This is a genomic window from Nocardia sp. NPDC002869, assembly GCF_046764065.1.
GTDB lineage: Bacteria > Actinomycetota > Actinomycetes > Mycobacteriales > Mycobacteriaceae > Nocardia > Nocardia rhamnosiphila.
Map to the genome: position 1 here is coordinate 1 of NZ_JBKOOL010000017.1, position 56,338 is coordinate 56,338.

Here is a 56,338-nt window from a genome sequence, read left to right on the forward strand (position 1 = left end):
GGCGGGGGTGCCCCGTTCACCCCCCCCCCCCCCTCCCGCTTTTCTGGTGGGGTTTAAACCAACCCGTGGGGGGTGGGGCGCGGGCCCCCGGGTACCGGGTGCACAGCGCCGGAAGGCGGTACTGCGGCCGGGCGTCAGGCGGCCTGCGGCTTGTGCAGGGCCTTCGCGGTGGGGGAGGTGGGGATCGAGGCGGGATCGGGATAGGTGCCCAGGACCCGGTCCGCGGTTCCGGCAGTCGTGACGGCGAACCAGTAGTGCTCGTTCTTGAAATGGTGCAGACGGTGATTGCGGCGCACCGCGCGCAGGATCGCGCTGTGTGGCTGGTAGTCGGTGTGCACCAGGAGGTGGGTCCATTCGTAGACCAGTCCGAGGACGCCCACGGTGGTGAGGAAGGTCAGGCCCAGGCCCGGCCGGCCGAAGGCCAGTAGTGCGATCGCCACCAGGGTGGGTAGCAGCCAGAGGAAGGTCTGCCACGGGATGAAGACCAGTTCCCGGATCCGCGGATCGGCATGGTGTTCCCGGTGCTTACGCGCCAGCAGCGAGTCGATCTGCCAGCGGCCCAGGGTGCGCGGCCGCCAATGCAGCACACAGACATGGATGACCCATTCCACGACCGGGAACGCGGCCACCATGAGCGCCGGGACCAGGGCGTCGGTGAGTTGCCAGTCGCCCACCAGGACGCGGGCCGTGGCGGCGGCGACCAGCAGCGCGGCGATCACCCAGGGCGAGGGCGCGTGACGGAACGAGGCGAACACGTCCGCGAGCGACTCCGGTGCGCGGCGAGCGATCTTCGCCTCGTCGGCGGCCGGACGCCCCTCGGCGAGACGGTCGATCCCGGTGTTACGGCCGCGCCGGGCGGCATGCGAGAGGTTCATGGCGTCTGGTCCAATCGGTGCAGGAGGTTGTCGAATTCCGTGGTGGCCAGGGACAGCAGCGCGTCGGCCCGGGTACGGGCCGAGTCGACGTCACCGGCGATGACGGCCGCGGCGAGCGCGCGGTAGCGCTCGGGCTGTCCCACCTCGGTGTCCATGACGCCGGTGAGGGCGGCCATGGCGGGTTCGTAGACGGTGCGCAGCTGGTTGAAGAGCAGGCGGTAGACGATCGAATCGGCGGCGTCGACCAGATGGTCCCAGAAGGCGAGCGCGGCGAGCTGGCGCGTCAGCGGATCGTCTCGGCCGGCGAGTGTGTCCACGGCAGCCGCGAGGGTGGGCCCGGCGGCCGGGCCGTGCCGACCGGCGGCGAGGCCGGCGACCTCGCGGCCCAGGGTCGCCCGGGTCTCCAGGATGGAGCGTACGACGGAGTGGTCGAGCCGGCCGCCGCGCAGGATCAGCCGCGGCAACAGTTCGAGGCCGCCGGACCGGCGCGGATCGCGGACCGTGGTGCTGCCGCCCTGGCGGATCTCCACCAGCCCCGCCCGCGCGAGCCGCTGGACCGCTTCCCGGACGGTGGGCCGGGAGACGCCCAGCGCTTCGGCCAGCTGACGTTCGGCGGGCAGGGCCGAGCCGGGCGCGAGCTCGCCGGTGAGGACGTCGTCGACGAGCTGCTCGTAGATCTCGTCCGGAACCGACCGGCGGGCAATCCGCTTCAGTGCCATATCTCGGACGGTAGACCTCTTATTGGTAAGAGGTCAAGTGGTCAGACCAGTTCGGTCGACGCCTGCCGGCCCAGCTCCGGTGCGATGTACTCGACGGTGTCGTGCAGTATCTGCTCGTAGTCGCCGCGATGGCATTCGTACGGTAGTTCCAGCCGCAACTCCGTGGTCCCGGCGAGGACCGGATCAGCGCGCAGCCGATCCAGGATCTGCTCGGCGGTGCCGACCAGATCCGGAGCGAACAGGATTCGCCGCTCGCCCTGCGGGGCGCGAGTGCGCTCGGAGCGCCCGGCCGCGTAGCGGCGGTAGCGTTCGCGGGTGGTGCGATCGGCGCTGTCGAACGGGACGATCACCCGGGCCCACCGCGACCCGAGCCGGCCGTGCCGGGTCGATGCGGTGGTCGAATTGAACGAAGCGTTCGCGTGTCAGGTGCTCGGCGTCCTGCACGAGTGGGGCTGGGACGACCGGGACCGGTTGAATGTCAACGGCTCCGGGATCTCGCTCGGCCATCCCATCGGAGCCACCGGTATTCGCATGCTGACCACGGCATTACACGAGTTGCGGCGCCGCGGCGGTGGCCGAGCGCTGCTGACGATGTACATCGGCGGCGGCCAGGGCATGGCGGCCGCGGTGACTTCGGCCTGAGCCGGCCGGGGGATGACGCGAACGCGCCATCCCCCGGCGGGGTACCGTTTTGCCGCCCCGTTCCCGGGTATCTGCTGAACGTTCCGTTCGCTCGAGGAGGCGTGGCAGCGAACAGGCGAGCGCGAGAAGCGGTTTCGGGTCGACGCCGATCCGGGGCCGGGCTCGCGTGGGACCGGCTCCGGTACTGCCCGGTCGCGCGCCTCCGGTACGAAGAGAGGCCAGATGACCCAGGTTTCCACATCCAGGCCGGTTTCCGCGGCGCGCCGTGTCACCGACAGTCGTATGTTCGAGCGACTGGCCCGTGCCGGTTACGTGATGGCGGGGCTCGTGCACCTGCTGATCGGCTACCTCGCCGTGCGCCTCGCCTTCGGTGGCGGCGGCACCACCGATCAATCCGGTGCCATGGCCGAGCTGGCCGCCAAACCCGGCGGCGTTCCCGCGCTGGTCGTCGGTATCGCCGCCTTTGTTTTCATGGGGCTGTGGCGGCTCACGGAGGCGGTACTCGGGTCACGCGCCCGTGGTGACGAGGACCGCACATCCGATCTGTTCCACCGCGGCAAAGCATTCGCCGTGGCCCTGGTCTACTTCGGCTACGCGATCACCGCCTTCGGTTTCGTCCAGGGCAGCGGAAGCTCGAGTGGTGGTAAGAACGCCGGGCTGTCCGCGCGAATGATGCAGAACACCGGCGGCAAGATCGCCCTCGTGCTGGTCGGGGCGGTGATCATCGGGGTGGGTGCCTACCACATCTACAAGGGCGGGACCCGGAGGTTCCTGAAGGAACTGCGTACCGACCGTGTGCTGCTGCGTCGGCTGGGAACCGCCGGGTACCTCAGTAAGGGCTCGGCCATCGCGGGGGTGGGTGTGCTCGTGATCGTGGCGGTGTTCCAGTCCGACCCAGGTAAGGCCAGTGGCCTGGACGCCGCGCTGAAAACGCTGGGTGCGCAGCCGTTCGGCCCCGTTCTCCTGGTCGCCGCGGGACTCGGCATAGCCGCCTACGGTCTCTACGATTTCGCCTGCGCCCGCTACGCCCGGATGTGACCGGCGCGGACGCTCGTCCCCGGTACCTGCCGCGCCCCACCCTGCCGACCGGCAGGGTGGGGCGCTGGGCTGTGGCGATCTCGTCTCCCGTCCCGGCGTGTGTCGCACGGTGGCGAACCGCGGCGGATCCGTATCTTCGGTGACGTGAACCCCACCGAGCTGCCCCGTCTCGGGTCGGCCGGCGGCCGCTGGATTGTGCTGGCCACCGTGCTCGGCTCCTCGGTGGCTTCCCTGGACGCCACTGTCGTCAATATCGCGCTGCCCCGTATCGGCGCCGCGCTCGATACCGACGTCGCCGGATTGCAGTGGACCCTCAACGGCTACACACTGACCCTGGCCTCGTTCATCCTGCTCGGCGGCTCCTTCGGGGACCGCTTCGGCAGGCGCAAGGTTTTCGTCGCCGGTGCGGTGGGTTTCGCCGTCGCGTCGCTACTGTGCGGAGCGGCCGTGAACATCGAGATGCTGGTGGCCGCCCGGGTGCTACAGGGCGTGGCCGGGGCCATGCTCACGCCGGGCAGCCTCGCCCTCATCTCCGCCTCCATCGACAATCGCGACCAGGGCGCGGCGATCGGGCTGTGGTCCGGGTTCAGCGGGGTGGCGGGGGCACTCGGGCCGTTCCTCGGCGGCTGGCTGATCGAGGTGGCGGGCTGGCGGTCCATCTTCTTCCTCAACGTGCCGCTGGTGGCGGTCGTCGTCCTGGTTTCTTTGCGGCATGTGCCCGAGAGCCGCGATCCGAATGCGACCGCCCGGCTCGATCTCCCCGGCGCGCTGGTGGTGGCCGCGGCGCTCGGCGCCCTGACGCTGGGGTTGATCGACGAACTACCGGTCCTGGTGGGCGCCGGCGGGGCGCTGTTGGCGGTCTTCGTCCTCATCGAGATGCGCAGTGACCACCCGCTGGTACCGCCGGGACTGTTCGCCTCCCGGGTTTTCACGGTGGCCAACCTGGTCACTCTCGCGGTGTACGCCGCACTCGGCGGAGTGTTCTTCCTGCTGGTGCTGGAGCTGCAGGTCGTCGTGGGGTATTCGCCGTTGCGCGCAGGGCTCGCCACGCTCCCGGTGACCCTGCTCATGCTGGCGATTTCGGCGCCGTCCGGCCGGTGGGCCCAGCGGCACGGGCCCCGCCTGCCGATGACATTCGGGCCGTTGCTCGCCGCGGGCGGGCTGATCCTGCTCCAGCGCGTGGGTCCCGGTGCCTCCTATCCGCTCGATGTACTGCCCGGGGTGCTGGTCTTCGGTCTCGGGCTGTCGGTGCTGGTCGCCCCGCTCACCGGAGCGGTCCTGGGCGCCGTGCCGGCGAGCGAGGCCGGGATCGCCTCCGGAGTGAACAACGCGGTCGCGCGGACGGCGCAGCTGCTCGCGGTGGCGGCTCTGCCGGGGCTGGCCGGGATCTCCGGTGCGCTGGATGATCCCGCGGTGTTCGACTCCGGTTTCGGTGTCGCCATGTGGATCTGTGCGGGTTTGTTGCTCACCGGCGCCGCGCTGGCCGGGGTGCTGTTGCGGCCGCGGCGGCGAGCACCCGAACCGGACCGGGTGGACTGCCTGCCGCAGTGCGGAGTCGTGGGCCCCGCGGTCGCTCCGGCGCGGGCGGTGCGGTGAACGGTCTATCGCGGACCGATCAGTCGGTCGGTTTTGCGTCGCGGTGCATGATCGGAACGATCCGGGGTAGACGCGGCATATGCATTCGACACCCCTCGCCGAGGCGACCGGCGTGTACGCCGGTCGCGCTTCATGGACCCGGAGCCCTGCGCTACGAGCGCGCGCGTTCTCCGGTGCGATCCGTGTGACTACGGCGTGCCGCGCAGATTGTCGTTGTCCAGACGCAAGCGGTCGTTGTCGGCGTGCAGATCGGCATTGGCATCCTCGAGGTCGAGGATGCGGCCGATACCCGTGAGATTCACCCCCGCCGCGGCGAGTTCGGTGATCCGGCGCAGGCGAGCGAGGTCGTTACCGCTGTAGCGGCGGGTGCCGCCGTCGCTACGCGCGGGGCTGAGCAAACCGTGGCGTTCGTAGAGCCGCAGCGTCTGTACGCCGATGCCCGCCAGGCCCGCTGCGACCGAGATCCCGTATACCGCCTGATCGGGATCGGGCAGGTGTCGCCCCGAGTCGCGCTCCTGATCCATGCACTCCTCTTCCTCGTCGTCGTACACGAGGTTTCCTACCTTATCAACTTGCACTAGGTAATTGTCAGTGCTATAAGAAATCTATGTTTTGAGACAAAGATTATCTACATCCGATCGATATGAACGGAGTTCGCGGGCGGCGGCCCCCGGCCAGAAGCCGGGTGGTCCGCTCCGGCCCGCCGCGCTCCGGTCCGTCTCGCCCGCGGATCTACCGCGCCGACGACGAACATCCTTTTGTCCATCCGATTCGCCAGTTTGGAGATGTATCCGGTCATGCCCGCTACCGAAATATCGACAGCATCGACACGAGAACGCACGCAGTCCCGTTCGGAGGCCCGGGTGGTCTGGCCGGAGCCCAGCCCGCTCGACGAGTGGTGGAACCGGGTCATGGGCGCCTCGAAAGCGGGCGTCCGGTGACGGCGCCCGCCTCTGCGCGACTGGAGAACGAATCCGGCGCCTTGCTACCCCGGCCGACGGCCGACCGCTCCTCGATCCGGTCCGGCCGGGTGATCTGGTACGACGCCCAGAAGGGCTTCGGTTATATCGATCCCGACGACGATATCGCTCCGGTCTTCGTGGAGTACCGGAGTATCGACGCCGACGGGTACCGGGTCCTTTTCGCCGACCAGCGCGTGGAGTTCGCCACGGTCGCGCGTGCCGGCGGGGCGGAGGCCGTAGCGGTGCGTCTCTGTGACTGAAGAGCTCATGCGACGAACAGGATGACCCCGACATGACGAACAAATCGCCGTGACCAGGGCAGACGGTCGAGCACGCAGCGAATGCTTGACTCATTCCAGAAAAGAGACCAGACTTTCCGCTGTGCATGCGGCCGTGGATTTCCAGCAGATGCTGCGGGGAGTTTCGCTGCGCGTGACGGCTCCGCGAGTGGCGGTGCTGAGCGCGGTGTACGACCACCCGCATGCCGACACCGATTCGATCATCCGCGCCGTGCGGTCGCGCCTGTCGGCGGTCTCGCACCAGGCGGTGTACGACTCCCTGCACACGCTCACCGCGGCCGGACTCCTGCGTTGTATCCAGCCCTCCGGTTCGGTGGCCCGTTACGAGTCCCGCGTCGGTGACAATCACCATCACGTCGTATGCCGGACCTGCGGTTCGATCGCCGATGTCGATTGCGCGGTCGGCGCGGCCCCATGCTTGACAGCCTCCGACGACCACGGCTACTCGATCGACGAAGCCGAGGTCATCTACTGGGGTCTGTGTCCCGACTGTGCGGCATCGCACCGCACCTGATCGCAGCTCCTGCCACTTATTCAGGAAGGAAAGTCGTGACCTCCGATAGTCGTCCACCCGCTCCTGACACCGGAACTCGCAGCGCGAGCGAGAGCGAGAACCCGGCGATCCCCTCGCCTACGCCCCATACCGACCACCGCCCCCGCACCAATACGGACTGGTGGCCGGAGCAGATCGATGTCTCGGTGCTGCACGCCCATTCGTCCAAAGCCAATCCGCTCGGCGAGGATTTCGACTACGCCGCGGAGTTTGCGAAGCTCGACGTCGAAGCGCTGAAAGCCGATGTCGCGGCGGTGCTCACCGACTCGCAGGACTGGTGGCCGGCCGACTACGGAAACTACGGCGGCCTGTTCATCCGGATGAGCTGGCACGCGGCGGGTACCTATCGGATCGCCGACGGCCGCGGCGGCGGCGGTCAGGGCGCGCAGCGGTTCGCGCCGCTCAACAGCTGGCCTGACAACGCCAGCCTGGACAAGGCCCGCCGCCTGCTGTGGCCGGTGAAGCAGAAGTACGGAAACAGTATCTCCTGGGCCGACCTGATCGTGTTCGCCGGGAATGTCGCGCTCGATTCGATGGGCTTCCAGACCTTCGGATTCGGCTTCGGGCGCCCCGATATCTGGGAACCGGAAGAGGTCTTCTGGGGTCCGGAGGACACCTGGCTCGGCGACGAGCGCTACAGCGGTGACCGGGAACTGGCGAACCCCCTGGCCAACGTCCAGATGGGGTTGATCTACGTCAATCCCGAAGGCCCCAACGGGCGGCCCGATCCGGTGGCCGCCGCCCGGGATATCCGGGAGACCTTCGGCCGGATGGCCATGAACGACGAGGAGACCGCCGCGCTCATCGTCGGCGGCCACAGTTTCGGCAAGACCCACGGTGCCGGCGATGCCGACCTGGTCGGCGCCGAACCCGAAGCCGCCCCGATCGAACAGCAGGGCCTGGGCTGGAAGAGCAGCTACGGGACCGGTAAGGGCAAGGACGCCATCACCAGCGGTCTCGAGGTCGTCTGGACCTCCACTCCGACCCAATGGGGCAACGGCTTCCTCCAGAACTTGTACGGATACGAATGGGAACTCACCAAGAGCCCCGCGGGGGCGTACCAGTGGAAGCCGAAGGACGGCGGCGGCGAGGGCACGATCCCGGATCCGTTCGACGGCCCCGCGCGTACCCCCACGATGCTGACCACGGACCTCGCGCTGCGCGAGGACCCCGTCTACCGGGAGATCACCAGCCGCTGGCTGGAACATCCCGAGGAGTTGTCCGAGGCGTTCGCCAAGGCGTGGTACAAGCTGCTGCATCGCGATATGGGGCCCATCAGCCGCTACCTCGGCCCGTGGGTTCCCGAACCGCAGCTGTGGCAGGACCCGGTCCCGGCGGTCGACCACGAACTGATCGACGACGAGGATATCGCCGAACTCAAGGGCAAGATCCTCGATTCCGGCCTGTCGGTGCCGCAATTGGTCAAGACCGCGTGGGCTTCGGCGGCGAGTTTCCGCAGCACCGATAAGCGCGGCGGTGCGAACGGCGCCCGGATCCGGTTGGAACCGCAGCGGAACTGGGAGGTCAACGAACCGTCCGAACTCCGGAAAGTCCTGCCCGTCCTCGAGCGGATCCAGCAGGATTTCAACGGATCGGCCGCGGGCGGGAAGAAGGTGTCGCTGGCCGACCTGATCGTCCTCGCCGGTTCGGCGGCGGTCGAGAAGGCGGCCCGGGACGCGGGCCACGAGGTGACCGTGCCGTTCCGGCCCGGCCGCACCGACGCCACCCAGGAGAACACCGATGTGGAGTCGTTCGCGGTCCTCGAACCGCGGGCCGACGGGTTCCGCAACTATGTGCGCAACGGCGAGAAGGCGCCGCTGGAACGCCTGCTGGTGGACCGGGCCTACCTGCTCGATCTCACGGCACCGGAACTGACGGTGCTGATCGGTGGTCTGCGCGCACTCGGCGCGAACCACGGCGGCACCGAGCACGGGGTGTTCACCGACCGGCCCGGTGTGCTGACCAACGACTTCTTCGTCAATCTCCTGAACCAGGACACGGAGTGGAAGGCGTCGGAGACGGCGGAGAACGTGTACGAGGGCAGCGACCGCCGCAGCGGTGAGACCAAGTGGACGGCCACCGCCAACGACCTGATCTTCGGGTCGCATTCGGTGCTGCGCGCCGTGGCCGAGGTGTACGCACAGCGCGATGCCGGTCGTAAGTTCGTCGATGATTTCGTCGCCGCGTGGGTCAAGGTCGCCGAAAACGATCGCTACGATCTGCGCTGATCGGTGCCGCGGAGTTCCGGGCCGTCCCGTACGGGGCGGCCCGGATCCGTTTCCGTCGGGGCGGCCACGGTCCGGTCGAATTCACCGGGCAGCGCCTGGTGCAGGATCAGCAGATCGATCTGCTCCATGCCCAGTTTGCCGGCGCTCTTGTCGAAGGCGTGCAGGATGGCGGGCAGGCTTCAGTGTCGCGCGTTCGCCACCACCCAGGCCGCGATCTGGACACGTGAGGTGAACCCGAGCTTGGTCAGGATGTTCTCCACATGGCCCTGGGCGGTGCGCTGGGAGATCACCAGCTTGGTCGCTATCTGCTTGTTGCTGAGCCCTTGGGCGATCAATTCGGCGACCTGACGTTCGCGCCGGGTGAGATTCGCCGCACGGTCTGCCGGGCTGCCGGCGGAGGTGGCCGGTTCGCCGAGCGCGTAGGCCACGGCGGCATCCATGCCCATGCTCTGTCCCTGCTGGTGGGCCGCATCGAATCGCCGGTCGCCCAGGGCTGCCCGGGCGTCGTGCTCGCATTCCGCGTGGAAGGCGGCCATATTGTGGAAGACGGTCATGACGCGGGAACCCGACGGCCACAGTCCCTGTGCGGCGCCCATCAGCACCGCGGCGCGTTCGGCTTCGGTGCGGGTGTCGACGACCCAGGCCAGCCCCTCGAGACAGAACATACCGATCACTGTGCTGCTGATCAGGCTGTTGTTGACCCGCAACCCCTCCTGTAGCAGCTCCCGGGCCCGCACCCGGTCGCCGTCCCGCCAGACCGCGATTCCCATACCGCGCAGGGCAGCCGCGCGATGGAGCATTTCACCGCGCGGCTCGGTGACGGTGAGTACCTGCTGGTAGTACTCGCTCGCCCGGCCGGTGTCTCCGCTCAGCTCGTACGCCCAGCCGGTCAGGGTGAGTGCGCCCATCCGCAGCGGACCTGGCGGAGCGGCGCCGGTGAGCTCCACGACGCGTTCGAAATGGGCCGGTGCGGCGTCGGGTTCACCGCGCGCCATGGCGAAAAGCCCTTCCAGATAGGCGATCTGCGCCCGGCACATCGGCTCGGTTTCCGGCCCGGTGAGGTCCTGCGCTTCCGCCAGGGCTTCCGCCACTGCCGGAAACTCGCCCTGTGTGGTGGCCAACTTGCCTGCTGCGCACAGAGCTCGGATCCGATCGGGGACCGAATGCCACCGGGGCCGGGCGAGCACGCGCCGCAACCACGAACGGCCCTCGCCGTAGAGGCCGCGGAAGTTCCAGAACTCGAAAAGCTCGGCGGCGGTCCGCACCCCGGCGTCCGCCGCCGCCTCGGTGTCCTCGGCCAGACAGTATTCGAGCGCTTCGCGCAGGTTGGGTAGTTCCTGGGTGAGCCGGGCGATCCAGCGGGGCTGTTCGGCGCTGATCCAGCCGGCCGTGGACTCCGCGCACAGCCGCTCGTACCACTCGTGGTGCCGTCGGCGCAGTTCTCCCTCCCTCCCGGCCTCCCGTAAGCTCTCCCGGCCGAAGTCGCGCAGGGTCTGCAGCATCCGGAAGCGTACGGCGCCGCCGGTTTCCTCCCGGATGAGAATCGATTTGTCCATCAGCGCCGACAGCACGTCCAGCACGCTGTCCGGGCCGGGGTCTATATCGCAGACGCCCTCCGCGGCATCCAGTTCGCAGCTCCCGGCGAACACCGAAAGCTGGGCCCACAGCCGCTGTTCGGCAGGAGTGCACAGGTCGTAACTGGAGGCCATGCACAGGCGCAGGGTTTGCTGGCGGGTCGGTGCGGTGCGGCTGGAGCGAGTGAGCACCGGGTTGCGGATATCGATGCGCTCCAGAATCTGCTGCGGTGTCATGGTGCGCAGCCGGGCGGCCGCCAACTCGATGGCCAGGGGCAACCCGTCCAATCGCGCACAGATCTGCGCCACGGCATCCTTGTTGCTCTCGTCGAGTTCGAAACCCGGGACTGCCGCGGCGGCGCGTTCGGCGAACAGGGTAACCGCGTCGAAACGGGGCAGGCCGAGCAGTGTGGGCACCCGGTCCGGGTCGGGAACGAGCAGCGGCGCCACCCGCAGCACCGCCTCACCGGCGATGTTCAAGGGCTCGCGGCTCGTGGCGAGGATTCGCAATCCCGAGCAGCCCTTCAGCAGGGCTTCGTCCAGTTCCGCGACCGCGCGCACCAACTGCTCACAGTTGTCCAGCACCAGCAGTGTTTCGCGCGGGCACAGGTACTCCACCAGCGCATCGAGCAGCGGCCGGCCCGTCTCTTCGCGTACCCCGACCGCGTCGGCCACCACATCGACCAGGATCGCGCGGTCGGAGACATCGGTGAGGTCGACCAGCCACACACCATCCGAGAAGTCCCGCCGCACCTGTGCCGCCGCCCGCAGCGCGAGTCTCGTCTTTCCCACGCCGCCGGTGCCGGTGAGGGTTACCAGCCGGGAGTTCGCCAGCAGGTTCTTCACCTCCGTCACTTCGCTGCGCCGGTTCACGAGACTGGTCAGCTCCAGGGGGATGTTCCCGCTGTGGTCGGCCCCGATCGGTTTACGCTGTGGCGGTATCCGGGGCTTGTCCGCGGGCTCTTCGCGGGCGGGTTGCTCCTGCAACGCCATCTCGTCCATGGGGTATCCGTGCCGCTCCTGCAACCGGCGGATGCACTGGCCCAGGGCCGTGGCCGACGGACGCTTCCGGCTGTCCCGGTCCATCGCCGATTCCACCAGGTCACTGATATCGGCGGCCACGCCGCTTTCCCTCAGGTCGGGCAGCGGCTGGGTGGTGATCCGCAGGAACTGGGTCACCATTTTCTCGCCGCTGCGCCGCTCGAACGCCGCGTGCCCGGTGAGTGCGCAGAACATGGTGGCGCCGAGCCCGTACACATCGGCGGCGGGAGTGGGCGGTTCGCCTTCGAGGACTTCGGGGGCGGTGAATGCCGGCGACCCGGTCACGGTGCCCGCGGCGGTGCGGAAACCACCCGCGATATGCGCGATACCGAAATCGGTCAGCGCGGGCTCACCGTAGTCGGTGAGCAGGATATTGCCCGGTTTCACATCCCGGTGGACGACGCCGAGCCGGTGTGCGCTCTCCAGCGCACCGGCGATCTTCACGCCGATCTGCAGCACGTCCTCGGCGGCCAGCGGCCCGTGGTCGCGAATCCAGGTGTCGAGGGAGCCCAGCGGATAGAACGGGGTCACCAGATACGGCCGCCCGCGGGCGGTGACGCCCTCCTCGAGCACGGTGACGATATTGGGATGGCCGGTCAACCGGCCCATCGCGCGTTGCTCCCGGGCGAAGCGGGCACGATTGTCCTCGTCGGATTCCGCGGTCATCAGTTTCACCGCGACCGTCCGGTCCAGCGGTTCCTGCTTGCATCGGTAGACCACACCGAATCCGCCGCGGCCGACTTCCGCCGCGTCCTCGAATCCGGCAGCGTCCAGTTCCGTCGCGACGGTCATCGTCGACTCGCGGCGTGTGCGTACGGGGTCGTCGCCGTTCATGGGGTGGGCGCGATCCACCGAGTCTGGTTGTGGGCACCGGGTACCATACGCGTCCCTCTCGCCACCTCAACTCTATCGCCGGGGCGCCTCCGGCGGCGAGGCGTTGTTCCCGGGAAGGTCGCGTCGCGGGCCGCTCATCCCGGTGGCGGGGGATACGCCGGGGCGGTCACTCCGCGGCGAGAGCCGGCCGACCGCCGCTGATCACGAATACCGGGAAGCGGTCCCCGCGAGGTGGCGCCTGGAAGTGCACCCGGACCGGCCGGCGCCCGGCACGGGGCAGTTCACCGTGGATCGTCGTGTAGACCCACGGCCCCTCGTCGAGTTCCACGATCGCTATCGCGGACTCCACCGCTTCCGTGCGAGCGTTCGGCGCACAGGCGATTTTCCGCCAGCACACGATGGATCCACTCCCGGTCGAGGGGACACGCTCGAAATCGTCGCACCGGCATGCCGAGCACCGGGTGACCGGCGGGGCGAACAGCCTGCTGCAGCTTGCGCATCGACGGATCATCAGTGCGGCCTCGGTGCATTCCGCGTACAGATCACTGCAGTCCGGGACGTGGTCGGAATTCCACTGGTGCATTACTGCCCTCGACGTGATGGTTGCCGATTCGTACGGCTTCCAGAGTCTGGTATCGGGCGCGAAAATGCGCCGGTCGAACGGCCCCGGGTATACCTGTTTTCGGATAATGCCTGGTCAGGGTGGTGCCAGGTCGCTTGCAGGGGCCGTTCCGTGGGAGTGATAGGGGTCATACCCGGTACCTCGCGGGCGGCGCTGTCGCGACGGGCCGGTCTGCGGGTTCGTCACATCGGGGACATGCACTTACGCGCGCCCCGAATGTACTGCTCCGGAATTCCGTGCCGGCCATCCCACTGAGGCGGAGTCCGGCGCCCGGAACTCCTATACGTCCCGTAACGGCGGTGCCGAATCGGTTGACCCGTCTGTGATCTTTGCGTCGTCCGGCGGGGCGTCGTCCGGTATGGCGGCTCCAGCGGCGAACCGCGTCCGATCGGGTCCGTTGCCCGGTATGCGAAATGACTCCCGATCGTCTGTATCGACAATCTTCGATAAATGGTTCCGTCGCTATTCCGGTGGTGATATGTGTGAAACTCACGCGAAATGCGTGCCGGAATACGGCAACAGCCCGCCGGACGTGATCCGGCGGGCTGTTTTCACAGGATTCCCTGCTCATGCGCAGCGCATACTTACTCGGCAGAGAAGCTCGACAGGGTTCCGATGCCGCCGAAGATGTCACCGAAGGCGCCGAAGAAATCGCCGAGGGCGCTGAAGTCCACTGAACCCATGATAATGCTCCTGTCGTATCCGTTGCTTCGGCGATGCCGTCTGCGCCGCCGCACACCTTGGTACTGGTGTTATCCGAACGTTATAGGTATCGAGGGTGAAAGCAAACTGAATTGTGATCCATCCGACACAATCGGATCGGGCCGCCGATAATTACATATATGTCAGTAAATCGGAGCCCGGTGAGATAACAAGATCGCCGCTGCGGACCGATTGCGTGAATTTCTCATATATTTCGGTGCCGGGCGTAAAACGATGCATTTCGCACAGGTAATTATGTGTTGTTCTGGGGCTCTTGCGTTTCCGTCGTCGCGTTGTGGCCCGCCGGCGGCGGCTCTCCTCGTTCGGAGGCGCCCGCGATCGTCCGTTCGGATGACGCGCACGCCCGCCGCACGACCGTAGCTTTGCGACAGGTGCACACCGGACCAGTAGAGGACGTCAGATGCTCGACACTGTCCTGAGTAATCCGGTCGCGATGATGATCGCGGCCTCCGAGGCGGGCCTGTGGGTGCTACTCGCCGCGGGACTCACCGCCCGGTATCCGCTCCGGTTGCGCGCCGTCGGCGCGGCCCTGCTGTGGGGTATCCCGTTGCTGGACGTGGCGCTCATCGTCGCCGCGGCGATCGATCTACGCCGAGGTGCCGAGCCGGGTGTCGTCCACGGACTGGCCGCGATCTATCTCGGGGTGAGTGTCGCGTTCGGTCCCGCCCTGGTGCGCTGGGCCGATACCCGCTTCGCCCATCGCTTCGCGGGCGGTCCGGCGCCGGCGAAACCGCCCAAAGGCAGCAGGGAGCGGGTCGCGGCGGCCTGGCGTGAATGGAGTCGCGTGGTACTCGCCGCTGTGATCGCCTCGGCCGCGCTCGTGCTGATCGTTGTCACCGCTGCCGATGGCGCGCAAGCCGGCGAGTTGTACTGGTGGATCGGCCGGGCCTGGACCGTCACCGGCCTATGGCTCGTCTTCGGGCCCGTCTGGGAGGGGTTGTCGGCGCTCGGTAAGGCCGAGCGGCGATCCTGACCGGACGCCTTGCCGTGTGCGCCCGGCAGGTCAGGTCGCCAGGTAGCCCAGCGAGGCCGAGATCCGGCCCGCGGCGCGGCGCACCACCGGCACCAGGCCGCGCATCCGCTCGTCGGGCATGTCGCCGCTACGCTGACCGCGCCCACGATCGCGCGGGACGCGTCGCGTATCGGCGCCGCGACACAGCGGATGCCGGGTTCGTTGTCCTCGAGGTCCATGGCCGCACCGATGCGGGCGTAGATCTGCATACAGGCGAGGAAGTCCTCGGGGGCGCCGGGCTTTGCCCCAGCCGGAAGTCGCGCTTCATCGGCGGCGTACTGCTCGGCCCAGCGATCGGCCGCGACGAGCAGCAGCGCCTTACCGACGCCCGCGCGGGTCAGCGGCATGCGGTACCCGATCCGCGAGCGCATCTCCGCCCCCCGCGAGCCGGGGAGTTTGTCCAGGTAGAGCACCGAACCGCCGTCCTCGACTGCCAGGTGGACCGTATCGAGCACCGTGGCCGACAATTCCTCCTGCTCGACTACCTGGTCGATCCGGCGGTGTTCACCTACGCCGAAGGCCAGGTCCGGATTCCGTCCGGGCCGGGCCTCGGCATCGAGATCAATGAGGAATATGTGGCGGAGCGGGCGGCTGTCGGACACCGGTGGCCGTAACCCGATCCGGCGTCACAGTGACGGTTCTTTCGCGGATTGGTGACCATAAAGACAATGCTCGATAAGCGGCCCGCGGCATCCGGCCTGGCCGCCAAGGCCAGTACAGCGCGAAGCCTGATCGCGGTCATGCTGTTCGTGACAGTGGTCATCAACTACATGGACCGTGCGAACCTCTCGATCGCGGTACCTGCCATCGCCGACGAAATGGACCTGTCCTCGGCGCAACAGGGCCTGCTGCTGTCGGCCTTCGGCTGGACCTATGCGGCGCTGCAGATCCCGGGTTGATGGTTCGTCGACCGTGTGCCGCCCTGCGCGGACGGGTGGGAGCGACAGCTACCGCCGCGAAACGTTCCGGCCTGGGCTGGACGCTGGCCGTCCTGCTGTTCGCGGGCGGCTTCCTGACCATCGGCGGTGAATGGTTCCGGATGTGGGCCAACGAGGATGTGAACGCCTCGTCGGCCGCGCTGCAGAATTTCCTGATCGCCGGGGTCGGGCTGATTCTGGTGCACCTGCCGCGGTCCGCGGAGGCCGGCTGACGATCGGCGGGAGCGGCCGGACACGACCGCCGCGTTGTCCGGGGGCGCCCGCGAGAGGTCGTAGTCTCAGCGGATACACCCGCCACGAGAGGGAGTCGCCATGCTCTCCGATCGAACGAAGACACCGCCGCGGTCGGTCGTTCGCGCGATAGAGCGGGTCCGCGGCGGATTGGCCGGGATCCACCGGCGGCTGATTCCTCCACATTTCGCCCTCATGGAGATGGTCACCGCGGGCTGGCTGTCCCAGGCGATCTACGCGGCCGCGGCCCTGGATATAGCGGGTGCGCTCGTCGCCGGCCCGCGCTCGGGCACCGACCTCGCGCGGGCGGTCGGCGCGGACCCCGATGCGTTGCGGCGGTTGCTGCGCCTGCTGACCGCGCACGGTATCTTCGCCCGGCGCCGCGACGGTCGTTACACGCTCACCCCCATGGCCCAGGCGTTGCGCAACGACGTGCCCGTCTCGCTGCGGGACGCGGTGCTGTTCTTCGGTAGCCCGACGCACCGCGACCACTGGAATCGTCTGGTGGACGTGGTGCGCACCGGCCGGCCGGCCGTCGCCGCCCGCGCCTTCTTCGATCTCGTCCGCGCCGACCGTGCGCTCGGCGATATGTTCGATCGCGCGATGTCCGATATGGATGGCCTGGGGCAGCGCGCGGTGCTGGCAGCGCACGACTTCACCCGCTACCGCACGGTCGTCGATATCGGTGGTGGTCGCGGCGCCCTGCTCGCGGAAATACTGCGCCGCGCGCCGGACTGCACAGGCGTGCTGTTCGATCTGCCCGAGGTGGTGACCGAAACGGCGGAACTGCTGGCCCGGGCCGGAACCGCCGACCGGTGTACTACGGTCGGTGGCTCGTTCTTCGACGCCGTTCCGGAGGGCGGCGACCTCTATGTGCTCAAGCACATCCTGCACGACTGGCCCGCCGAACAGGCGGGGCAGATCCTGCGGACGGTCCGCGCGGCGATGGCCCCGACGGCCCGGCTGCTGGTGATCGAACTGCTTCTCCCGCAGCGGAATCTCCCGCATCCGGGCCACTACATCGACCTCGAGATGCTGGTACACACCGGCGGGCGGGAACGAACCGAGTCCGAGTATCGTGCCCTGCTGGCCGGCGCCGGGTTCGCGCTGATCTCGTGCACACCCACGCTGTCGCCGGAGAATGTGCTCGAGGCCGTCCCGGTGCCGTGACACCCGGGCCGCCGCACGATGTGTGCCGGGAGCGGGGTCACCCCGCCCGGCGGGCGGACCTGGCCCGGTGCCTGGCCACATTCACCCGGTTGGCGCACCGTTCGGAGCAGAAGCGGCGCCGTCCGTTGCGGGAGATGTCGACGAACACCCGCGGGCATTCCTCCCGTCGGCACTGCCCGATCCGGTCGGGCGCGGCGCAGTACAGTTCGGCCAGCCCCGCGGCGGTATAGGCCTTCACGCGTTCCTCGACCGGCGCGTCCTCGGCGGCGTAGTGCAGATGCGGGGCGCGTCCGTCGTGGGTCGAGATATAGGGGCGGCTCGTGGTCTCGGCCAGCAGCGCGTTGATCGGCTCGACCCCGGGTGCGCGGAACACCGAGTCGAGCCGGCGGGTCCAGCGGAGTAGTTCGGCCGCCTGCCGGGAACTCACCGTCCCGATCGGTGTGTAACCGGCCTCGGCCAGCAGTGCGGCCAGATCCTGATCCGGTGGCGCGTTCACCAGCCGGGCCGCCAGGTCGGCCGCGGCGCCTCCGTAAGGGTTGAAATGCATAGAACCATTACAGCAGACTCGGGTTATGACCATCACCTGCTCCGCGTGCTCCTGGCCCGAACCCGCCCTGATCTCCGAACACGGTGCGGTCCGCTACTGGCGTTGCGTATGCGGTCAGTGGCTGGTGAGCGAAGCGGATGCGGTCACCGCATCACCCGGCGGCAGCGGCCTGGCGGGTGTCCTGGGTTGACGGCTCGCACGCTGTCCGGCAACCGGGCGATTCACCGCGAGAGCAGGGCGCGACGGAATCGTGCCGCGCCCGGCGCGGGCGGGGAGCGGACCGGCGGAACTGTGTGGGCGCGCGGGCCGCGGGTACCCGCGCGGCAGAGACGAGGAGGAGGAGTGATGAGCCACCGAAACGTTGTGCGCGCCCTGCTCGACCGAGCGGGCACCACCTACGCCGCCGAAGCCGGGATCAGGCTGGACGACAAACCGGCCCCGCTGTTCCAGCTGCTCGTGCTGACCGATCTGCTCAGCGCCCGCATCTCGGCCGATATCGCGATCTCCGCCACGACGGAGCTGATGAACAGCGGTTACCGCACCGCCCGGAAGGTGGCGGACGCGGACTGGCAGGACCTGGTCGACGCGCTCGGGCGCGGGCACTATCGCCGCTATGACGAGAGCACCGCCGCTCAACTGGGCGCCGCCGCCACCACGGCCGTCGATAAATACGACGGTGACCTGCGCAAGCTGGCGGATGAAGCCGATCACGACACCGGCCGGGCAGCGGAGCTGATCCAGGAGTTCAAGGGAATCGGTCCCACGGGTGGCGATATCTTCCTGCGCGAGGTGCAGGATGTGTGGACCTGGGCGCGCCCCTATTTCGACGAACGCGCCGTGCGCGGGGCCGCGAAAGTCGGGTTGCCCACCGATCGAGCGGAACTCGCTCGCCTGGCGCCGCGCGATCGGTCCGCCGAATTCGCCGCGGCGCTGGTGCGGATCGGCATCGATGACGACGCGGCGAACGACGTGCGTTCGGCGGCCGGCTGACCTCCCGCGCCTCGCACCGGCGGCTACCTTCGGTCTCCACCGTGGCGGTCAGTCCGCACCCGGGTCGTGCGATTCCAGGGGCCTGGTCGCCGGGCCTTCCAGGACCTTGCCGTCGATATCGAAGCGCGATCCGTGGCACGGGCAGTCCCAGCTGGTTTCGGCATCGTTGAACGCCACGAGACAACCCAGATGGGTGCATACCGCCGATACCGAGTGCAGCCGCCCGTCGTGGTCGCGGTAGACGGCGCTGCGGCGCCCGGACCTGCGCATCACCGCTCCGCTTCCCGGGGCGAGGTCCGCGGCGGAGTCGACGAAGGTATGCGGGCGGAGCCGGTCGCCGACGAGATGGCGGCCCACATCCAACCCGGACGTCAGCACGCTGCCGGCCTCGACCTTCGGATGCAGGCGGCGCGGATCGTAGATCTTCGCCCAGGGCGCCGGTTCGCCGGCGAGTTCGGCGGCCAGCAGGCGCCCGCCCATGATCCCGTGGGTCATCCCCCAGCCGCCGAAACCCGTGGATACGTACACGTGCCGGGCGCCGGGATGGAAGCGACCGATATAGGGCATCCCATCGGAGGTGGTGTTGTCCTGGGCGCCCCAGTGGTAGGCGAGGGAGTCCACCGGGAAATGGTCGCGAGCCCACTGCGCCAGCAGGTCGAACCGGTCCGTGGTGGAGGCCGTGCCCGGCCGTAGGTGCTCGCCGGTGATGATGAGCAGCCGCCGGTCCGCGCCGTACGGGGCGGTGCGCACCGAGCGGGTGTTGTTCTCCGGCGTGATGTACATTCCCTGCGGGTCGTGCTCGGCGGCGATCACGCCCGCGACGGCCAGCTCGCGCCGGGGCTGCAGCCTCGCGAACAGCAGTGCTCGGTCGAATACCGGGTAGTGGGTGGCGACCACGACATCCCGCGCACGCACCACGGCGCCGGACTCGGTGGTCAACCGGCAGGGGCTGCCCTCGTCCAGCGCGACGACCCGCGTGCGTTCGAAGATCCGGCCGCCACGCGCGATCAGGGCCTCGGCCAGGCCGAGCAGGTAGCGGCGCGGATGGAACTGGATCTGGTCCGCCACGCGGACGGCCGCCGCCACCGGAAAGGGCAGACCGGTCTCGGTGACCAGGGTGGCCGGCAGCCCCGCATGCCGCGCGGCATCGACTTCGGCGCGAATCTGGCCGATCCGTTTCTCCTCGGTGACATAGGTGTAGGCGGGCGCCCGCTCCAGTTCGCAGTCGATACCCAGTTCGGTGGCCGTGCGGTCGAGATGTTCGATCGCCTCCTGCTGCGAGCGGGCGTACAAGCGCGCGGTCTCCTCGTCGAACGAAGAACGCAGCATGTCATAGACCAGTGTGTGCTGGGCGCTCACCTTCGCCGTGGTGTAGCCGGTGGTTCCGCCGACTATCCGGTCGGCCTCGAGTATTACGACCGAACGCCCGGTGGCCGCGATCTCCCAGGCGCTGCAGATCCCCGCGATGCCCGCGCCGACCACCGCGACATCTGCCTCGATATCGCCGGTCAGCGGCGGATACGACGTCGGCCCGGTGGAATCCATCCAATACGACTCGGCTGTTCCCATGGGTGAGTTCACGGCGCGTGAATACCCCGGACCCGGCCGGCCACACCCGGCGCCGCGCGCCGGGTATCGGCCGGTCGGCGGGCCGGGCGCGGCAGTGCGGTGCGCGCGGCTTCCGTACAGCGTAAAAGATGGATACGGTGGGGCGGATATCCGGGCAGTGGAAGGAACGAAGATGTCGGTCGGCGCCCCGGTGAACGCACATATCCAGGAACTCGGTGGTGGTTTCATGTTTTCGAGGGAGGCCCGGGAGTACGCCGCCGAAACCGGTAGGGACGAATTCTTCGGTCCCTATACGCGCGGCCGCGGGGGCGTGCTCGGTGAGGTGGACGCCGAGGTGGTGACCGCGGCGTTCGGGTTCTTTCCGGCCCACTCGATCCGCGCGGCCTGGGAGTCGGTCCCGATGCCCGCCGCGAAGGCCGCCCACCGGTACGCGCTGGCCTGTCAGGACTTCGGCCGCCGGAAGCTCGCTTCCTTCGACGAGGCGCCGTGCCTGGCCGAACTGCTGGACGCCGTTGTCGCGGCAGCGGACCCGGCCGGACTCCCGTTGTTCGCGGGGTGGCGCGCCGTACCCCTGCCCGGTGACGCGCCGGGCCGCGTCATGCAGCTCGCCCACGTCCTGCGCGAACTCCGCGGCGGACTGCACCTTCTCGCCGTGCGGGCCGCCGGTATCACCCCGCTGCAGGCCGTGCTGATCTCGGGGTCGCCCTTCAACGACGGTCCCGGCCAGGCCCGCTGGTACGGGTGGCCCGAACCGTTCGAAGAGATCTCCGACGAGATCCGCGCCGCCTGGCAGCGTGCGGAATCGATCACCGACGACCTCATCGCCCCCGCGTTCGCGGTGCTCGGCGACGACGCGGGAACCGAACTCACCCGCCTGGTCGCCGCTGCCCACACCGCGACCTTCGCCCGCTGAGACCGGCCGGTCGCGACGCCCGGTGCCCGCCACCTGCTCGCTACGCTCTTCCCGCCGGTGACGGTACCCACGGCCGTGGCGGGGTACGTTGTCCCTGCCCGTGGCGCCCGAGCAGGTCCCGGCCGGCGCGGAAACCACGGGCCGGCGTCGCCGGGCCGCAGGTCACTGCGCATCTACGTCGCCGAGTCCGATGGGTCGCGAGTGGCACGAGGCGTTCACCTCCGCCGATCATCTCGCGCTGACCGCCGCCGGCGCCGTCCTGCTCGTCACCGCGTTGCCCGTGTTGGCCTTCGTCCGGCAGCGACCGGCGCATGTCGCCGCCGACTGACCTTCGACGAAGTGTGCCCACGGCCGCGGCATCCGGGTTCACCGCACCGGATGGCGCGGCGCCGAACACATTGCGCGCGCCGCTGCCGGTGGAGTCCGCGGCCGTCGCGGGCCGCTTCGGGCTCACCCGGCCGTGGACTCCCAGACGAAACCGTCGGGATCGGTGAACGAACCAGCGGTGCCGGCGATGACGATACGGTGTGAACCGTCCCCGTCCGGGGAGACGCCGGCGTCCTTCGCCGCGGCGCGGCGTCCGTAGAGTGCCAGCTTCACCGGCGAGTCGGGGGTCGCGAATTCCACGTACTTGCCACCGAAGCTCTTGGCCACCGTCAGGCCACGTTCGACATAGAACCGCTTGCCGGCCTTGACGTCGTCGACCCCGAGCAGTAGCACGACCTCGTCGATGTCGCGGGTGACCGGCCCGGTGTCCTTCTTCTTCGAGGTCGTGATCTTCCAGATCGCGCCGTCGGGTGCCCGGAGGACACCTCCGTAGCCCCAGAAGCTCTTCGCGGCGGGCTTCAGGGTGGTGAAGCCGGCGCCGAGCGCGCTGTCGACCAGACTGTCCACGTTCCCGGGTTGCGACACCACCAGGGAAAGGATGTAGCCGCGGAATCCGTTCGTGGGGGCTTGCCCGGCGCGGAAGTCCAGCCCGGCACCGAGGCCGAAGGCGGCGGCGTAGGTGGCTCGGGCCGCGTCGGGGTCGGGTACCTCGAGGTGGACGGTGAGGGCGGTGGTGGTGTGTGTCGAAGCGTTCATGCTGCTCACGCTAATTCCGGGCCGGTCACCTGCGCTTCTCGATTCCTGATCAGTGCGCTCCGGTGGACTGTGACGATTATTGCAGTGCAGGGAACTCGTCGGGCCGCGCACCGTCCGGGCCCGCCGGATGCGGGCCGCACACGAGTCTCCGCCGGGGTGGCCGAGGTCGTCGATCCGGCACCGCCTGGATCGACGACCTCGGCCACCCACGTGCGGAGCAATATGGTGCTGCCCGGTGCCCGGCGCAGGCAACGAATCCCGACCGTGGTCGGGGGCACTACCTTCCTGGAGGACCCTGTGGTCTACTCGCCGAGACCCCGGGCACTCTCGCGACTCAGTCGGTTTCGAGAGTGGTGACCACGGGTGTCACCCCGGTGGTCAGGTCCAGGACCGGGCAGTGCGCCTCGACCGCGGCCTGGAGTTCGGCGTAGCGCTCGGCGGTCTCCGGTCCGGTGATCCGCACCCGCACTCGCACGGCCTGGAACCCGGCGCGCACCCGGTCGTCGAGACCGAAGAAGCCGCGCACGTCCAGGTCGCCTTCCGCCTCGACAGATAGGTCGTCGACCACGAGGCCCAGGCGCTGGGCCCAGAACCGGTAGGTGACGATATGGCAGGAGATCAACGCGCCGAGATAGACCTCGACCGGATTGGCGGCGGTGTCGTCGCCACCCAGCGCCGGTGGTTCGTCCACCGGGAAGCGGTGTGTGCCCGCGGTGATCGTGCTGCCCACCGCGCCCTGTGGGGCGCCCGCGGCCCGGAAGAGCACCGTGGCCGCGGCGGGGTTCTCCCGCACGGCCTTCGTGGTGGCATCGGTGATGTCGTTGAGCGCTGTGGTGCCGGTGGTCATGGTCGCCGACGGTAGATCCGGTGCGGGCGGTCGGCCAGGATTGTGCTCGCGCTGAGGCCAATCCGTGCCGGACCGCGCCGGGGCGCGCAGCAGAACGGCCGCTGCCACAGGGCAACGGCCGCGGGGTTCGAAAGCACATCGGGTGCCCCGCCGCGAAAGCGGGGCACCCGATGCTCGGTGGGATGCCGTTCGAGAACGAGCGGCCGGAAATCAGCCCGCCAGATGTGCCTCGATGGCCTCGATGATGCGCGGACGCAGTTCGGCGGCCCGGATGACGGCGTCGACCGAACCGACCTCTACCGCGCGGTGGATATCGTGCACGCGGTCGAACTCGGCGGCGACCTCACCGAGTTTCTCGGTGCGGACCGTGGACCGGAGCTCGTCGAGTTCGGCGGTGAGGGTGGCGCGGTCGGTGCCGGAGGCGTTCGCGGCGCGGGCCTCCAGATCGCGGACCCGCGGGTCGGCCGCGGTCCGCTTGTCCACCTCGCCGGCGAAGACGACCGCGGCGGCGGGGGCGCCACCGAGCACCGAGGCGAACGACCCCTCCAGTGCGAGCACGGTCATATTCGGGTTCAGCGTCTTGGAGAACACGACGAACGCACCACCGTGGTACCGCGAGATCACGGTGAACACGATCGGACCCTGGAAGTTGACGATCGCGCGGCCGATCTCGGCGCCGTACTCCAGCTGCAGTTTGCGCATCGATTCCGGGGAACCGTCGAAGCCGGACAGATTCGCCAGCACCACCAGCGGCCGGTTGCCGCTGGCCGCGTTGATCGCCCGCGCGGCCTTCTTCGACGATCGCGGGAACAGGGTGCCCGCGGTGTAGGTGTCCGGACCGTCGGTGGCCGGGAAACCGCGCCGCGGTACGCCCCGCGACTCGATACCCAGCAGGCACACCGGGATTCCGCCCAGGTGTGCGTCCTGGACCACCGAGGTCTCGGCATCGGCCATCCCCGCCCACCGTTCCAGCACCTCGTGGTCCTGGTCGGCCACCGCCCGCATGACCGTGCGAATATCGAACGGCTTCTTGCGGTCCGGGTTGGCCGTGGCCGAGAAGATCTGGCCGACCGTGGTGAAATCGCTGTCCGCCATGACATGCGGGAAACCGGAGATGTCCCGATCCACCGGGTCGGTGGTCGGCGCCCGGCGCGGCCCCTTCTCACCGGGGACGACATAGGTGTGATCGTAGTGCGACATCAGCACGGCCCGGGCGGCGTGCAGGTTCGGCGCCCAGTACTGGGCCTGCCCGTTCGGGCCCATGACCCGGTCGTAACCGCCGATACCGAAGTTGTCCTCGGCCGAGACACCACCGGAGAAGTCCAGGGCCTGCTTACCGGTGAGGACCATGGCCGAATCCGGGGTCATCACCAGAATGCCCTTGGTGTGCATGAGCATGGTGGCTTCGGCGTTCCAGTACGGCTGGGCGCCGACATTGATCCCCGCGACCACGATATTGATCTCGCCGCCGTCCTGGGTGAACTCGACGATGCGCTTGAGCGCCGCCGCCACCCAGTCCATATTCTCGGTACCCGAGGTCATCGAGATCCGGGCGCCCGAGGACAGCGCGTACCACTCCAGCGGGACCTGCAACTTCTCGGCCAGATCCAGCGCGGCGATCACCCGGCGGCATTCCGGCTCCGACAGCGCGCCCAGCGATTTGGTGGGATCGCCGAGCAGCACCACCCGGGTGACACCCTCGGGGTGCCGCTCGGTCACGGTGGTCACCACACCCGCCACCATCGCCGCGGTGTTGCGGCCCTTGGGCCGGTCGACCGGCACCAGCGCGTGGTCGGCGTCGAGGTCGTACTCGGTGAATTCACCGAGCAGGCCGGTGAGCTCGTACGGGTACACCGTGTTGCGGCTGCTGGCGCGCAGCACCTTCTGCCGGTAGGCGTCCAGCGGCTCGACCGGATCGTCGGACCGCTCGCCGACGGTCAGTTCGGTGCCGCCGGTGGCGTCGAAGGAGATCCGCAGGGCCAGCTTCACCAGATCACCGGTCCGGGCGTCCCGCTGACGTGCGATGAGCAGGATCTCCTCCAGGCCCGCACCCGTGGTCGTGGGGCGCACCCGCTCGACGATCGCCTCCAGTTCGCCGCGGGTGATATCGATCGGCGGCCAGACGTACATCACGATGCGGTTGGTCTGCAGCCGTTTGGACGACGGCCGCCCCGCCTGGGCGCGGCGGATGGAGTCCAGGCAGGTGGCGATGGTGCTCTCCGCCGTCGGCAGCGTGACCAGCCGGCCGTCGTGGTCACGCAGCGCGGTCAGGTCCCGGACCTGAGCGAACGCCACGAGACGCTCATCGGCCGGGTTCTCCTTGGCGACACACCGGAACAGGTACACCTCCTCGTTGTCCGAGGACGGCAGCTGGGTCAGGTCGAACTTGTGCAGCCGCTTCATCTGCATCCGCTGCGCGATATAGGGGTGCAGACCGCGGATGAGACGTTCCTCGTCGAGGCCGGTCGCCGACGGACGGAATGTGAAGTGGTAGTGCATGACCGCGTTGGCGCTGCCCGCGACGGTGGCGGTGATCCGGTGCACCTGGTTGGACACCGGCTGCGCGTTGAGCACCTCCTGCAGTGCCGCCGCCATGGCATCGAAGTCCTCGGGCTGGTTCTCCCAGGACAGGTAGATATCGGCCTCGATGGAAGCGGAACCGGTCGACAGTTCGGCCAGTCCGGCCACCACCCGGGGGAGGGAGTCGAAGCTGACGGCGGCCGATACCAGGCTCACGCCCTTGCGTTCGGCGACGACGAAGGTGTAGTCGCCGGCGTCGCGGGTGCGAACGTCGGTGAGGTCCTTGTTGCCGTAGTAGCGGCGGGTCAGCACCTCGAGCATGACGGTGTTGTCCGCGGAGCCGCGCGAGAGGCGCTGGCCCAGCAGGCGCACCAGCGGTTCGGTGGCGCTCACCATCTCGGCGATCCGCGCGGTCCGGTCGGACGCCTGCGGATGCGCGTCCAGGTAGCTGAGGTGCTTGCGCGCGTCGGTGTAGACGCGGGCCCGGTTGCGGCGCAGCACCGGCTGCCCGTACCAGGCGAAGACCAGGCCGCGGGTGAGATCCGCGATCACCGGGAACCGCACCTGGGTCGCGGCGACGAGCCGCTCCAGCGCCAGGCCGACGGGTTCGCGCAGGACCCGGTCCGGCATTGGCTCGTTCAGCCATTCGCGCAGCAGTGCCGAGACGACCTCGACCGTATCGGCGGGCCGTTGCTGGGCCAGGAAGATCCGGAACACCGCGGCCTCGAGGTCGGGCGTACGGTCCAGTTCGGTGACGCCGTAGTGCGCGAGCGCCTGGGCGAGCTTCGCGCGGTAGGACTCCGGCAGCCCGGCCCGCTCGACGTCGAGGCTCTGCAGATAGGTGTGGAAGTACTCGCGGGCACTGTGGACGTGACCCGGGGTGGGGTCGTCCTCCCAGGACCGATTGTGGCTCAGTTCGGCCAGGTCGGCGAAGACCTGCACCAGTTCGAGCTCCTCGGCCAGCGGCCGGCGATTGTCCGCCACGGCCGCGCGCCGGGCCGCCAGGTACTCGTCGAGCACCCGGCGGTCGTCGTGCGGGTCGACATCGAAGCCCAGCAGTAGGCTACGCAGATCCTGCTGGCCGCGGACGATCCGCTGGTGCGGCTGCGGATCCGATTCGGCGGGCAGATCCAGTTCGACCGCGGCGGTCGCGGTGTCGGCCTCGGCCTCGTCACCCTCCTCGGCGAGCGGTTCCAGCCGCAGTAGCGGTGCGCCGGTTTCCACCTGGGTGCCGACCGAGACATTGCATTCCTTGAGCCGGGCCCGGAACGGCGCGCGCAGCACCGTTTCCATCTTCATGCTCTCCAGCACCAGTACCGGTGCGCCGGCCTCGACCTCGGCGCCGACCTCCAGCGGGGTGGCCACGACCAGCGCGGGCGCGGGGGAGCGGACGACGCCGCCCTCGTCCCGGCTGACCCGGTGGGTCACGCCGTCGACGTCGACGAGGTGCACCGGCCCGTGGGTGCCGGTGATCAGGCGGTAGCGGACGCCGTTGACCACGAGCTGACCGGTGTGCTGATCGAAACGTTCGAGATCGACGTCGGCGGTGCGGATATCGGTACCCGCCTCGATACCGACCCGGAACCGGTGCGCGCCGATGCGGGCGACCCGCACCCGGTAGCTCGCGCCGCGCAGCTTCAGGTCGAGCGGACGTCCGCTGTCGTGCTGTACCTGGGGACGGCCACCGGAGGCGGTGGACAGCAGCCGGTGCTGCTCGACCTGCTCCTCCTCCTCGTAGGCGTCGATGGCGGCGGCGGCCAGGGCGATGGCGGAGTGCCGGTGGGAGACGAGCCGGCCCTCACCGCGCACCCGGTCGATCCAGCCGGTGTCCGCGCTGCCGTCGATGACCTCCGGCTGGTCCAGCAGGTCGAGGACGAAACTCTTGTTGGTGGCGCCGCCCTCGATGATCACCCGGGTCTCGATGACCGCCCGGCGCAACCGGCCCAGCGCCTCGTCGCGGTTACGGCCGTAGGCGATGATCTTGGCGATCATCGAATCGAAATCGGCGGGGATGGTGTCGCCCTCGCTGACGCCGGTATCGACGCGGATACCCGGGCCGGCCGGCAGGTCCAGATGCGCGATCCGGCCGGGGGACGGGGCGAAGTCGCGGTCGGGGTCCTCGGCATTGAGCCGGGCCTCGATGGCGTGCCCGCGTTCGGCCGGCGGTTCGCCCTCGAGCCGGCCGCCGGAGGCCACGTGCAGCTGCGCGCGGACCAGGTCGAAACCGGTGGTGATCTCGGTGATCGGATGCTCGACCTGCAGACGGGTGTTGACCTCGAGGAAGGCGAACAGTTCGTCGCCCGGGTGGTAGAGGAATTCGACGGTCGCCGCGCCGCGATAACCGACCGCGACCGCCAGCCGCTCGGCCGACGCCTTGAGTTCGGCCGCCTGCTCGGGCCGCAGCACCGGCGAGGCCGATTCCTCGATGACCTTCTGGTTGCGCCGCTGCACCGAGCAGTCGCGTACACCGAGCGCCCAGGCGGTGCCCTGGCCGTCCGCGATCACCTGGACCTCGACGTGCCGGGCGCCGGTGACCAGCCGCTCCAGGAATACGATGCCGCTGCCGAAGGCGCGGGCCGCTTCCTGGCTGGTGCGCTCGTAGGCATCGACGAGCTCGGCCTCGTTGTTGATCACGCGGATACCGCGGCCGCCGCCGCCCGCGGTCGCCTTCAGCATCAGCGGATAGCCGATCTCGGCCGCGGCCGCCGCGGCGGCTTCCACCGTCTCGACCGCGCCGCGGCTCCAGGGCGCCACCGGCACGCCGACCTCTTCGGCGATCAGTTTCGCGCCGATCTTGTCGCCGAGTTTGCGCATGGCGTCGGGGCTCGGACCGATGAAGGTGACGCCGATCTGCTCGCACAGTTCGGCGAACGCCGGGTCTTCGGCGACGAATCCCCAGCCCACCCAGGCGGCGTCGGCGCCGGTCGCCAGCAGCGCGCGCTCGAGGGCCTTGAGGTCGAGGTAGGGGCGGGCCGCGGCGGGGCCGAGGTCGTAGGCGATATCGGCTTCCCGGACGAAGGTCGCGTTCCGGTCGACATCGGTGTGCAGCGCGATGGTCTGGATCGGCTGCCCGGTTTCGGCCGCCAGATCCCGGACGGCGTGGACAAGGCGCATCGCCGCCTCTCCCCGGTTCACGATGGCGATACGACTGAACACTATCCCTGGCTCCTTCGTCTGTGGGGCACGGTCACGGATGAGCCGTTTTCGGCTCGGCTCTGCGTAGTGTGCACCCGCGGGACCACTATGTGCACAGCGTGCGGGTGCTACTCGCCCGTATTTTCGGTGGGCGGGTCGATCGGCCGGGTCGTAGTGACCGAGTGATCCGGAGAACACTTACCCGAAAGACATGTCGCAATCCACCGACACGGCGCTACAGTCGCCGATCGTTGGATTGAGCGAAGGGCGTCCCTGGTCGGTCGCGGTGGCGAGTTCGTGCAGGTGACGCGGCGCGTCCGGGTTCCCGCTCGCCGGGAATCCGGGTGGCTTTCCCCGATCCGGCGGCGGCCGCAGTACTGCCCGGCGAGGTGCACGGTCGGGTACGGACAGCACATTCCGGGCATTCGGCAGCCGGCCGGTCGCCGGAACCCCGGCGGCGCGCGCAGCCGGGGGCCTTGCCGGCCACGGCCGGGTTCAGTGCAGCAGGGTGCCCAGGTGCCGGGCCGCGTCGCGGACCGCGACCGCCAGGGTCGGCTCGTCGTCGACCTCGAAGACGGAGATGCCGATGGTGGCTTCCGGTTCGCCCCGGCGGCGGGGTACGAGCGCGGAGATGCCGAACACGGTCGCGACGACCTCACCGCGGGTGACGGCGTAGCCGCGGTCACGAGCCGTCTCGACCTCGGGTCGTTCACCGGGAACGGGCGGCCCCGCGGCCAGCATCGCCAAGCCCGCCGAGCCGCGGTCGATGGGATGGACCTGTCCCGGCCGGAAGGCCACATGGACCTGCGCGTTGCGCGGTTCGACCACCAGCAGCGCGCGCACTTCGGTGGCGTTCTCGCGCAGTACGAGGTGGACGGTGGCGCGGGTGCGTTCGGCGAGTTCCTCCATCACCGGCCGCGCGACTGTACGCAGATCCTGTTCGACCGGCTCGGCCAGGGTGACCAGGCCCGCACCGAGGGTGACGCGTTTGGTGTCGTCGCGGCGGCACAGGCGGTGGGCCTCCAAGGTGCGGACCAGCCGGTGCGCGACGGTGCGGTGCACGCCGACGGACTCCGCGAGATCGGTGATCGACAGCCCGTGGGGATGGCGGGCCAGGCTCTCCAGGATGTCGAGTCCGTGGTGGAGCGTTTTCGACATTCCGGAGTCGAGCTCGACTCCGGTGGCGTGTGCACTCCCGGTGGCGGTGCTGTGGTTCATCACGTTCCTTCTTGACTTTTGTGAGTGGCGACACCTAGCCTTCACTCATATCGCACAGTGCGTGCGATTATCGCACATTGAGCCGGTGGGGGCAAGCGGAGGCTCTGCGATCACGTCGAGGAGAATTCGATGACCACGGTGTCGATCGGCGACCTGCCCGATCCGGCGACGGTCGCCGCGGTCCACCAGCTGTACGGCTTCCAGAGCCATCACATCGACAACGGCCGGGCCGCCGACTGGGCGGCCACCTTCACACCGGCCGGTGAGTTCCACTCACCGAGCTATCCCGAGCCGGTCACGGGGACCGCGGCGCTCACCGAATTCGCGCGCGCGTTCCACGCAGCGGCCCGGGGGGCCGACGAGGTACATCGGCACGTCGTCACGAATATCGCGGTCCGGCGACTCGACTCCTCGACCCTCGAGGTCGGCGCCTACCTGCAGATCGTGGCCACCCCGCGCGGCGGGTCCGCGCGCCTGGTGCGGATGACCACGCTCGCGGACCGCCTCGAACTCACCGGCGACCGCTGGTCGGTCGCCCACCGGCGCGTCTCCCGCGACGACGCGCCACAGCGGTAGGCCGCGGTCCGACCCGCACGGATTTCCATACGATTTCGGAGGACAACAGATGAGCACCACCACCGAGCAGCTCAATCCCGGGCGCACGGACGCGGCACCGATGACCGCGCACTACCCGGAGATGGCCGGCAAGGTCGCCGTGGTCACCGGGGCGGCGCAGGGGATGGGCGCGGTGTTCGCGGCAGGCCTGGCCACCCGCGGTGTGTCGGTGGTGGCCGCCGATATCAACGAAGACCAGGTCGTCGCGACCGCGCAGGGGATCGGGTCCGAACTCGCCGCGCAGCCGCTCGCGGCGGAACCGGGTCGCGTGGTCGGGATGCGTGCGGATGTGACCGTCCCCGCCGATCACGAGAAACTCGCCGAGCGTGCCGTCGCGGAATTCGGGCGGATCGATTTCTGGATCAATAACGCCGGTATCTTCCCGTTCGCGCTCGCCGAGGACATCTCGCCCGAGCAGATCGGCGCGACTCTGAAGGTGAACGTCGAAGGAGTGCTCTACGGCGCCCAGGCCGCGGCCCGGCATATGGCGCCCGGCGGCGCCATCGTGAACATGTCCTCGGTCTCGGCGCTGCGGGTACGCAGGGGGCGCGGCGCCTACTGCACGTCGAAGGCCGCGGTGGCGCATATGACCGAATCGCTCGCCGTCGAACTCGGTGACAAGGGAATCCGCGTCAACTCCATCGCGCCCGGCTATATCGATACCGCGATGACCCGCTGGGTGCAGGACGATCCGGCGGCCCTCGCGCACGCGCTCGAGGTCGTCCCGCTGCACCGGCTCGGCTCCCCCGAGGAAGTGTTCGGCCCCCTGCTGTTCCTGCTGTCCGACAGTGCCCGCTACGTCACCGGGCACAGCATCGCCGTCGACGGTGGGTCCCGCCATGTCTGACCGGCCGACCTATCCCGGCGTGGTCCTGGTCACCGGCGCCGCCGCGGGCATGGGCGCCGCGCATGCCCGGGCGCTGGGTGCGCTCGGCAGCCATGTATGCCTGGCCGACGTCGCCGACACCGACGAACTGGCGGCGGAGATCGTCGCCGCCGGCGGGTCCGCCAGCACCCACCGCCTCGATGTCGCGGACCGGGAGGACTGGACCCGGGTGGTGGACGAGGTCGGTTCCCGGCTCGGTGAGCTCGGCGGGCTGGTGAACAACGCGGGTATCTCGCGGCGGCTCGAGTTCATGGACACCCCGGACGAGATCTGGGACCGGACCCTGCGGATCAACCTGTTCGGCCCGTTCTACGGAATGCAGGCCGTGGCACCGCTCATGCGTGATTCCGGCGGCGGTTCCATCGTCAACATCTCCTCCATCTCCGGGCAGATCGGCTACTTCTCGCCGGCCTATTCCGCCAGCAAATGGGGGCTGACCGGGTTGTCGAAATCGGCGGCCGGTGGCCTGGCGAAATGGAATATCCGGGTCAATTCCGTCCATCCCGGTCTGGTGGGCACGGCGCTGGTGAGCGGCTCGGGCGGGTTCGTGGAGTCGTCGCTGCGGTCCATCCCGATGGGCCGGATGGGTGCGCTGCAGGAGATCACCGACGCCGTCCTGCACCTGCTGTCGGACCGGTCCAGCTATATGACCGGCAGCGAGGTCACCGTCGACGGTGGCCTGGTCTCCAACGGCCTGTACCACCGCATCGTCGCGGAGACCGAGGGGAGCCTGTAGTGGACGACGCATTCGATGTCATTGTGATCGGTGGCGGCGGGGCCGGGCTGGCCGCGGCGGTCTCGGCCGCCGAGGACGGCGCCTCGGTGCTGCTGTTCGAATCGGAACGGGAGCTGGGTGGTTCCACCCAGCTGTCCGCGGGCCTGTTCACCGCGGCCGGCACCAGTGTGCAGCGTGCGCTCGGTATCGAGGATTCGGCGGAGAAGTTCTTCCAGCACTACATGGATCTCAACCAGTGGGTGCTGCGCCCGGGCCTGATCCACACCTTCTGCGAGCAGGCCGCGCCGACGCTCGAATGGCTCATCGGCCTCGGAGTCGAGATTCCCGCCGTGGAATCCGGGAACGCCCACCAGCCCGGTCTGGCCCGGGCGGGCGTCGAGGATGTCTGGCGGGCGCATGTCCCCAAGGACCAGGGCTACGGCCTGGTCCAGGTCCTGGACCGGGCACGGCGTGGGCACGGTGTCGAGGTGGTACTCAACACCCGGGTGGAAGAACTCCTGGTCACCGACGGCCGGGTCACCGGGGTGGTGGCCGACGGTATCGAGGTGCGCGGCGGTGCGGTGGTCGTGGCCACCGGCGGATTCGCCCAGGACCCCGGCTTCGTGGACCGTTACTTCCCGGCGGCTCGTGCGGCGGGCGACGCATTGTTCGTCGTCGCGGCGCCGGGCAGCCGGGGCGACCATCTTCGATTCGGCGCGCGGGTCGATGCCGCACTGGCCGGGCATGAGTGGGGTCTGCTCATGCCCACCGTGTACTTCCAGCGACACCACCACTGGCAATCGGGTTTCCCACCGCCGTCGCGGCTGTACGTCAACCGGGACGGCCGGCGATTCATGGACGAGGACGCGCCCTACGCGGTATCCACCGGCATCCTCGACCAGCAGGGCGGGTCCGCCTGGATGATCTTCGACGAGAAGGCACGGGTGGGGCTCCCGGCCGGTTACACCGATTGGACCCCCGAGCGGGTCGCCGAGGAGGCCGCCGCCGGGCGCACCGCCCGGGCCGATACCTGGGACGAACTCGCGGCGGCCATCGAGGTGCCGGCCGTGACGCTGCAGGCCAGTGTCGACCGGTGGAACGCCCAGTTGCCGGCCGGCGCCGACGACGATTTCCGCCGCCATGTCTCGCTGGCCGCCAAGCACAGCGATACCCGGCTCGAACCGATCACCGAGGGACCGTTCTACGCGGCCGAGATCCTGCCCGCCGAACTCGTCTGCACCCATACGGGTCTCGAGATCGATTCCGATACTGCCGTCCTCGACGCCACCGGGCGTCCCGTTCCGGGACTCTTCGCGGCGGGCGAGGCCGGAGGCGGGGTCCTCGGACTCCGCTATGTGGGCGGCGGCAACGCCGTCGCCAACGCATTGACTATGGGGCGCATCGCCGGTCGCGCGGCCGCGGCCGAGTCGCACTCTCGCACGAAAGCACAAGGTAACTGACATGTTGGGACACGAGCTGATGCCCGAAGAAGCGCACCGCTCCGATTCGGCCGCCGGTGGCGCCGGGGGCCAGTCATCGGTGAAGGTGGTCCGCGCGGCCATCGTCGGTACCGTCGTCGAGTACTACGACTTCGGTATCTACGGGTACATGGCGACCGTGGTCGCCACCCTGTTCTTCGTCTCGGAGAACGAAACGGCCGCGCTGCTGGGCACCTTCGCGGCGTTCGCGGTGGCGTTCTTCCTGCGGGTGCCCGGCGGGATCTTCTTCGGCCATATCGGTGACCGGTACGGCCGCAAGAGCGCGCTGTCGTGGACCATCCTGCTGATGGTGGTCGCCACGGTGCTGATGGGGTTGATGCCGACCTACGTCACGCTGGGCGTCTGGGCCACCGCGGCCCTGGTGCTGGCCAGGTGTCTGCAGGGTTTCGCCGCCGGCGGCGAACTCGGCGGTGCCAACGCCTTCGTCTCCGAATCGGCGCCGCGGCGCTGGCGCGCGACCCAGACCTCGATGGTCAACTCGGGCACCTATCTCGGATCCCTCATCGCCTCGCTGGTCGCGCTCGCCCTCACCTCGATCTTCTCCGAGGAGACAATTCTGTCGTGGGCGTGGCGTATTCCGTTCCTGCTCAGCGTGGTCATCGGTGTCGTCGGTATCTGGATCCGCAACCATATGGAGGACACCCCGCAGTTCGAGGAACTCGCCGAAAAGGGTGAGACGAAGAAACTGCCGGTGATGGAACTGCTGCGCACCTCCGGCGGCGCCGTGGTCAAGATCGTCTTCTTGGGTGCGCTCATCACCGGTGGTTACTACATCGCCTCGGTGTACGCGGCGACCTACCTGCAGACCACGGGCGGTCATTCCTCGACGCTGGCGTTCCTGTCCACCTCGCTGGCATTGGTGCTGGGCGTGATCACGCTGCCGATCGCGGGCTACCTCGCCGACACCTACGGGCGCAAACCGGTACTGCTGTGGGGCAGCGTCGCCGCGGCCCTGCTCGGCGTCCCGATGTTCGTGCTGATGGCCGGGGCGGGCGCCTGGCAGGCGGTGGTCGGCCAGTCGGTCCTGTTCATCTGCGTCTCGGTCGTCAACGGTGCCTCGTATGTGACCTACGTGGAGATGCTGAAGGCCTCGGTCCGCTACAGCGGTCTGGCGCTGGGCAACAACATCACCAATATGCTGCTCGGCGGTACCGCACCGTTCATCGCGACCTGGCTCATCGACGTGACCGGCAATTCGCTGGCGCCCGCGGGCTACTTCGTGTTCTGCGCGCTGCTCACGCTGGGCACGGTCTTCTTCGTCGAGGAGACCAAGGGCATCGAACTGCGGGTGGACTGAGCGCGTCGCCGCCGCGGGCCGACCGAGGTCACCCGCGGCGGCGCCGTGCGCCCACCATTCCGCGATCCACATCCGTTTCCACGAGGAGGCAGGTCATGGCGTACTACCGCCAACTCGGCAACGTTCCGCCGAAACGCCACACCCAGCACCGCGACGACAGCGGCCGGCTCTATTACGAGGAGTTGATGGGGGAGGAGGGTTTCTCCTCGGATTCGTCGCTGCTCTATCACCGCGGGATCCCGTCGGCGATCTCCGGCGCCGAGGTGTGGGAGGTCCCCGACCAGACCACCACGCCCAACCATCCGCTGAAACCTCGGCACCTGAAATTGCCTACGCTGTTCCCGGCCGGAACCTGGGCGGATACCGATGTGGTCACCGGCCGCCGGCTGCTGCTCGGCAATGCCGATGTGCGGATCTCCTATGTGGTCGCGGCGAAGGAGTCGCCGCTGTACCGCAACGCCCTCGGTGCCGAGATCGTCTATGTCGAATCCGGTGCGGCGCGAGTGGAAACGGTGTTCGGCGCCCTGAAGGCCCGGCCGGGCGATTATGTCGTGATCCCGACCTCCACCACCCACCGTTGGCTTCCGCAGGGTGACGAACCGCTGCGCGCGTACGCGATCGAGTCGAGCAGCCATATCGTGCCGCCGAAACGGTATCTCTCGCGGTTCGGGCAACTGCTGGAGAACGCGCCCTATTGCGAGCGCGACCTGCACGGCCCCCGCGACGTCCTGCTCGCCGAGGGCGCCGAGGTGGAGGTACTGGTCAAACACCGCACCTCCCGTGGCATCGTCGGCACCCGCATGGTGTACCCGCGGCACCCGTTCGATGTGGTCGGCTGGGACGGCTGCCTGTACCCGTACACGTTCAATATCGACGACTTCGAGCCGATCACCGGCCGTGTCCATCAGCCGCCGCCGGTGCACCAGGCGTTCGAGGGCACCGGATTCGTGGTGTGCAATTTCGTCCCGCGCAAGGTCGACTACCATCCGCTGGCCGTCCCGGTGCCGTATTACCACTCCAATGTCGACTCCGACGAGGTCATGTTCTACTGCGGCGGGAACTACGAGGCGCGCAAGGGTTCCGGTATCGCCCTCGGGTCGGTGTCGGTGCATCCGGGCGGGCACGCGCACGGCCCGCAGCCCGGCGGTATGGAACGTTCGCTCGGCCTGGAATCCGTCGCGGAGACCGCGGTCATGGTCGACACCTTCGCCCCGTTGGAACTGGGCGAGGGCGCGCTCGCGTGCGAGGATCCCGAGTACGCGTGGTCGTGGCTGGGGGAGGCGAGCGCGTGATCCCCGCTCTGCTGCGTGGGCTATGTGACGACGCGGCGCTCTTCCCACCCGGCAACGCGCCGCTGCCCGCCGCGCTGGCCGCGCACTCGCGCTATCGGGACAGTGTTTTCGCCGCGCTCGTCGGACCGCTGATCTTCCCCGTCCCGCGGCTCGCCGAACTGGCGCGACGAGCACCCGGCTCGTTGCACGTGGTGTTCACCGCCCCGGAGGGGCCGGGGACCGTTGCTCCGGCGCTGGAGCAGGCGGCCGCGATCGACGGGCTGACGGTGACGGGTCTGGAGATCGCCGCTCCGGCGCGGCTGTCCGCGACGGAATTCTTCGCGGCGCTCGATCCGCTCGGCGGCCGGATCGCGGGCCTCGAGGTGTACGTCGAGGTGCCGCGGGACGGCCGGCGACCGGAATTCCTCGAGCGGCTGGCCGGCTCGCCCTACGCGGCGAAGTTCCGCACCGGCGGCATCGTTGCCGCGGCCTATCCGGACGAGCGGGAACTCGCGGCGGCACTGCGGTCGGCCGTCGCCGCCGGGGTCCCGTTCAAGGCCACCGCCGGATTGCATCACGCCGTCCGCAATACCGATCACACCACCGGGTTCGAACAACACGGCTTCCTCAACCTGCTGTTCGCGACCCGCCTGGCTCTCGCCGGTGCCGATACCGGCGCGCTCGAGGCAGTGCTGGCGAACCGGAACGGTGCCGCGATCGCCGCCGAGCTGGCCGCGCTGCCGGAAGCCGAGGAGAAAGCCGTGCGGGGCGCCTTCCGCTCGTTCGGAACCTGCAGTATCCACGACCCCCTCACCGAACTGGTGGATCTGAACCTGCTTCCGGCCGCCCTGCGGCCCGTCTCCGAAAGATCAGCCTCATGACCGTCATCGATATCCCCGCCGATTCCCCCTTCGGGCTGGACAATCTGCCCTACGGCGTCTTCTCCACCCCCGGCACCACGCCGCGCGTCGGTGTCCGGGTCGCGGATATGGTCGTCGATCTGGTCGCCGCCCTGGGGGACGAGGTGTTCGCGTGTCCGTCGCTCAACGATTTCATGGCCCTCGGTCCCCGGCGGTGGGCAGCCGCCCGTACCCGGATCACCGAACTGATCCGGGGCGAGGTGCCCGCGGACGCCGTGTTCGCGCTCGCCGATGTCACGATGCATCTGCCCATCGAGGTCGCCGACTACGTGGACTTCTATGCCTCCGAACAGCACGCCACCAATCTGGGCAGGCTGTTCCGGCCCGATTCGGCGCCGTTGATGCCGAACTGGAAACACCTCCCGGTCGGCTACCACGGCCGGTCGAGCACGGTGCTCGTATCCGGCACCGATATCGTCCGCCCCTGCGGGCAGCGCAAATCGCCCGCCGAGCAGGTCCCGAGCTTCGGCCCGTCCCGGCGGCTGGATATCGAGGCCGAACTGGGTTTCGTCGTCGGGGTGCCGTCCGCGCCGGGCACCGTGATCACGCCGGACGAATTCGCCGAGCACGTCTTCGGCGCGGTGGTGGTCAACGACTGGTCCGCCCGCGATATCCAGGCCTGGGAGTACGTGCCGCTCGGCCCGTTCCTCGGCAAGAGTTTCGCGACCTCGATCTCGCCGTGGGTGGTGCCGCTGGCCGCCCTGGAAGCGGCGCGGATCGACACCCCGGTCCAGGACCCCGAGCCGCTGCCATACCTGCGCGGTGCGGAGAAATGGGGGCTGGATATCGACCTCACCGTCGAATGGAACGGGCAACTGGTCTCTCGGCCGCCCTATGCCCAGATGTACTGGTCGCCCGCGCAGATGCTCGCCCACACCACGATCAACGGCGCCGCGGCGCGGACCGGTGACCTGTTCGCCTCCGGCACCATCTCCGGAGACCACAGAGATCAGCGCGGCGCCTTCATCGAGCTCACCTGGGGCGGGGCCGAACCGATCGAGGTCAACGGGGAGACCCGGACCTTCCTCGAGGACGGCGACGAGATCGCCATCGCGGCCACCGCCCCCGGGCCCGGGGGCGCCCGGATCGGTTTCGGTGAGGTGCGTGCCCGGATCCTGCCCGCCACGCAGGCGCACCGATGAGCGCGAAGGTGGCGGCGTCGCCCGCCGCGGCCGTTGCCGATATCGCCGACGGTGCGACGCTGGCGGTCGGCGGGTTCGGGCTCTGCGGTATCCCGGACGCATTGATCGCCGCGGTCGCCGCGGGTCCGGCGACCGGTTTCGAGGTCTACTCGAACAACTGCGGGGTCGACGACCACGGTCTGGGAATCCTGCTCTCCGCCAAGCGGATCGCCCGGGTCACGGCGTCCTATGTGGGCGAGAACAAGGAATTCGCCCGGCAGTACCTCGCGGGCGAACTCGAGGTGGAACTGACACCGCAGGGCACGCTGGCCGAACGCTTGCGGGCCGGCGGCGCCGGGATACCCGCGTTCTACACGCCGGCCGGAGTGGGGACGCCGATCAGCGAGGGCGGTCTGCCCTGGCGGTACCGGGCCGACGGTTCGGTGGCAGTGGCTTCCCCACCCAAAGACTGATCAACGCCGGTAAGGAAACCGTGACGGTCAACGCGGGTGCGGCGTTCTTCGATTCGGCGCTCTCGTTCGGCATGATCCGCGGCGGGCACATCGATACCGCCGTACTCGGCGGTGTGCAGGTCTCGCGCACCGGTGACCTGGCGAACTGGATGGTCCCGGGCAAGATGGTCAAGGGGATGGGTGGTGCGATGGACCTGGTGCACGGCGCCCGTCGCGTCATCGTCGTCATGGAGCACACCGACCGCGCCGGCGGCGCCAAGATCGTCGAGAAGTGCACCCTGCCGCTGACCGGGCAGGGCGTGGTGCAGCGCATCATCACCGACCTCGCCGTCATCGATATCGAGGATGAAGGACCGGTTCTGCGCGAACTCGCCCCGGCGGTGGGGGTGGAGCAGGTGCGGGCGGCGACCGGCACCGAGCTGGCCGTCGATCTCCTCGTCGCCGGCGCGGGTGACGCGCGGTAACGGTCTTCGGTCCGGCTCGCCGGGGGCCGGTATCGGCGGTGCTGCCCGACCGGGCACTCGATGGGCCGACGCGGTTCGACCGGTCAGTGCCGGAGCGGGGCCAGGCGCGGCGGTGTGGTGTGGAATTTCGCCGGCCATGCGCCGCGAGGAACCGGCGCGCCCGGTCGAATCGCATACTCGATCACTCCGGCTCGGCTCGGACGGCGGTGATCGACCTCGCGTGAGTGCGACGATCGGACCGGCCGCGGGGTGACTTCGGAAGGTGCGGCGGGAGTAGCATCCAGGTATCCCTCGACGAGTCGAGAGCATGATGCACGAACTCGCGATTGCGCAAAGTGTTGTCGACGCCGTGTGCGAGCACGCGGCGGGGCGTGCGGTGTATCGCGTGACCGTCGAGGTGGGTGTGCTGACCGCCGTCGTCCCCGACGCGCTGCGATTCGCTTTCGATATCGCTGCCGAGGGCACCGTCGCGGATGGCGCGAGTCTGGATATCCGGTGCGTACCGGGTGCGGTGCACTGCCGCGCCTGCGGTGCGGACTTCACCGTCACCGAGCTGCTCCTGCTCTGCCCGTGCGGAAGCGCGGATGTGGCGATAGGGGCGGGCCGGGAACTGCGGATCCGCTCGATGGAAGTGAGCCGAGAATGTGCGCAACCTGCGGATGTGGAAACGATACGGTAGGCGTGATCACGGTCGGACGCGACGGCCCGGCCGATCCCGGACACGAACACGGCCGGGACGAGCCGCCGCATTCGCACGGTCCCGGCCATGAGCACGCACACGACGGCGGGGTTCCGCACACCCACCCGCCGGCGACCGAGACGGTATCGCTCGAGCAGAAAGTGCTCGCGAAGAACGACCACCTCGCCCGGCACAACCGGGAGTGGCTGCGCGAGCGCGGAATCCTGGCGTTGAACATGACCAGTTCTCCGGGTGCGGGCAAGACCACGCTGCTCGAGCGGACGATCCGCGCACTGCCCGGTACCCCGATCGCGGTGATCGAGGGGGACCAGGAGACGGTGCGCGATGCCGAGCGGATCGCCGCGACCGGAGCTCGGGCGGTCCAGGTCAATACGGGAGCCGGTTGCCATCTGGACGCCGAGATGACGCGCCGTGCACTGCACGCACTGGATCCGGCCTCCGGCACCGTGCTCTTCATCGAGAACGTCGGCAATCTCGTCTGCCCGGCGCTGTTCGACCTCGGTGAGGCCGGGAAGGTCGTCCTGATCTCGGTGACCGAGGGGACCGACAAACCGCTGAAATATCCGCATATGTTCGCGGCGGCCGGTCTGGTGCTGGTGAACAAGATCGATCTGTTGCCGTATGTCGATTTCGACCTCGCCGCCTGTACCGAGTACGCGCATACGGTGAACCCCGGCCTCGAGCTCCTCGAGGTCTCGGCGACGACGGGGGCGGGGCTCGACCGCTGGTACGAATGGCTGGCGGAGCAGCGCCGGGCGGCCGCGACGAGTCTTGAGGGTGCCGCACACCCCGTCTAGACTGATGTGATCACAGTCACAATCCGTGGTCTATGAGCCGGAACGGCCAGTCCCCGCTTCGACTCCGGAAGGTGGCAACGTATGCCAACTCAGGAAGCGGTCCGAGCCGAAGAGACCTTGATCCATGTGCTCTGGATCAATGCCGGTCTCAGTTGCGACGGCGATTCGGTGGCGTTGACCGCCGCCACCCAGCCCAGTGTCGAGGAAATCGCCCTCGGCGCACTCCCCGGTCTTCCGAAAGTCGCGGTGCACTGGCCGCTCATCGATTTCGAGTGCGGTCCCAATGGTGGTGCCGACGATTTCCTCGAATGGTTCTTCCGGGCAGATCGTGGCGAAATCGACCCGTTCGTGCTGGTCGTGGAGGGGTCGATACCGAACGAACAATTGCACGAGGAGGGGTACTGGTGCGGATTCGGCAACGATCCCGCCACCGGCCAGCCCCTGACGACCAGCGAATGGCTGGACCGCCTCGCCCCGAAGGCCACGGCCATCGTGGCGGCCGGCACCTGCGCGACCTACGGCGGTATCCACGCCATGGCCGGTAATCCGACCGGTGCCATGGGTGTGCCCGACTATCTCGGCTGGGACTGGAAGAGCAAGGCCGGAATTCCCATCGTCTGTGTACCCGGCTGCCCCATCCACCCGGACAATCTGTCGGAGACGCTCACCTATCTGCTCTATACGGCCACCGGCCAGGCGCCGATGATCCCGCTCGACGAGGCACTGCGCCCCAAGTGGCTGTTCGGTGCGACCGTGCACGAGGGTTGCGACCGCGCGGGCTACTACGAGGAGGGCGATTTCGCCACCGAGTACGGCTCCCCGAAATGCATCGTGAAACTGGGGTGCTGGGGTCCGGTGGTCAAGTGCAATGTGCCGAAGCGCGGGTGGATCAACGGTGTGGGCGGCTGTCCGAACGTGGGCGGTATCTGCATCGGCTGCACCATGCCCGGCTTCCCCGACAAATTCATGCCGTTCATGGACGAGCCGCCCGGCGGGAAGTTCTCCTCCGCCGCCTCGGGCCTCTATGGATCGGTGGTCCGCAGCCTCCGTCACATCACCGGTCGTACCGTCGACAAAGAGCCACGCTGGCGGCACCGGGGCGAAGAGCTCGAAACCGGCGCGACCCGAACCTGGTAGGAGTGATCCGGCGATGACACAGATCATCCCCGAGCCGTCACATCGGACGATCGAACCGGACAGCCTCGTCGAGATGGCGTGGGATCCGATCACCCGCATCGTCGGCAGTCTCGGGATCTACACCAAGATCGATTTCGACAACAGCGAAGTCGTGGAGTGCCACAGCACCTCGTCGATCTTCCGCGGCTACTCGGTGTTCATGCGCGGCAAGGACCCGCGCGACGCCCATTTCATCACCAGCCGTATCTGCGGGATCTGCGGCGACAACCACGCGACCTGCTCCTGCTACTGCCAGAACATGGCCTACGGCGTGCAGCCGCCACATCTGGGCGAGTGGATCGTGAACCTGGGTGAGGCGGCCGAGTACATGTTCGACCACAACATCTTCCAGGAGAACCTGGTCGGGGTGGACTTCTGCGAGAAGATGGTCGCCGAGACCAATCCCGGCGTGCTCGCGGTGGCCGAGCGGACCGACGCCCCGCACGCGCAGGCACACGGCTACCGCACGATCGCCGACATCATGCGCGCGCTGAACCCGTTCACCGGCGAGTTCTACCGGGAAGCCCTCCAGGTGAGCCGGTACACCCGCGAGATGTTCTGCCTGATGGAAGGGCGGCATGTGCACCCGTCGACGCTGTATCCGGGCGGTCCGGGCACCGTGGCGACGGTCCAGCTGATGACCGACTACATGACCAGGCTGATGCGCTATGTCGAGTTCATGAAGAAGGTCGTGCCGATGCACGACGATCTGTTCGACTTCTTCTACGACGCGATACCCGGCTACGACAAGGTGGGTCTGCGGCGCACACTGCTGGGCTGCTGGGGCTCGTTCCAGGATCCCGAGTTCTGTAACTTCTCCTATGCGGACATGGAGGACTGGGGTCGCAAGATGTTCGTCACCCCGGGCGTGGTGGTCGACGGCAAGCTGGTCACGACCTCCCTGCTCGATATCAACCTGGGCCTGCGGATCCTGCTGGGCAGTTCGTACTACGAGGACTGGACCGACCAGGAGACGTTCGTGGCCACCGACCCGCTGGGAAACCCGGTGGACCGGCGGCACCCCTGGAACCAGCACACCAATCCCCGGCCGCAGAAACGCGACCTGGAAGACAAGTACAGCTGGGTCATGTCGCCGCGCTGGTTCGACGGTAGCGATCACCTGGCCCTGGACACCGGCGGCGGGCCGCTGGCCCGGCTGTGGTCGACGGCGCTGGCCGAGCTGGTCGATATCGGCTACGTGAAGTCCACCGGCCACAGCGTGCAGATCAACCTGCCCAAGACCGCGCTCGCGGGCCCGGTCACGCTGGAATGGAAGATCCCGGCGTACGGCAGCAACACCATCGAACGCGACCGCGCCCGGACCTACTTCCAGGCCTACGCCGCGGCCTGCGCGCTGCACTTCGCGGAGAAGGCGCTCGCGGAGATACGGGCCGGGCACACCAAGACCTGGGAGGAGTTCGAGGTGCCCGAGGAGGGCATCGGTTGTGGTTTCACCGAGGCGGTGCGCGGTGTGCTGTCGCATCACATGGTGATCCGGGACGGGAAGATCGCGAACTACCACCCGTATCCGCCCACCCCGTGGAACGCCAGTCCACGCGACAGCTACGGCACGCCGGGTCCGTACGAGGACGCGGTGCAGGGCCAGCCGATCTTCGAGGAGAACGACCGCGAGCACTTCAAGGGCATCGACATCATGCGCACCGTCCGCAGTTTCGATCCCTGCCTGCCGTGCGGTGTGCACATGTACCTCGGGAAGGGGCAGAGCCTGCGGAAACTGCATTCGCCGACGCAGACGGCCACACCGGAGTGAACCCGGTACCGGCGACGGGAGAGTGAGGTGAACGCATCCCCGCACGGACAGGACGACACAGCACCTGACGGGCAACGCTGGCGCGCGGCGGGCGACCGGATCGACACGCTGCTGGAGGCCAGTTCGGCGGGCGGCGCTGTCGCCCGGGAACGGGCCGAGGAGCTGGTGCGTGAGGTTGCCGGGCTGTACGGCGCGGGACTGGCCCGCGTGGTCGAGCTGCTGGACCCGGGGTCGGTCGAACTCTTGGCCCGCGACGATCTGGTCGCGAGCCTGCTGCTCGTGCACGGGCTGCACCCGCACGATGTGGAGGCCAGGGTGCGGACCGCGCTCGACAGTGTGCGGCCGTATCTCGGTTCGCACGGCGGCGATGTCACCCTGGTCGGCATCGTCGACGGGGTGGTCCGCCTGGAGCTGACGGGCAGTTGCCGCAGCTGCCCGTCCTCGTCGGTGACCTTGGAACTGGCCGTGGAGGACGCGGTACGTACCGCCGCGCCGGAGATCGAGGCCATCGAAGTCGTGGCCGCCGAACCGGAACCGACAGGGTTGATCTCCACCGACTCGCTGTTCTCCCGGGTGCGCGCCGACGACCGTGCGGCGGGCAGCTGGGTGCCTGTCCCCGAACTGGCCGAACTGGTTGCCGGTGAAGTGGGCGGATTCGCGGTGGCGGGCCTTACGGTGCTGGCCTGCCGGGTGGGTGAGCAACTGTTCGCCTACCGGGACCACTGCCCGGCCTGCGGGCATTCGCTCGCGGGGGCCGTGCTGCACCGGCGGGCCGGATACCCGGTCGGTGACGCGGTCCTGCGCTGTCCGACCTGTCGCGCGCATTTCGATGTCGTCCGGGCCGGTGCACGTCTCGACGGCGACGGTCATCTCGAACCGCTCCCGGTCCTCGTACGGTCCGGTGAACTGTCGGTGGCCGTGCCGGTGGGGGTGGCGGGGTGAACACGCCGTCGCGAGTGCTCCGGCGGATCACCGCCGAACGCCCGCCCGCACCGCGGGTGGGCGAGCGCTGCGAGATGTGCGCCGAGCCGATCGCCGGCGCCCACCAGCACGTCGTGGATATCGAGGGCCGGCAGCTGATGTGCGTCTGCCGCGGTTGCTATCTGCTGTTCGTGGACCAGCAGGCGGCCCTGCGGTACCGGGCGGTGCCCGACCGCTATCTCGCCTTCCCCGGGTTCACGATCGGCCCGGCGGAGTGGGACGCGCTGGACATACCGGTGGGGCTGGCCTTCTTCTTCCACAACTCCGCGGAAGATCGGACCGTGGCCTTCTACCCGGGCCCCGCGGGCGCGACCGAATCGGAACTGCCGCTGGACCGGTGGCATACGATCCTGCGGCGGCACCCGGAGCTGGACGTGCTCGCCGCCGATGTCGAGGCCCTGCTGATCCGCGTTCCCGGCAACGATGTCGACCGGGCGAGCTGTCTGCTCCTGCCGATCGACGCGTGCTACGAATTCGTCGGCCGGATGCGCCTGCTGTGGCGCGGTTTCGACGGTGGCCAGGATGTGCGTGACTATCTGGACGAGTTCTTCGCGGCCGCCTCGGCCCGGGCCCGGGACGCGCTATGAGCCCCGTGCACTCGACGACGTTCGCGGTGCTGGAGATCGCGCCGCAGCCGTACTCCGCCGCGCCGATTCTCTCCGCCCGGGTCGGTATCGCCTCGCTGGCGGACGAACCCGTCCACGCGATCGCCCTGCGCGCGCAGGTACGGATCCAGCCGTCACGCCGCCGGTACTCCGATGAAGAGGGCGCCGGCCTGACCGACCTGTTCGGCGCGCGTGAACGCTGGCGGGATACCCAGCGATCCTTCCTCTGGATGCACTGCGCCACCATGGTTCCCGGGTTCTCCGGCGGCGCCGAGGTGGATATGCCGATGCCGTGCACCTACGACTTCGAAGTGACCGGATCGAAATACCTGCACGCTCTGCGTGAGGGCTCGGTGCCGTTGCTCTTCCTGTTCAGCGGCACGGTGTTCATCAAGGGCAGCGGTGGCTTCGCGATCCAGCAGATCCCCTGGGACCGCGAGGACACCTTCGATATGCCGGTGGCGGTGTGGCAAGAGCTGATGGCCGCGCACTTCCCCAACACGGGCTGGGTCCGCCTGCACCGGGACACCCTCGACGGGCTGGCCGCCTACAAATCCGGCCACGGCCTGCTGGGTTTCGACGACGCCGTGACCCGCCTGCTGGCGCGCGCGGAGGAACTGCCGTGACCGCCGAACCGCTGGCCCGGGCCCGCGCCGTCGCCGACGCGGTGCTCTACGAGGGCTATCTGCTCTATCCCTACCGGGCGACCACGCGGAAGAATATGGCGCGCTGGCAGTTCGGGGTGCTGGGACCGCCGGGGGCGGCCGCGGCGGGATTCGGCGAGGAGTCGTCCCTGTCGGCCGGGTTCCTGCTGGATCCCGCTGCGGATCCGGTACTGACCTGGACTGTCCGCTTCCTCCAGCTCCAGCGGCGGCAGGTGATGGGCGACGACGGCCGGCCGCGCGCCGAACTGTCCGCCGGCGCGCGCTCGTGGATTTCCTGGGACGAGGCCGTCACCCAGGAGATCGTCGTCGGCCCGATGGCCGCGGAATCACTCGTGCGTCCGCTGACCGTCCCCGCGGGCGTCGATACCGAGGAGATCGCCGACGCCGCGGGCCGGGTGGCCGGGACCCTGGTGCGGACCCGGCAACCGCTCGCCGGTGAATTCGCGCTCGCCGTCGAGCAGGCCGGCGGCTTCCTGCGGCTCACGGCGGAGGTCCGCAATGTGGGCGCCCCCGCGACCGGCAGCCAGGACGCTCTCGCCCGTTCGCTGATCGGCGCGCACGTCCTCGGCCAGCTCACCGGCGGTGAGTTCGTCTCGTCGCTGGATCCACCGGCGGCGGCCGCGCCGGCGGTCGGGCGCTGCGCGTCGCATCGGTGCTTCCCGGTGCTGGCCGGTCCGCCCGGTGATCACAGCCTGCTGCTGATCTCGCCGATCATCCTCTACGACCACCCGGAGATCGCCGCGCAGAGCGCGGGCGAGCTGTTCGATTCCACCGAGATCGACGAGATCCTCACCCTGCGGGTGATGACGATGACCGACGCGGAGAAGGCGCAGGCCCGGGCGACCGACCCGCGCGCGGCCGAGATCATCGACCGCTGCGAGGCCGTATCGCCGGAAACGATGCGGCAGCTGCACGGTGTGTTGCGCGAACCGGGTCCCGACCGGCCCCACCCGGTACCCGAGGTCCCGGAGGGGACCGATTGGTGGGACCCGGTGGCCGACGGCGCCGTCCGTCCGGATCGCGACGCGGTGCCGGTGGCGGGTGTGCTGGTGCGCCGGGGCAGCCGGGTCCGGCTGCACCCGTCCCGGCGAGCCGACGCCCAGGATCTGTTCGTCGACGGTGCGCCCGCCCGGGTCGTCTCGGTGCACCAGGACGTGGACGGGGAGTCACACGTCGGGGTCGTGCTGGACGACGACCCCGCGGCCGAACTGCACGAATGGTTCGGCCGATACCTCTATTTCGCGCCCGATGAACTGGAGCCGCTCGACGATCCCGAGAAGTGAAAGGAAGTACGTGATGCAGACGGTGGGAGTTGTCTCGACAGCGGTGGTGGCAGTACTGGCGGCAGCGGGTGTCTACCTCGGTGTGCGCTCGGTACCGGACCTCCGGAGATATCTGAAGATCCGGCATATGTAGCGGCGGATCGGAAGGAGCCACGATGCAGGACCCGAGAGAAGAACCACAGCAGGAACGCGGCGAGCCGGGCTCGCGCGACACCGGTGCGGACACCGTGGCCGGTGGACCCACCGAACGCGAGCCGGGCGATATCGGTCACGAGGAAGTGACCTCCGCGCATGGCGAGGACGCCGAGCGGGAGGCCGAGTTCACCTCGGAGCCACCCTCCGGCAGCGAACCCGCCGTTCCGCCCTACGAGGAGCGCAAACCGACGGCGAACGAGCCGGGGGAGACGGCGACCGGGAAGGTCGACGACCAGGATGTCGGCGGAGCGACGACGCCGACCGAAGGAAAGGGCTGAGCCGACGGATACCGTGCTGATCGCCGGGATCGGCAATATCTTCCTCGGCGACGACGGTTTCGGACCCGAGGTGGTGCGGCGGCTGCCGGAGCGCCCGGCTTCCGGTGTGCGGGTGGTGGACTACGGCATCCGCGGTATGCACCTGGCCTACGACCTGCTCGACCCCTGGGACGCGCTGGTGCTGGTCGACGCCGTGCCGGATCGTGGCACGCCGGGACGGATCGAAGTGATCCGGGCCGAACCCGGCCGCGTCGAGACCGCCGCGCTGGACGCCCACGCGATGGATCCGGCGGCGGTGTTCGCCGGTGTCCGGGCGCTCGGCGGCACCGTGCCGCCGACCGTGGTCGTCGGATGCCAGGTCGAGTCGGTGGACGAGCGGCTCGGGCTGTCCACGCCGGTCGGTGACGCGGTGGACGCGGCCGTGGCCATCGTGGGTCGCGTCGTCGCCGAACTGCTCCGCCCACATCAGGAGGTGTGAACCATGTGCCTCGGTATCCCCGGCCGGGTCGTCGCGGTCCCCGACGGCTACCACCGCCAGATCGCCGTGGTGGATGTGTCCGGTGAACAGCGGCGGGTGAACATCGGCCTGCTCGAGGACGATCCGGCGCGGCCCGGTGACTGGGTCGTCATCCATATGGGCTTCGCGGTCGAGAAGACCGACGCGGCGGGCGCGGCCGAGGCGATGGCGGGGTTGCGCCTACTCGGCCGGGGTGAGCAGCCGTGACGGCCGACCGGGCGCGGCGCCGGTTCGTGGTGCGCGGCGTGGTGCAGGGCGTCGGGTTCCGGCCGTTCGTCTACACCACCGCGGCGGAGCTGTCGCTGAGTGGCCGGGTGTCCAACGACAGCAGCGGGGTGTTCATCGAAACCGAGGGGACCCCCGCCGACCTCGCGGAGTTCGAACGGCGGCTACGGACCGCCCCGCCGCCGCTGGCCGTGGTGGAATCGATCGAATGCCGGGAGCTGCCGGTCCGCGGCGGTACCGGGTTCCGGATCGCCGACACCACCGCGGGCGGCGGGCGTACGCTCGCCTCACCCGATATCGCGATCTGCGCGGACTGTGCCGCGGAATTGCGCGATCCCGCCGACCGGCGCTACCGCCACCCCTTCGTCAACTGCACGAACTGCGGTCCGCGATTCACCATCATCGCGTCCCTGCCCTACGACCGGGCGCGGACCTCGATGGCCGATTTCCCGATGTGCGAGCGCTGCGCCCGGGAATACCACGATCCCGCCGATCGTCGTTTCCACGCTCAGCCCATCGCCTGCCCGGAGTGCGGCCCCCGCCTGTACTACGCCGGGCCGGGCGGTGGTGAACCGCTCGCCGCCGCGCGTGCGCTGCTGCGCGCGGGCGGCATCCTCGCGGTGAAGGGCGTCGGCGGTTATCACCTGGCCTGCGACGCCACGAGCGAGACCGCGGTGGCCGAGTTGCGCCGCCGGAAACGCCGCGGCGGAAAACCTTTCGCCGTGATGGCGCCGGACCTCGCGGTCGCCCGTGGGATCGCCGGGCTCGACGGTGCCGCCGCGGCACTGCTGACCGGGCCACAGCGCCCCATCGTGCTGCTCCCGCGGGGTGCCCGGCAGGTCGCCGGATCCGTCGCGCCGGGCAACCCGGATCTCGGTGTGCTGCTGGCCTACACCCCGCTGCATATCCTGCTCTTCGGGCTCCCCGGCGATCCGGCCGGTCCCGATGTGCTGGTGATGACGTCCGGCAACCGCAGCAGCGAACCGATCTGCTACCACGACGCGGACGCCCGGGAGCGCCTCGCCGGGCTGGCCGACGGAATGCTGTGGCACGACCGCCGGATCCTGGTGCCCTGCGACGATTCGGTGGTGCGCGTCGTCGACGGTGCCGAAACACCGGTGCGACGATCGCGTGGATACGCACCGCTGCCCCTCGCGTTGCCCGTGCCGGTGGCGCCGACGCTCGCCGTGGGCGCCGATCTGAAAAACGTCTGCGCGGTGGCCGACGGCCGGTACGCCTGGTTGAGCCAGCATGTCGGCGATATGGACGATCTGGCCACGCTGCGGGCCTTCGACGCCACCGAACGGCATCTCCGGGAACTGACCGGGGTGCGCCCCACCCAGCTCGCCGCCGACACCCACCCGGGCTACCGTTCCACGGAGTGGGCGCGCCGCGCCGCCGGCGACCGCCCGGTACGTACCGTGCAGCACCATCACGCGCATATCGCCGCGGTGATGGGGGAGCACGGCCTCGGGCCGTCCGACACCGTGCTGGGAGTCGCGTTCGACGGCACCGGGTTCGGCCCCGACGGCGCGGTCTGGGGCGGGGAGTTCCTGGCCGCCGGGTACAAGGGCTACCGCCGGCTGGCCCATCTGAAATATGTGCCGCTGGCCGGTGGCGATACGAGCGTGCACCGGCCGTACCGGATGGCGCTGGCGCATCTGTGGGCGGCGGGTATCGACTGGCGGCCCGCGATCGCCTCGGTCCGTGCCTGCCCGGCGGCCGAACGCGCGGTGCTCGCCCACCAGTTCGAGACCGGTCTGGGATGTGTGCCGACCTCGAGTATGGGCCGGCTGTTCGACGCGGTGGCTTCGCTCGCCGGAGTCCGCCACACCGTGGACTACGAGGCGCAGGCCGCCATCGAACTCGAAGGTTTATCCCGGCGCGGTGATCCGGGCGGCATCGAGTACCGGTTCGCGATCGATACCGACCGCGACCCGGTGTCGATCGATCCCGCCCCGGTGCTCGCGGCGGTCGTCGCCGACACCGCGGACTCGGTACCGGCCGCGGTGATCGGTGCCCGTTTCCACGCCGCGCTCGCGCGGCTGGTTTTGGAGACGGCCCTGGCCCACCCCGGACCGGCCACGACCGTCGCCCTCTCGGGCGGTGTGTTCCAGAACGCGCTGCTGTTGTCGGCCACCCGGCGGCTGCTGCGGGCACACGGTTTCACCGTGCTCACCCACCACCGGCTGCCCCCCAACGACGGCGGTCTCGCGTTCGGTCAGGTGCTCGCGGTGGCCGCGGGCTGAGTGGAGAAGGAGGACGATCATGTGCCTGGCAGTTCCCGGAAAGGTACTCAGCCTCGAGGAGCGCGACGGCACTCTCATGTCGGTCGTCGATTTCGGCGGCGTGCACAAGGACGTATGCCTGCAATACATCCCGGATGCCGCGATCGGCGACTACGTCGTCGTGCATGTGGGATTCGCCATCAACCGGCTGGATGAGGAATCGGCACTGCGGACCCTGGCCGAATTCGAACACCTCGGTGTGCTGAACGAGGAGTTCGCCGACGGTTTCGCCGTCGCGGCCGCGCAGGCGGGAGTGGAAAACCCGGAAGCGCCGCGGCAGCGCGACCCCGAGGAGGAGCCGTGAAATATCTCGACGAATTCAGTGACCCGCACTTGGCGAAGAAACTTCTCGACCGGATCCGCGCCACCACCGACCGCCGGTGGGCGATCATGGAAGTATGTGGCGGCCAGACACATTCGATCATCCGGCACGGAATCGACCAGTTGCTGCCGGACCGGATCGAGATGATCCACGGCCCCGGCTGCCCGGTATGCGTCACCCCGCTGGAGGTCATCGACAAGGCCCTCGAGATCGCCGCCCGGCCCGGGGTGATCTTCTGCTCCTTCGGCGATATGTTGCGGGTTCCGGGCAGCGAGAAGGATCTCTTCCACGTCAAGAGCGAAGGCGGGGACGTCCGGGTGGTCTACTCGCCGTTGGACGCCCTGGAGCTGGCCAAGGCGAACCCGGACCGGCAGGTGGTCTTCTTCGGGATCGGCTTCGAGACCACCGCCCCGGCCAACGCGATGACCGTCTACCAGGCCCAGCGACTCGGTATCGAGAACTTCTCGCTGCTGGTATCGCATGTGCTGGTACCGCCGGCGATCGCCGCCATCATGGAATCGCCACAGTGCCGGGTACAGGCGTTCCTGCTGGCCGGACACGTGTGCACGGTGATGGGTACCCAGGAGTATCCGCCGCTGGCCCAGCGCTACCGGGCCCCCATGGTGGTCACCGGTTTCGAACCGCTGGATATCCTCGAGGGCATCCGTCGTACGGTGGCGCAGCTCGAGGCGGGCCGGCACGAAGTGGAGAACGCCTACCCCCGCGCCGTATCGGAGGTGGGGAATCCGGCGGCCAAGGCCATGCTCGACGATGTCTTCGAGGTCACCGACCGGGCGTGGCGGGGGATCGGCGTGATCCCGGACAGCGGGTGGCGGCTGTCGCCGCGGTACCGCGACTACGACGCCGAACACCGGTTCGCGGTGGGCGAACTGCATGCGGCCGAATCGGCGATCTGCCGGTCCGGGGAGGTGCTGCAGGGCCTGATCAAACCCAACGAATGCGCCGCGTTCGGCACGCAGTGCACACCACGCAACCCGCTGGGCGCCACCATGGTCTCGTCGGAGGGCGCGTGTGCCGCCTACTACCTGTACCGCCGGCTGGACCAGCCCGCGGAGGTGGCCCATGCGTGAGGATCCGATGACCCCGGCGGTGACGATCGATGCCGACGCGTGGGTCTGCCCGATGCCGCTGCGCGACGCGCCGAACATCGTGATGGGGCACGGTGGCGGCGGGGCGATGTCGGGTGAGCTGATCGAGCACCTCTTCCTCCCGGCCTTCGGGGCCGCCGCCGATGCCGGCCTGGGGGATTCCGCGGTCGTCACGGTCGACGGCACCCGCCTGGCCTTCTCCACCGATTCCTTCGTCGTGAAACCGCTCGTGTTCCCGGGCGGTTCGATCGGTGAGCTCGCGGTGAACGGCACCGTCAACGATCTGGCCATGGCCGGTGCGCGACCTCTGGTGCTGTCCACCGCGTTCATTCTCGAAGAGGGCACCGCGCTGTCGGAGATCGCCCACGTGGCCGAGGCGCTCGGCACCGCGGCATCGGCGGCCGGGGTCTCGCTGGTGACCGGCGACACCAAGGTCGTCGACGCCGGCCACGGCGACGGCATCTTCATCAACACCGCCGGTATCGGTGTCCTCGCCGACGGCGTCGATATCCGGCCCGAGCGCGCGGCCCCCGGCGATATCGTCGTGGTCAGCGGTGAGATCGGGGTGCACGGTATCGCGGTGATGAGTTGCCGCGAAGGCCTGGAGTTCGGGACGACGGTGCTCAGCGATACCGCGCCACTGGCCGGCCTGGTGGCCGCCATGCTGGAAACAGGTGCCGATCTGCACGTCCTGCGCGACCCGACCCGCGGCGGGGTGGCCGCGACGCTGAACGAGATCGCCCGTGCCGCCGGGACGGGCATCGCGCTGGAGGAGACGGCACTGCCGGTACCGGCGGCGGTCCGCGATGCCTGCGGGCTGCTCGGCCTGGACCCGATGTACGTCGCCAACGAGGGCAAACTGGTCGCCTTCGTACCGCCCGCGGACGCGGAGCGGGTACTGGCGGCGATGCGCGCCCATCCGCTCGGGGCGCATGCGGCGGTGATCGGCCACTGTGTCGAGGAGCATCCGGGCATGGTGGTGGCGCGCACCGCGCTCGGCGGTACGCGGGTCGTCGATCTGCCCGCCGGTGAGCAGTTGCCGCGGATCTGTTGACACCGGCGGGTCCGCGGGGACCACCGCCCGGAAGGAACGAGGTACACCGACGGTGCGGAAATCAGCGGCGGCCCTGCGCGCGGGATGGTCGGATCTGGACCTCGCGCAGCGCCGCAGTGCGGCCGGGATGATTCTCACGATCGCCGCCCTGCACCTCCTCGGCTTCGCGACACTGCTGTTCCTGGTGGTTCCGGGTGGCTATCTCGTGGACGGCGCCGTGTTCGGTGCGGGTCTCGGAATCACCGCCTACACCCTGGGTATGCGGCACGCGTTCGACGCCGACCATATCGCCGCGATCGACAATACGACCCGCAAGCTGGTGGCCGAGAACCAGAAACCGCTGTCGGTCGGTTTCTGGTTCTCCCTCGGGCATTCCACCATCGTGTTCGCGCTGGTCGCCCTGCTGGCGGCCGGGGTGAAGGCGCTCGCGGTCAATCTGCAGGACGACAATTCGCGGTTGCAGCGGTGGACCGGCGTCTTCGGTACCGGTGTCTCGGGTACCTTCCTCATCCTGATCGGGTTGCTGAACCTGGTATCGCTGATCGGGATCTGGCGGGTGTTCCGCGGTATGCGGGGCGGGGTGTACGACGAAGCCGAACTCGAACGCCGGCTCGACGACCGCGGCGCGCTCAACCGCGTCTTCGGTCCGCTGATGCGCGCGGTGCGCCGGCCCTGGCAGATGTATCCGGTCGGGTTGCTGTTCGGGCTCGGTTTCGACACCGTCACCGAGGTGGGTCTGCTCGTGATCGCCGGTGGCGCGGCGGCCACCGATCTGCCCTGGTACGCGATTCTCGTACTACCCGTCCTGTTCTCGGCGGGGATGTCGCTGTTCGACGCCCTGGACGGGACGTTCATGAACTTCGCCTACGGCTGGGCGTTCGCGGGCCCGGTCCGCAAGATCTACTACAACTTCGTGGTCACCGGCCTATCCGTCGCGGTGGCCCTCTTGATCGGGGCACAGGAGATCATTTCGATCCTGACCGACAAGCTCGATCTCACCACCGGCCCGCTTGCCTGGATCGGTGCGCTCGATCTCGGGGCGATGGGGTTCATCATCGTCGGACTCTTCGTCCTGACCTGGGCCGCGGCCGCGGCCGTCTGGCGGTTCGGTGATGTCGAGCAGCGGTGGCGGCGCGGGGTGCCGGTGGACCCGTGAGCACGTCCGCCGATGCCCGCAGCACCCGGGGAACCGAGATGTTCGCCCGGTACGCCTACGCGCCCAACCGGCTCGGCTACTGCGGCCCGGCCGAGGTATCGGCCCTGCGCGGCGGCGCCGCGGACCGGGTGCGGGCCGCGGCGCGCCAATTCACCGGAGCATGGCCCTACCTGCGGGTGATGTCGCGCATGACCGGTATCGCCGATCCGCTCGATCACCGGCTCGTCGAGTCGTACTGGATCGGCGGCGGCGTCGGCGCGGGACTGGATCCGGACGCGTTCGTCACCGAGCTGCTCGCCGTGATCGGCCCGGCCGCGGGACACTATTGGAAGTACCTCGCCGAGGAGTCGCTGGCCGGCGAGGCGGCGGCCAACCATTGCTTCCACGTCTTCGGTATCTACCCCTGGAGCCGGCTGCTCGGTCGCGGCGGGGAGCAACCGATCCGGGTGCTCGACTGCTGCCGGATCAGCTGGGGCACAGTGACGGCCCGGCACGGCGACGAGCTGACGGTGCGGCGCCGCCGGCTGCGCTTCGACGAGGGCCGGTTGCTGTTGAGCGAGCCGGCGGCGCTGTCGGTACCCGTGTGGGAGGACGGGTACTCCGCCGTGCCCGACGCGGCTCCGGGGCAGCTCGTCGCCCTGCACTGGGACCGGCTGTGCGGCCCGCTGACTCCAGTACAGGTACGCACACTGGCCGTGACGACCGCTCGGCAGCTGCGGGTCACCAACCGGCGGCCGGCGCATCAACCGACCGGCGTGGGCCACCGCCGGTGATCGTCGTCGATGACGAAGGTGTGGGTGTGCCGGTAGCTGTTCGCGCCCACCGGTACCGCGTCGTGGAGATGCCCGGGATCGATCCGGCCGTCGTGGAGGTGGCCGAGCGCGGCGGGATCGTGCCGGGGCCAGTACCGCACCGCCGCGACCAGCCCGGCGCCGGCGACGAGGCCCAGCACGATCCAGGTGGTGGCGAATCCCGTCGCGGTGGCGAGCCGCCCCGCGAGCGGATAGGTGATCAACCAGCACAGATGCGAGAGCGAGAACTGGGCCGCGAAGAGGGCGGGCCGGTCCTTCGCATGCGCCGAGCGCCGCAGTACCCGCCCGGCGGGAGTGATCGCCAGTCCGGTACCGGCGCCGATGAGTGCCCAGATCGCGAGGGCGGTGGTCCGGCTCCCGGGCCCGTACAGCGCCATCGTGACCGCCATCGCGATGCCGAGCACAAGGGTCCCCGCCCCGGCGAGCACGATCGAGCGTTCACCGACCCGGTCCAGCACCCGGGGTAGCGCCAGGGCCGCGAGCATCGTGCCGAAACCGTTGGCCGCCAGCAGCACCGCGACATCGGCAGCCGAGCCGCCCAGCACGTCGCGGACGTAGTTGACGGTATTGACCATCACCACCGACCCCGCCGCCGCGACCACGAGGTTCACCCCGAGCAGGCCGCGCAGCCGCGGAGTGGCGGCGAAGATCCGCATACCGGCGGCGGTCCGGTCCCATACTCCGGTCACCGCCCGGCGGACGGGATCCGGAATCGCAGTACCCGCGACGAGTATCGCGGAGACGAGGAAGCCCAGTGCGGTCCCGGCGAACAGCCGGTGGAAATCCAGCACGGTGAGCAACAGCGCCGCCAGCACCGGGCTGAGCAGGCTCTCCATCGTCGCGGCGAGTTGTGACGCGGACAGCGCCCGGGTGTAGTCGCGTTCGTCGGGCAGGATATCGGGCAGGGTGGCCTGGAAGGCCGGGGTGAACACGGCCGAGGCGGTCTGCAGCACCGCGATCGACAGATAAACCTGCCACACCTCGTGCACGAACGGCAGGGTCAGCGCCGCCGCGACGCGTACCAGGTCCAGTGCCACCAGCAACCCGCGTCGCGGCAGCCGATCGGCGTAGGCCGCCGCCACGGGGGCGACGGTGACGTACACGGCCATCTTGATCGTCAGAGCGGTGCCGAGGACGAGGCCGGCGTCCTTGCCGGCCAGCTGATAGGCGAGCAGTCCCAGCGCCACAGTGGCCAGACCGGTGCCGCACAGGGCCGATACCTGCGCCGCGAACAGGCGCCGGTAGGCGCGGTGGGCGAACAGTG

Annotated in this window: 52 protein-coding genes and 6 pseudogenes (1 of these 58 cut by a window edge); 43 read left to right on the forward strand and 15 right to left on the reverse strand. The window is 69.1% G+C overall.

Annotated features, from left to right (window positions below; genetic code table 11):
• Window positions 1-134: 134 nt before the first annotated feature.
• Genes ACLML9_RS05100 through ACLML9_RS05110 form a run of 3 tightly spaced genes read right to left on the reverse strand, consistent with a single transcriptional unit; the run spans window position 135 to window position 1,944 of the window.
• A complete protein-coding gene (locus ACLML9_RS05100; RefSeq protein WP_411944389.1) occupies window positions 135-875 on the reverse strand; it encodes a sterol desaturase family protein in 741 nt (246 codons plus the stop codon).
• A complete protein-coding gene (locus tag ACLML9_RS05105; RefSeq protein ID WP_411944390.1) occupies window positions 872-1,594 on the reverse strand; it encodes a FadR/GntR family transcriptional regulator in 723 nt (240 codons plus the stop codon). The genes ACLML9_RS05100 and ACLML9_RS05105 overlap by 4 nt, the downstream gene beginning before the upstream one ends.
• A gap of 41 nt (window positions 1,595-1,635) precedes the next feature.
• Entirely contained in the window at window positions 1,636-1,944 is a 309-nt protein-coding gene (locus tag ACLML9_RS05110; protein WP_411944391.1) for a hypothetical protein, read from the reverse strand.
• 43 nt (window positions 1,945-1,987) lie between these two features.
• On the opposite strand from ACLML9_RS05110, the pseudogene ACLML9_RS05115 reads away from it, so the two are divergent.
• From ACLML9_RS05115 to ACLML9_RS05125, 3 genes and pseudogenes are all read left to right on the forward strand, one after another.
• Window positions 1,988-2,236, forward strand: a pseudogene (locus ACLML9_RS05115) (acetyl-CoA C-acyltransferase); the annotation flags it as partial.
• 222 nt (window positions 2,237-2,458) lie between these two features.
• On the forward strand, window positions 2,459-3,274 hold the full coding sequence (locus ACLML9_RS05120) for a DUF1206 domain-containing protein (RefSeq protein WP_411944392.1): 816 nt from the start codon (window positions 2,459-2,461) through the stop codon (window positions 3,272-3,274).
• A 144-nt stretch (window positions 3,275-3,418) separates the two neighbouring features.
• Window positions 3,419-4,870 (forward strand): MFS transporter, encoded by a 1,452-nt coding sequence (locus ACLML9_RS05125; RefSeq protein WP_411944393.1) that lies wholly within the window; start codon window positions 3,419-3,421, stop codon window positions 4,868-4,870.
• Window positions 4,871-5,058: 188 nt separating this feature from the next.
• Here ACLML9_RS05125 and ACLML9_RS05130 read toward each other — a convergent pair whose 3' ends face one another.
• A complete protein-coding gene (locus ACLML9_RS05130; RefSeq protein WP_411944433.1) occupies window positions 5,059-5,394 on the reverse strand; it encodes a MerR family transcriptional regulator in 336 nt (111 codons plus the stop codon).
• Window positions 5,395-5,807: 413 nt separating this feature from the next.
• Here ACLML9_RS05130 and ACLML9_RS05135 point away from each other — a divergent pair, with 413 nt between their 5' ends.
• The 3 genes from ACLML9_RS05135 to katG all read left to right on the forward strand — a co-directional run bounded on the left by ACLML9_RS05135 (window position 5,808) and on the right by katG (window position 8,912).
• Window positions 5,808-6,092 (forward strand): cold-shock protein, encoded by a 285-nt coding sequence (locus ACLML9_RS05135; RefSeq protein WP_411944394.1) that lies wholly within the window; start codon window positions 5,808-5,810, stop codon window positions 6,090-6,092.
• 148 nt (window positions 6,093-6,240) lie between these two features.
• On the forward strand, window positions 6,241-6,645 hold the full coding sequence (locus ACLML9_RS05140; protein ID WP_036512825.1) for a Fur family transcriptional regulator: 405 nt from the start codon (window positions 6,241-6,243) through the stop codon (window positions 6,643-6,645).
• Window positions 6,646-6,680: 35 nt separating this feature from the next.
• Entirely contained in the window at window positions 6,681-8,912 is a 2,232-nt protein-coding gene (gene katG / locus ACLML9_RS05145; protein ID WP_411944395.1) for a catalase/peroxidase HPI, read from the forward strand.
• Between the two features lie 59 nt (window positions 8,913-8,971).
• On the opposite strand, the pseudogene ACLML9_RS05150 reads toward katG, so the two are convergent.
• From ACLML9_RS05150 to ACLML9_RS05160, 3 genes and pseudogenes are all read right to left on the reverse strand, one after another.
• Window positions 8,972-9,082: pseudogene (locus ACLML9_RS05150) on the reverse strand (aldo/keto reductase); the annotation flags it as partial.
• Between the two features lie 9 nt (window positions 9,083-9,091).
• Complete coding sequence (locus ACLML9_RS05155) at window positions 9,092-12,319, reverse strand: protein kinase domain-containing protein (protein WP_411944396.1); 3,228 nt, start codon at window positions 12,317-12,319, stop codon at window positions 9,092-9,094.
• 208 nt (window positions 12,320-12,527) lie between these two features.
• Entirely contained in the window at window positions 12,528-12,710 is a 183-nt protein-coding gene (locus tag ACLML9_RS05160) for a hypothetical protein (RefSeq protein WP_411944397.1), read from the reverse strand.
• A gap of 1,396 nt (window positions 12,711-14,106) precedes the next feature.
• Here ACLML9_RS05160 and ACLML9_RS05165 point away from each other — a divergent pair.
• A complete protein-coding gene (locus tag ACLML9_RS05165) occupies window positions 14,107-14,679 on the forward strand; it encodes a hypothetical protein (protein WP_411944398.1) in 573 nt (190 codons plus the stop codon).
• Between the two features lie 182 nt (window positions 14,680-14,861).
• On the opposite strand, the pseudogene ACLML9_RS05170 reads toward ACLML9_RS05165, so the two are convergent.
• Window positions 14,862-15,089 (reverse strand): annotated as a pseudogene (locus tag ACLML9_RS05170) (IclR family transcriptional regulator C-terminal domain-containing protein); the annotation flags it as partial.
• A gap of 102 nt (window positions 15,090-15,191) precedes the next feature.
• On the opposite strand from ACLML9_RS05170, the pseudogene ACLML9_RS05175 reads away from it, so the two are divergent.
• The 4 genes and pseudogenes from ACLML9_RS05175 to ACLML9_RS05190 form a co-directional block, all read left to right on the forward strand.
• Window positions 15,192-15,375 (forward strand): annotated as a pseudogene (locus ACLML9_RS05175) (D-galactonate dehydratase); the annotation flags it as partial.
• Window positions 15,376-15,386: 11 nt separating this feature from the next.
• Window positions 15,387-15,617, forward strand: coding sequence for a hypothetical protein (locus ACLML9_RS05180; protein ID WP_411944399.1), 231 nt, complete (start codon window positions 15,387-15,389; stop codon window positions 15,615-15,617).
• Window positions 15,617-15,868, forward strand: coding sequence for a DUF2165 family protein (locus tag ACLML9_RS05185; protein ID WP_411944400.1), 252 nt, complete (start codon window positions 15,617-15,619; stop codon window positions 15,866-15,868). The genes ACLML9_RS05180 and ACLML9_RS05185 overlap by 1 nt, the downstream gene beginning before the upstream one ends.
• A 100-nt stretch (window positions 15,869-15,968) precedes the next feature.
• The gene (locus ACLML9_RS05190) at window positions 15,969-17,057 is read left to right on the forward strand and encodes a methyltransferase (RefSeq protein WP_411944401.1); all 1,089 of its coding nucleotides are present in this window, start codon (window positions 15,969-15,971) and stop codon (window positions 17,055-17,057) included.
• A 37-nt stretch (window positions 17,058-17,094) separates the two neighbouring features.
• Here ACLML9_RS05190 and ACLML9_RS05195 read toward each other — a convergent pair whose 3' ends face one another.
• On the reverse strand, window positions 17,095-17,604 hold the full coding sequence (locus ACLML9_RS05195) for a CGNR zinc finger domain-containing protein (protein ID WP_411944402.1): 510 nt from the start codon (window positions 17,602-17,604) through the stop codon (window positions 17,095-17,097).
• Window positions 17,605-17,629: 25 nt separating this feature from the next.
• Between ACLML9_RS05195 and ACLML9_RS05200 the strand changes: the two genes are divergently transcribed.
• Window positions 17,630-17,794, forward strand: coding sequence for a hypothetical protein (locus ACLML9_RS05200; RefSeq protein WP_411944403.1), 165 nt, complete (start codon window positions 17,630-17,632; stop codon window positions 17,792-17,794).
• Between the two features lie 155 nt (window positions 17,795-17,949).
• On the forward strand, window positions 17,950-18,594 hold the full coding sequence (locus tag ACLML9_RS05205) for an endonuclease (RefSeq protein ID WP_411944404.1): 645 nt from the start codon (window positions 17,950-17,952) through the stop codon (window positions 18,592-18,594).
• Between the two features lie 48 nt (window positions 18,595-18,642).
• On the opposite strand, the gene ACLML9_RS05210 is transcribed toward ACLML9_RS05205, so the two are convergent.
• The gene (locus ACLML9_RS05210) at window positions 18,643-20,175 is read right to left on the reverse strand and encodes an FAD-dependent oxidoreductase (protein WP_411944405.1); all 1,533 of its coding nucleotides are present in this window, start codon (window positions 20,173-20,175) and stop codon (window positions 18,643-18,645) included.
• A 160-nt stretch (window positions 20,176-20,335) separates the two neighbouring features.
• Here ACLML9_RS05210 and ACLML9_RS05215 point away from each other — a divergent pair, with 160 nt between their 5' ends.
• On the forward strand, window positions 20,336-21,076 hold the full coding sequence (locus tag ACLML9_RS05215; RefSeq protein ID WP_411944406.1) for an SCO6745 family protein: 741 nt from the start codon (window positions 20,336-20,338) through the stop codon (window positions 21,074-21,076).
• A 190-nt stretch (window positions 21,077-21,266) separates the two neighbouring features.
• A complete protein-coding gene (locus ACLML9_RS05220) occupies window positions 21,267-21,404 on the forward strand; it encodes a hypothetical protein (protein WP_411944407.1) in 138 nt (45 codons plus the stop codon).
• Between the two features lie 122 nt (window positions 21,405-21,526).
• On the opposite strand, the gene ACLML9_RS05225 is transcribed toward ACLML9_RS05220, so the two are convergent.
• The 4 genes from ACLML9_RS05225 to ACLML9_RS05240 form a co-directional block, all read right to left on the reverse strand.
• Window positions 21,527-22,159, reverse strand: coding sequence for a glyoxalase (locus ACLML9_RS05225; protein WP_411944408.1), 633 nt, complete (start codon window positions 22,157-22,159; stop codon window positions 21,527-21,529).
• Between the two features lie 334 nt (window positions 22,160-22,493).
• On the reverse strand, window positions 22,494-23,006 hold the full coding sequence (locus ACLML9_RS05230) for an OsmC family protein (protein ID WP_411944409.1): 513 nt from the start codon (window positions 23,004-23,006) through the stop codon (window positions 22,494-22,496).
• A gap of 210 nt (window positions 23,007-23,216) precedes the next feature.
• The gene (locus ACLML9_RS05235) at window positions 23,217-28,682 is read right to left on the reverse strand and encodes a carboxyl transferase domain-containing protein (protein WP_411944410.1); all 5,466 of its coding nucleotides are present in this window, start codon (window positions 28,680-28,682) and stop codon (window positions 23,217-23,219) included.
• A 474-nt stretch (window positions 28,683-29,156) separates the two neighbouring features.
• Window positions 29,157-29,879 carry an IclR family transcriptional regulator gene (locus ACLML9_RS05240; protein WP_411944411.1) on the reverse strand — a complete coding sequence of 241 codons (723 nt, stop codon included), beginning with the start codon at window positions 29,877-29,879 and terminating at the stop codon, window positions 29,157-29,159.
• Window positions 29,880-30,008: 129 nt separating this feature from the next.
• On the opposite strand from ACLML9_RS05240, the gene ACLML9_RS05245 reads away from it, so the two are divergent.
• From ACLML9_RS05245 to ACLML9_RS05380, 28 genes and pseudogenes are all read left to right on the forward strand, one after another.
• Window positions 30,009-30,455, forward strand: a complete 447-nt coding sequence (locus tag ACLML9_RS05245; protein ID WP_411944412.1) for a nuclear transport factor 2 family protein — start codon at window positions 30,009-30,011, stop codon at window positions 30,453-30,455.
• Window positions 30,456-30,504: 49 nt separating this feature from the next.
• Window positions 30,505-31,341, forward strand: coding sequence for an SDR family NAD(P)-dependent oxidoreductase (locus ACLML9_RS05250; protein WP_411944413.1), 837 nt, complete (start codon window positions 30,505-30,507; stop codon window positions 31,339-31,341).
• Window positions 31,334-32,116: an SDR family NAD(P)-dependent oxidoreductase gene (locus ACLML9_RS05255; protein WP_411944414.1), complete on the forward strand. Its 783-nt coding sequence runs from the start codon at window positions 31,334-31,336 to the stop codon at window positions 32,114-32,116. Before ACLML9_RS05250 ends, ACLML9_RS05255 begins: the two co-directional genes overlap by 8 nt.
• Window positions 32,116-33,555, forward strand: coding sequence for an FAD-dependent oxidoreductase (locus ACLML9_RS05260; protein ID WP_411944415.1), 1,440 nt, complete (start codon window positions 32,116-32,118; stop codon window positions 33,553-33,555). The genes ACLML9_RS05255 and ACLML9_RS05260 overlap by 1 nt, the downstream gene beginning before the upstream one ends.
• A 19-nt stretch (window positions 33,556-33,574) precedes the next feature.
• On the forward strand, window positions 33,575-34,891 hold the full coding sequence (locus ACLML9_RS05265) for an MFS transporter (RefSeq protein ID WP_411944434.1): 1,317 nt from the start codon (window positions 33,575-33,577) through the stop codon (window positions 34,889-34,891).
• A gap of 95 nt (window positions 34,892-34,986) precedes the next feature.
• A complete protein-coding gene (locus ACLML9_RS05270; RefSeq protein ID WP_411944416.1) occupies window positions 34,987-36,183 on the forward strand; it encodes a homogentisate 1,2-dioxygenase in 1,197 nt (398 codons plus the stop codon).
• Entirely contained in the window at window positions 36,180-37,043 is an 864-nt protein-coding gene (locus tag ACLML9_RS05275; RefSeq protein WP_411944417.1) for a hypothetical protein, read from the forward strand. Before ACLML9_RS05270 ends, ACLML9_RS05275 begins: the two co-directional genes overlap by 4 nt.
• Window positions 37,040-38,224 carry a fumarylacetoacetase gene (gene fahA, locus ACLML9_RS05280; RefSeq protein ID WP_411944418.1) on the forward strand — a complete coding sequence of 395 codons (1,185 nt, stop codon included), beginning with the start codon at window positions 37,040-37,042 and terminating at the stop codon, window positions 38,222-38,224. Before ACLML9_RS05275 ends, fahA begins: the two co-directional genes overlap by 4 nt.
• A pseudogene (locus ACLML9_RS05285) lies at window positions 38,221-38,673 on the forward strand (CoA transferase subunit A); the annotation flags it as partial. The gene fahA and the pseudogene ACLML9_RS05285, both read left to right, overlap by 4 nt.
• Window positions 38,673-39,140 (forward strand): annotated as a pseudogene (locus ACLML9_RS05290) (CoA-transferase); the annotation flags it as partial. The pseudogenes ACLML9_RS05285 and ACLML9_RS05290, both read left to right, overlap by 1 nt.
• Before the next feature lie 310 nt (window positions 39,141-39,450).
• The gene (locus tag ACLML9_RS05295; protein ID WP_411944435.1) at window positions 39,451-39,819 is read left to right on the forward strand and encodes a hydrogenase maturation nickel metallochaperone HypA; all 369 of its coding nucleotides are present in this window, start codon (window positions 39,451-39,453) and stop codon (window positions 39,817-39,819) included.
• Window positions 39,783-40,637 (forward strand): hydrogenase nickel incorporation protein HypB, encoded by an 855-nt coding sequence (hypB, locus tag ACLML9_RS05300; protein WP_411944419.1) that lies wholly within the window; start codon window positions 39,783-39,785, stop codon window positions 40,635-40,637. Before ACLML9_RS05295 ends, hypB begins: the two co-directional genes overlap by 37 nt.
• 81 nt (window positions 40,638-40,718) lie before the next feature.
• Complete coding sequence (locus ACLML9_RS05305) at window positions 40,719-41,774, forward strand: hydrogenase expression protein HypE (protein ID WP_411944420.1); 1,056 nt, start codon at window positions 40,719-40,721, stop codon at window positions 41,772-41,774.
• 13 nt (window positions 41,775-41,787) lie between these two features.
• Window positions 41,788-43,584 carry a nickel-dependent hydrogenase large subunit gene (locus ACLML9_RS05310; protein WP_411944421.1) on the forward strand — a complete coding sequence of 599 codons (1,797 nt, stop codon included), beginning with the start codon at window positions 41,788-41,790 and terminating at the stop codon, window positions 43,582-43,584.
• Window positions 43,585-43,611: 27 nt separating this feature from the next.
• Complete coding sequence (locus ACLML9_RS05315) at window positions 43,612-44,526, forward strand: NifU family protein (protein WP_411944422.1); 915 nt, start codon at window positions 43,612-43,614, stop codon at window positions 44,524-44,526.
• The gene (locus ACLML9_RS05320; protein ID WP_030520092.1) at window positions 44,523-45,152 is read left to right on the forward strand and encodes a DUF5947 family protein; all 630 of its coding nucleotides are present in this window, start codon (window positions 44,523-44,525) and stop codon (window positions 45,150-45,152) included. Before ACLML9_RS05315 ends, ACLML9_RS05320 begins: the two co-directional genes overlap by 4 nt.
• Window positions 45,149-45,796 (forward strand): DUF6084 family protein, encoded by a 648-nt coding sequence (locus ACLML9_RS05325; protein ID WP_411944423.1) that lies wholly within the window; start codon window positions 45,149-45,151, stop codon window positions 45,794-45,796. The genes ACLML9_RS05320 and ACLML9_RS05325 overlap by 4 nt, the downstream gene beginning before the upstream one ends.
• Window positions 45,793-47,118, forward strand: coding sequence for a hypothetical protein (locus ACLML9_RS05330; RefSeq protein ID WP_411944424.1), 1,326 nt, complete (start codon window positions 45,793-45,795; stop codon window positions 47,116-47,118). Before ACLML9_RS05325 ends, ACLML9_RS05330 begins: the two co-directional genes overlap by 4 nt.
• Window positions 47,119-47,131: 13 nt before the next feature.
• Window positions 47,132-47,251: a DUF6893 family small protein gene (locus ACLML9_RS05335; protein WP_373863719.1), complete on the forward strand. Its 120-nt coding sequence runs from the start codon at window positions 47,132-47,134 to the stop codon at window positions 47,249-47,251.
• 22 nt (window positions 47,252-47,273) lie between these two features.
• Window positions 47,274-47,591 carry a hypothetical protein gene (locus ACLML9_RS05340; RefSeq protein WP_411944425.1) on the forward strand — a complete coding sequence of 106 codons (318 nt, stop codon included), beginning with the start codon at window positions 47,274-47,276 and terminating at the stop codon, window positions 47,589-47,591.
• Window positions 47,551-48,069 (forward strand): hydrogenase maturation protease, encoded by a 519-nt coding sequence (locus ACLML9_RS05345; RefSeq protein ID WP_411944426.1) that lies wholly within the window; start codon window positions 47,551-47,553, stop codon window positions 48,067-48,069. The genes ACLML9_RS05340 and ACLML9_RS05345 overlap by 41 nt, the downstream gene beginning before the upstream one ends.
• Window positions 48,070-48,072: 3 nt before the next feature.
• Window positions 48,073-48,315, forward strand: a complete 243-nt coding sequence (locus tag ACLML9_RS05350; RefSeq protein ID WP_411944427.1) for a HypC/HybG/HupF family hydrogenase formation chaperone — start codon at window positions 48,073-48,075, stop codon at window positions 48,313-48,315.
• Entirely contained in the window at window positions 48,312-50,582 is a 2,271-nt protein-coding gene (gene hypF / locus ACLML9_RS05355; protein ID WP_411944428.1) for a carbamoyltransferase HypF, read from the forward strand. The genes ACLML9_RS05350 and hypF overlap by 4 nt, the downstream gene beginning before the upstream one ends.
• 19 nt (window positions 50,583-50,601) lie before the next feature.
• Window positions 50,602-50,925 carry a HypC/HybG/HupF family hydrogenase formation chaperone gene (locus ACLML9_RS05360; protein WP_030520085.1) on the forward strand — a complete coding sequence of 108 codons (324 nt, stop codon included), beginning with the start codon at window positions 50,602-50,604 and terminating at the stop codon, window positions 50,923-50,925.
• The gene (hypD, locus tag ACLML9_RS05365; protein ID WP_411944429.1) at window positions 50,922-52,034 is read left to right on the forward strand and encodes a hydrogenase formation protein HypD; all 1,113 of its coding nucleotides are present in this window, start codon (window positions 50,922-50,924) and stop codon (window positions 52,032-52,034) included. The genes ACLML9_RS05360 and hypD overlap by 4 nt, the downstream gene beginning before the upstream one ends.
• Window positions 52,027-53,106 carry a hydrogenase expression/formation protein HypE gene (hypE, locus tag ACLML9_RS05370; protein ID WP_411944430.1) on the forward strand — a complete coding sequence of 360 codons (1,080 nt, stop codon included), beginning with the start codon at window positions 52,027-52,029 and terminating at the stop codon, window positions 53,104-53,106. Before hypD ends, hypE begins: the two co-directional genes overlap by 8 nt.
• Window positions 53,107-53,200: 94 nt before the next feature.
• Window positions 53,201-54,262 carry a HoxN/HupN/NixA family nickel/cobalt transporter gene (locus ACLML9_RS05375; RefSeq protein WP_411944436.1) on the forward strand — a complete coding sequence of 354 codons (1,062 nt, stop codon included), beginning with the start codon at window positions 53,201-53,203 and terminating at the stop codon, window positions 54,260-54,262.
• Entirely contained in the window at window positions 54,259-55,035 is a 777-nt protein-coding gene (locus tag ACLML9_RS05380; protein WP_411944431.1) for a DUF6390 family protein, read from the forward strand. Before ACLML9_RS05375 ends, ACLML9_RS05380 begins: the two co-directional genes overlap by 4 nt.
• Here the strand turns inward: ACLML9_RS05380 and ACLML9_RS05385 are convergent.
• Window positions 55,005-56,338: the 3' portion of an MFS transporter gene (locus ACLML9_RS05385; RefSeq protein ID WP_411944432.1), read on the reverse strand. Its footprint extends 4 nt past the window's final position; 1,334 of the gene's 1,338 nt are visible here — the last part of the coding sequence; its start codon lies off the right edge, out of view; its stop codon occupies window positions 55,005-55,007. The two genes, ACLML9_RS05380 and ACLML9_RS05385, sit on opposite strands and share 31 nt — an antisense overlap.

What these genes read in the sequence shown, in the direction of transcription:
- ACLML9_RS05155 (WP_411944396.1), bottom strand. Translation starts at nt 12,319, where the DNA reads ATGACCGTCGCGACGGAACTGGACGCTGCCGGATTCGAGGACGCGGCG.
- ACLML9_RS05335 (WP_373863719.1), top strand. Translation starts at nt 47,132, where the DNA reads ATGCAGACGGTGGGAGTTGTCTCGACAGCGGTGGTGGCAGTACTGGCG.
- ACLML9_RS05350 (WP_411944427.1), top strand. Translation starts at nt 48,073, where the DNA reads ATGTGCCTCGGTATCCCCGGCCGGGTCGTCGCGGTCCCCGACGGCTAC.
- ACLML9_RS05130 (WP_411944433.1), bottom strand. Translation starts at nt 5,394, where the DNA reads ATGGATCAGGAGCGCGACTCGGGGCGACACCTGCCCGATCCCGATCAG.
- ACLML9_RS05140 (WP_036512825.1), top strand. Translation starts at nt 6,241, where the DNA reads ATGCTGCGGGGAGTTTCGCTGCGCGTGACGGCTCCGCGAGTGGCGGTG.
- ACLML9_RS05305 (WP_411944420.1), top strand. Translation starts at nt 40,719, where the DNA reads ATGCCAACTCAGGAAGCGGTCCGAGCCGAAGAGACCTTGATCCATGTG.
- ACLML9_RS05185 (WP_411944400.1), top strand. Translation starts at nt 15,617, where the DNA reads ATGGTTCGTCGACCGTGTGCCGCCCTGCGCGGACGGGTGGGAGCGACA.
- ACLML9_RS05270 (WP_411944416.1), top strand. Translation starts at nt 34,987, where the DNA reads ATGGCGTACTACCGCCAACTCGGCAACGTTCCGCCGAAACGCCACACC.
- ACLML9_RS05190 (WP_411944401.1), top strand. Translation starts at nt 15,969, where the DNA reads ATGCTCTCCGATCGAACGAAGACACCGCCGCGGTCGGTCGTTCGCGCG.
- ACLML9_RS05360 (WP_030520085.1), top strand. Translation starts at nt 50,602, where the DNA reads ATGTGCCTGGCAGTTCCCGGAAAGGTACTCAGCCTCGAGGAGCGCGAC.
- ACLML9_RS05325 (WP_411944423.1), top strand. Translation starts at nt 45,149, where the DNA reads ATGAGCCCCGTGCACTCGACGACGTTCGCGGTGCTGGAGATCGCGCCG.
- ACLML9_RS05195 (WP_411944402.1), bottom strand. Translation starts at nt 17,604, where the DNA reads ATGCATTTCAACCCTTACGGAGGCGCCGCGGCCGACCTGGCGGCCCGG.
- ACLML9_RS05340 (WP_411944425.1), top strand. Translation starts at nt 47,274, where the DNA reads ATGCAGGACCCGAGAGAAGAACCACAGCAGGAACGCGGCGAGCCGGGC.
- ACLML9_RS05295 (WP_411944435.1), top strand. Translation starts at nt 39,451, where the DNA reads ATGCACGAACTCGCGATTGCGCAAAGTGTTGTCGACGCCGTGTGCGAG.
- hypB (WP_411944419.1), top strand. Translation starts at nt 39,783, where the DNA reads ATGTGCGCAACCTGCGGATGTGGAAACGATACGGTAGGCGTGATCACG.
- ACLML9_RS05245 (WP_411944412.1), top strand. Translation starts at nt 30,009, where the DNA reads ATGACCACGGTGTCGATCGGCGACCTGCCCGATCCGGCGACGGTCGCC.
- ACLML9_RS05265 (WP_411944434.1), top strand. Translation starts at nt 33,575, where the DNA reads ATGCCCGAAGAAGCGCACCGCTCCGATTCGGCCGCCGGTGGCGCCGGG.
- ACLML9_RS05255 (WP_411944414.1), top strand. Translation starts at nt 31,334, where the DNA reads ATGTCTGACCGGCCGACCTATCCCGGCGTGGTCCTGGTCACCGGCGCC.
- ACLML9_RS05250 (WP_411944413.1), top strand. Translation starts at nt 30,505, where the DNA reads ATGAGCACCACCACCGAGCAGCTCAATCCCGGGCGCACGGACGCGGCA.
- ACLML9_RS05200 (WP_411944403.1), top strand. Translation starts at nt 17,630, where the DNA reads ATGACCATCACCTGCTCCGCGTGCTCCTGGCCCGAACCCGCCCTGATC.
- hypE (WP_411944430.1), top strand. Translation starts at nt 52,027, where the DNA reads ATGCGTGAGGATCCGATGACCCCGGCGGTGACGATCGATGCCGACGCG.
- ACLML9_RS05225 (WP_411944408.1), bottom strand. Translation starts at nt 22,159, where the DNA reads ATGAACGCTTCGACACACACCACCACCGCCCTCACCGTCCACCTCGAG.
- ACLML9_RS05220 (WP_411944407.1), top strand. Translation starts at nt 21,267, where the DNA reads ATGGGTCGCGAGTGGCACGAGGCGTTCACCTCCGCCGATCATCTCGCG.
- fahA (WP_411944418.1), top strand. Translation starts at nt 37,040, where the DNA reads ATGACCGTCATCGATATCCCCGCCGATTCCCCCTTCGGGCTGGACAAT.
- ACLML9_RS05205 (WP_411944404.1), top strand. Translation starts at nt 17,950, where the DNA reads ATGAGCCACCGAAACGTTGTGCGCGCCCTGCTCGACCGAGCGGGCACC.
- ACLML9_RS05105 (WP_411944390.1), bottom strand. Translation starts at nt 1,594, where the DNA reads ATGGCACTGAAGCGGATTGCCCGCCGGTCGGTTCCGGACGAGATCTAC.
- ACLML9_RS05310 (WP_411944421.1), top strand. Translation starts at nt 41,788, where the DNA reads ATGACACAGATCATCCCCGAGCCGTCACATCGGACGATCGAACCGGAC.
- ACLML9_RS05215 (WP_411944406.1), top strand. Translation starts at nt 20,336, where the DNA reads ATGTCGGTCGGCGCCCCGGTGAACGCACATATCCAGGAACTCGGTGGT.
- ACLML9_RS05180 (WP_411944399.1), top strand. Translation starts at nt 15,387, where the DNA reads ATGCTCGATAAGCGGCCCGCGGCATCCGGCCTGGCCGCCAAGGCCAGT.
- ACLML9_RS05120 (WP_411944392.1), top strand. Translation starts at nt 2,459, where the DNA reads ATGACCCAGGTTTCCACATCCAGGCCGGTTTCCGCGGCGCGCCGTGTC.
- ACLML9_RS05240 (WP_411944411.1), bottom strand. Translation starts at nt 29,879, where the DNA reads ATGAACCACAGCACCGCCACCGGGAGTGCACACGCCACCGGAGTCGAG.
- ACLML9_RS05165 (WP_411944398.1), top strand. Translation starts at nt 14,107, where the DNA reads ATGCTCGACACTGTCCTGAGTAATCCGGTCGCGATGATGATCGCGGCC.
- ACLML9_RS05230 (WP_411944409.1), bottom strand. Translation starts at nt 23,006, where the DNA reads ATGACCACCGGCACCACAGCGCTCAACGACATCACCGATGCCACCACG.
- ACLML9_RS05345 (WP_411944426.1), top strand. Translation starts at nt 47,551, where the DNA reads ATGTCGGCGGAGCGACGACGCCGACCGAAGGAAAGGGCTGAGCCGACG.
- ACLML9_RS05100 (WP_411944389.1), bottom strand. Translation starts at nt 875, where the DNA reads ATGAACCTCTCGCATGCCGCCCGGCGCGGCCGTAACACCGGGATCGAC.